The following is a 57,671-nucleotide window of genomic DNA, read 5'->3' on the forward strand; positions in this document are numbered from 1 at the left end:
CCGGATATCGAAGCGATTATCGCATCCGCCTGGGAATGACATCAGCAGCGCTAAACCATTAGGCGGCCGAGGATGCAACTCGCTATGCCTCCACCATCACGCTGTTGAGCGCTGCATCCATGTGCATGAGCGCCTCGGAAGGCAGCGATACGCCGATAGCGCGAACATTGTCCGCGATCTGCTCCGGGCGGGAGGCGCCAATGATTGCCGATGTTACCTCGGGGCGACGCAGCACCCAGGCTAGCGCCATCTGCGCCATGGTGAGCTTCAGATCTGCGGCAATCGGCTTCAGTTGCGCCACAGCTTCCAGCAAATAATCGGACCTGTAATGGCGGCCTGCAGTTTCCATAAACAGATTCATCTGTTCGCTGGTTGCACGACTATCGGGTGGCGGCGGTTGGCCCGGAGTGTACTTTCCGCTAAGCACGCCGTGTGCGAGCGGAGAAAACGCAAGGGTACCAATTCCGTGGCGTATACATGCCGGGAAGACAGTTGCCTCAGGCTTGCGCCACAGCATGGAATACTGTGGCTGGCTGGATGTGAATGCCGTGAATCCGCCCCCTACGGCAATCTCCGCGGCTCGATCAATCTGCTCGGCGGTCCACTCGCTGAAGCCGATAGCCCGCACCTTGCCCGAACGCACTGCTTTATCCAGTGCGTGTAATGTCTCTTCGAGAGGCGTGTCCGAATCGTAGCGATGGCACTGATAAAGATCAACGGTATCGACGCCCAGCCGTTTAAGCGAATTGTTTAACTGTTTCTCGATCTGCACAGCGGAAAGACCGCGATCGGGCTCATCTCCTACGGGGAAAAAGAGTTTCGTGGCGATGAGGTAACGGTCTCGTGGAAAGGCTTTGAGCGCTTCGCCCAGAACCCGTTCGGCGCTGCCTGCGCCATATTGGTTAGCGGTATCAAAGAGCGTGATCCCGTGGTCCAATGCGGCATGGATACACCGGATCGCCTGGTGGTGTTCGATTCCACCGGCCACCGTCAACCATGTGCCAAAGCTCAATTCAGAAACCGTGAGCGGCCCACTGCCTAATCTGCGTTCTTGCATATCTCACCTTTGCCGCCGGGATTCTTTAGTGCTCATCGGGCTTTCCGTATGTGGGGTCTGTGTCGTGGGCCTGGCTGCGGAACTGGGAAGCTGACGCCAGGCGCTGTGCTTCGGCTGCCGCTTTCTCCGCCTCCGTGTTGCGGCCCAGCTCGCGTAGCACACGGGCCTCTATCGCGTGCAGCGCGCCGCGTTCGTCGGGATAGCCCGCATCGAGCGCCGGAGCCAGATAACTGAGCGCCTCAGCGGCATTGCCGGTGTGTGCCAGTGCGCTGCCCAACTGCACACGAGCCGCCGCGTCAGATGGTGCATCTGCAATGAGCTGCCGCAGCCATCGGAGCGCCTGATCGTAATCGCGGCCGCTCATGGACAGCGATGCCAGCGTGCGCAGTGCTTCAACTCGATGAGGATCAATCGCCAGAGCCTTTTGCGCGGCGCGTCGGGCATTTTCGGCGTCGCCAAGCCGCATATATGCTTCGGCCAGTCTATCCAGAAGCGACGGATCTTCGGGCCGCGACTTCAACGCTTCTTCATACTGCACGCGAGCTGCGGCCGCGTCTCCTTGCATGCGTAACAACACATCACCGCGCAACTGATGGAAAGCGGCCTCATCCTTTCCGGCCTTCAACCGGGATGCGGCATGTTCGGCTTCATTGGAATAACAAACTTCGAGCCAAAACCCGGCGGCAAACTCGTCGATCTTCAATCCACGTTCCAAGGACGGAATCGCGCGGGCGCAATCGCCGGTCCTGGCAAAAGCCACGCCCTGCCAGAGCCAGGCGGTGTCGTCGTCCAATCCTGGACGCGGCAGTGCGATCAACTTTTCCCATCTGCCTTCCGCATACAGATCCTTCGCCGTAAAACCTTTTCCTTCTGCTGAGGGAGTGGAAGCGAGCGGGCAGGTTTCGACGGCACGCAGACAATTCTGAAGGGCTTCACTTGGCTGAGTGGCTCCTCTAGTGGACGCAGGTGAGAGCACGTGCCGCCACAACAGAAGAGCATTTCGGAGTTCCGTCGGGGATCGCGCCGCGAGCGTTCGCAATCGCTGTTCGGCTTTCGGCCAGTTCCGGTCCACGGCTGCTAGAAGTGCTTCAAGCTGCAACGTGTCGGTATCGGGCGAAACGTGGTCCTGCGCGGCGCCGTCCTGTTGCATATGGCGCTGTGCTGTCTTCAGGCTCTCCAACGCTTCCGCGTGCTTGCGAAGCTCCAGTTGGGCAATTCCCAGCTCGCCCCAGATTCCAGGCTGCTCTGGATCGACAGCGGCAGATTGCTCCAACAGTGACTCCCTGACTGCGCTGCCCTCAGCATGGCTCGCAGCCTCGACGCGCCCAGCCACAGCCTTGCCGCGCTTTGTCGTTCGCAGCGTCAAGCCCAGAAGCCTGTAGCGTTCCAGGCAGTAGCTGGCCCATGCTTCCAGAAAACGCTCCGATCCCCCTGATCGCGCAATCCCTGCTTGTAATGCCTCCGCTGCCACCGGGAAGTTATTGGATGAGGCGGCTGCGTCGGCAAGATACAACTCCGCGACCGCATCATGGGGCTGCAAGCGGCACGCCATTTCGAGCGGAGCAATCGCATCCTGAGCCGCACCGCTGTGAAACAGGTCCTCGCCCAGCAAAAGGTTGGCCTGATAGTTGCGGGGAGACTCTTGTACGATCTTCCGCAAAATCGGAATCGAATGCGCATAATCAGACTGATCGTGGTATTCAGTCGCCCTTTTTAATTGAGAAGCTAAATCGTCTTCGGCGCACACGGCCTGCGCGATTGCGAGGGACAGAAGCGCATACAACCACGCCGAGGCGGCCAATCGTCGCTTTATAAACCGGCTGTTGCCCACGCCTGCGAATTTACCGCTCAATTTGCCAATCATCTGGCTGCCTTCCCATGGAGAGAGCCTGCGTCGCGGATTCTATCAAGACAATCGCGCAAATGGCCCAGTATGAACGTCTGTGAATCGCTCACGATGGGCTTTGCCAGGATGGCGATGCGGCTGGAGGTTGTTGAAACTACCCGATAACGTCTCTCAAATTCTCCAGATCTTCACTCAACTTCTTCAGGTCCTTACTCAATTTCTCCAAATCCTCGCTCAGATTGGCAACCACGTGGCTCATTCGTGTGTGTTCATCCTCTAGAAAACGCGATCCTCCTCTATGCCGGTGTGCTTTTGGGGGAACGGATTCTGGAAAAGAATGCGGCTTTACTCCCTTGGCGGCAGAAGCGCCCATGTGTGCACGACTCTGAAGAGAGCCACCGCCTTTTGCTCGTCCCAATTCTGCGGCGTGCGTGTTGGAGCGATACTGCAATTTTGAAATAGCATTTAAAACTTTTGTTCTGTTTTCGTCGGAAACGCCGCCCGCGCCGTTCACAACACGCGACACCGTTGCGATTGAGACGCCTGCTAACCTGCCGACATCTTTTATCGTGCTTGACATCACGCTCTGTCCGAAACGTGGGTAGGTGTGTTCATCAACCGCGCCTCACAGTTCGAAGAAAGGCAGCCCACTCTTCGTCTCTCCACCCCGCATCGAACCAAAGCATTGCATTTTCACTCTTCGCTCCTAAAGCATTTTCGGAAAGGGGGTAGACCGAAGCCTCCATCGCTGAGTGGATTTTTCTTAAGCAAAATCCACTCAGCGGATCTTAAAAATTCACATTATTTCCGAAAATGCCTTAAGAACTCGACAAAGTCTCCTTCAACCGCTGCACCAAAAATGCCTGCAGAGCCTAAACAGCTTCCTCAGCGGTCGGCGTCAACGTAAGGGTTATGCTCTGCTCTCCCAAACGCGGGTGCTTCGCGGTAAGCCGTACTTTACCTGCTTGTTCACCAGCCCGAATCCAGACTGCTCCAGTGCCGCCCACAAGTGCGAACGGATTATCCCCAATCAGTTTTGCAGGACCTTCCAGGGCGAAGGTTATGGGATCATCCGCGTAGGTGCGCACGGCGCCAAATTCATCCGTAACACGCAGGACAATTCGCGTCACATCTGCCCCATCTGCGGCAAGCTCAAGATCATCGGGCAGCAACAGGAACTTGCTATCGACTCCTCGGCCCGATAGTGACTTTGAAATGACCGTCTTTCCGTTCAGATAGCCGTCGATGCGCAGATCGCCCCACCCATCACGGTATTTGCTCACATCGAGAAGGAACGGCGGATATTTCAGGTGCTCAAACTCGACGCGATCCGGATCAAGTTCTGCCAGGAGTAACCATGGATTCCCCTCAACGCTGTCAGCACGCGTGAAGATTTTGAGATGGTCGCAGTTCGAACAGATCACGGCCTTGGTAAATCCGACAGACTCGTCGCCGCGCGCCCAATGAAAGGCTGGCTCAAGCACGATCTCCTCGTCGGGATCGCACTGCGATTTGTAGAATCCCGCCGCAGGCTTTGGTTCCCGAAAGATGTCGGTCACACCGTGATAGCAGATGCGGTCGCCCGATCCGAAATTGGCATGCGTGTTGTAATCGAAGGCGCACCAGCCAATGCCACCGGCATATTGCGGGTCCGATGCCAATTGGTTGTGAATTCGGGCATGGCGCAGCGTGTGCTCGCGTTGGCGCTCGTTATCATCGGTTGTCTTGGTGGGAAATGTGTGGCCCACAAATTCCGTATTCAAATAACGTGGATGATTCGGCTTCTTCAAAGGAAATCCAAAATCATTCACAGTAAAGACGTCCTCAAGAAATTCAGATTCCTGAAAATTTCGAATTCCACCTGTAGGCCGGGTGCCGTCTAATGCGTGCGCCAAGGCATTGGTTCGCATATAGAAGCCATGGTCGTCTTTTGATTCGTTAATACGCACTCCCCACAAAATAATCGATGGGTGATTCCAGTCGCGCCGGATCATTCGACCGACATTGTCGATAGCTATCAGCTTCCATGCCTCGTCACCAATATGCTGCCAGCCGGGAATCTCTTCCAGCACGAGTAGTCCGATCTCATCGCAGCAATCAAGAAAGTGGCGCGATTGCGGGTAATGCGATGTGCGCACAATATTGCAATGGAGCTTATGACGGAGGATTTTGGCGTCCTGGCGCTGTGCGCGCGCAGGCATTGCCTGTCCGGCAAACGGGAAGGTCTGATGCCGATCCAATCCGCGCAGCTTGATGATATTTCCGTTGAGTGAGAAGCCGTGATCGGTGAAGACAGCTTCGCGGAAGCCAATGCGACGGGTGTCTTCATCAATCACACGGCCGGAGAGAAGCAGCCGTACATGAACCGTGTAGAGATGGGGATGTTCGAGGCTCCAGAGTTGAATACCAGCGAGATGCGTGAGCGAAACTACCTGGCGCGCCGGATCGTTTGCGGTTTCCACGCTGGCATAAACAGGCGCGCTCGTTTCGGGATCGATCTGAGCGGATGAATCTCCCGGCTTGGCTGCCTGCTGCGCAATCTGATGTGTTGCTTTGCTTACAACCTTATCGCCGTCGCGAAGCTCCACCTCCAGCGCGAGCGCTCCGTGGCCGGCGGTTTTTCCTGCTACAAATACATCGACATCCAGAGACGGGTCGCCGCTCAGCACATCCTTGGCATGGGCGAAGATGTTATCGATGTAAGTGACAGGAACAATGCGCAGCGCGACCTCGCGATAGATCCCGCCAAATGTCATGTAATCGATTTCGTAGCCGAACGGAGGTATATCCGAACGTTCCGTCGAGTCCAGTTGCACAACGAGCACATTCTCCGCTTCGTAGCGAAGATGCGGCGTGAGCTCAAAGGAAAATGGTGTGAATCCACCTTTGTACTCTCCTAAAGGAACGCCGTTAATCCAGACCGTAGACGCGGTCATGGCTCCTTCAAAGTCCACAAATACGCGCTTTCCCTGTGCACTCTTGGGCACTCGGAAGCGCCGCCTATAAGTGGAGACAAACTCGTATTCTTTGTCGTCGAAGTCATGCCAGGGCAGCTGGATGTTGGCGTGGGGGATAACAACGCGCTCGAAGTCTGAATCGTTGAATTGTGGAGACTCAGCACCATCGACTTTCGCGGGGCGATAGCGCCAACCGCGATTCATGGGCAATATGGACCTGCCCGGCGCAATCCGCTCCTCTGCAAATCCTGAAGCGCCAGGCAGGACAACACCAGCCAATATTGTCGTACCAGTCGTCTTGATAAACTTGCGCCTGTCCAAAATGTTGGTTCCTCTCTCCACTGTATTTTTTGCTGTGAGCCGGGGCTTGAGTTGCTCACCACAACAACGACCGGCATAGAGTCAACGCCATGTACGGTGCGGCCCATCCATCTCAATGGACAGGCCGCATGGGATTTAACTTCACATAGCCAGTTTTTAGAAACTCAACTTCAACCCTCCCTGCATTACGCGCGGCGCGATGGGACCGATGGATGTGATCTGCCCAAAGCTGCCGTTACTGGGAGTGGCATCCGTATTGGGTGTGCTGAAGCTGGTGTGATTGAACGTGTTGAACATTTCCCAGCGGAACTGGAGTCCATACCTTTCATGAAACTTCCAGTTCTTGATGAGGGCGGAGTCGGCAGAGTTGATGTGCGGACTGATGTACATGTTGCGTCCGGTATTGCCAAACGTGCCGGGAGCATTCGGCTGGAAGGCAGCCCTGTTCACATAGTGATTCAGCCAGTTGGACCGGCCGCCCTGGTGCACATTCGGCGATTGGCCTGTCACGAAGTCTGCGCGATCATGGTATTGCAATGCACCAGAGTTGTTGCTGCCCTCTCCGCCAGAGATGCCGAATGGCTGACCCGACTGAAGAGTGTAGATGGAGCTTATCTCCCAGGTTCCCAGTATGTGCCTGAGGATAGGGTTCCAACCTTCGAGAGACGGCGAGGTGTAAATGAAGTTGGTGGTGGAGATAAGCGGCACATTCAGGTCCGAGATGCCGCGGTTGTAGCGGAGGTCGAACGGATTGGTTACGCCCGGATAGGTGCCGCCGAGTGAAATATCGGCGTTGGACGCAAGGTCAAGTACCTTGGACCAGGTGAAGTTGGATTGAATCTGGAAGCCGTGCGACATGCGTTTGTCGAAACCAACTTGCAGCGAATGATATTGCGATGTTGCCGCGCTGATGTCGGTTAGAAGCTGACCTACTCCCACAGGGCCGTACTCCACACGCACATTGTTCACGCCTGGATTCCGGTCGACAATGATGGCCTGATGGTAGGACTCGCTTCCGATATAGGCAATATGCAGGGCAAGATTGTCCACGAACTGCTGCTCGACCGACAAGCTCCAGCTTTGCGTCATGCCTAGCCGGAAATCGTTCGAGAATGTTGCCAGAAGGTCCATGGGAGTCTGAAATTGCGTATTTGTCGGCGGTTTATAGCCGAGCGATGCAAAGGGTGGAAACGGGCTTACTCCGCTCGGGGTAGATGCCCACGGGTCCTGCAGATTTACTGCGTTGGTTGCAACTCCGTTGATGACGTTGGGCGTATTTCCATTGACGATGAATGTGGGGCTGAATGGTGCAAGGTCCGCCATGTGGTTATAGGACGCATACTGCAGTGGACCGGTGAACAGGCCAAAGCCTCCGCGAATGGCGGTGTGGGAAAGGAAGCGGGGTTGCCAACTAAACCCAATACGCGGCTCCCAATATCCATACGATGTGGGCATGAGGGCCGAATCGACGCCCTTGTCACCGGGGAAGACTACGCCCAGAGGCGCGTTCGGATAGAGCGTGCTTTGCTGTCCGGGATGAAAAGCCGCGCCGCGGCCTCCGGTCGAGGCTGGAGGCAGGTTCGGATCCCAGCGCAGACCCAAGGTCAGCGTAAGATTCGGCTTGACGTGGTATTGGTCCTGCCCATAGAGGCCAAGCTGCCAGCCCTTTACGCTGGCGATCTCTCCCGCGCCCTGCTCGTAGGTGCTGACATAGCCGAGAAGGTAATCGGCCAATCCGAATCCGGTGTACTGGCCGTTAAAGCTGATGATCGGAGTTGTGGGGTAGTCGGTGTTCTCCTGCGCAAACTGCTTGTGCACATCGACGCCGGCCGAAATGGTATGCTTCCCGACTGTTTTGGTGAACTGGTCCGAGAGGCCCCATGTATAGCGGCGCTCGGCCACCGGCTCATCCCACTGCGAGCTGAACCCGTTGCTCACTCCGATGCCTTCCAGGTAGCAGTGGCCGGGAATTTCCTGGACGTTGATGTAGCGGGACCAGCAAACCGGGTCCCCGTTTACGTCCAGCGACTCCGCGGAGTCGCTGATGCTCATCTGGCTGTAGTAGACGGAAATGTTGTTGACGGTTGTGTTGTTGATCGCCCAGTTGTGATTTAACACTTCGTTGTAATACTCGCCGGGCTGGTCATCCTGAATAGCCATCAGGTTGCCTTTGATCGAGCCGCCAATCTGCTGGTAGTACTGGATGAAGCTGCGCAGGAACAAACGCTGTTTGTCGTTGATGTTGTAGTCGAGTCGCGCCGTTCCTTCGTCGTAGTGTGTCTTGATCGATGGTCCGAGGTAGTTCACTTGCCCGGTCGCCGGGTCCTGCCCGAGAGGAAGGGCTGTGGTCGCAATGGTATAAGCTGCTTTGCTGAAGAGCGACGGATCAACCTGATTAGGTTTTCCGTCTACGGTGGCAAAGGGCGCGCCCAGCGCAGTGGGAACAGCGCTGAAGTCTCCATTCAACATAGCCTGCGTGGGGGTATAGGTGTTATTGGCCGACGCCGCAGAGGACGCGCGCGTTGCCTGGTAGTTCGCGAAGAAGAAAAGCTTGTTTTTGAGAATAGGCCCGCCGACATAGCCGCCGAACTGATTTCTCTTCAATGGGTCTACTGCGTGAGAAAAGAAGTTGGCCGCGTTCAGATCGTTGTTGCGGAGAAACTCGAAAACTCCGCCATGCAGGGCGTTGCTGCCTGACCTGGTCTGAATGCTGACCACGGCGTTCGGAGAAAAGCCATACTGCGCATCGAAATTTGTGCTGATGACCCGGAACTCCTGGGTTGCGTCCGCATTGGGGAATGGCGCAGCCAATAGCTGATAGGGGTCCATGTTCGAGGCGCCGTCCAGCAGATAGTAGGTGCTGCCTTGCCGGCCGCCTCCGGATGAAGCGCCGGTCTCGTTTGGAAAGGAGTTGGACGTTTGCAGCCATCCGCCGCTGGTATTCAGCACATTCGTGGTGCCTGTCGTCAGCAGCACCAGGCTGGATGGATCGCGTCCGTTCAGTGGCAATTCTTCAACAGACGCCTGATTGACTACGGAGCTCAAGTCAGCCGTCGTGACATTGATCAGCTCGGCATTCGCCGTTACTGTTACGGTCTCCATCGCATCTCCCACTTGGAGGGTGATGTTCAGAGTCCCAACCTGGCCTACTGTCAGCGTCAGGCCGGTCTGCACACTCTTGCGGAATCCTGCTTTCACGACCGTTACCTTGTATTGTCCCGGAAGCAATTGCGATACGGAATACAGCCCCGAATCGTTTGATTCGACTGTTTCCTTGTAATTGGTGCCCACATTCTGGACTTGCACCTGTGCTCCAGGAATCGCTGCTCCTGACGAATCACTCACAACACCATTCAATGTTGCGGTAGTCACCTGAGCTAGTGCAGCGGTCGAAAACAAGATGCACATTAAACCCAGGAATAAAAGCTGTTTTGCATTTGGCCTCATAATCTCCCCTCTTTTTCAACTGGTGTTGCGACTGATCGTTCTCGTCTGCGGCAAAAGTACTCAAGCCATACTCGGGCATTCAATCCATCTGAGAGAATCAACTCCTTGCCCGAATCAGCCGTATTACCTGTTTGCTATCGGTTCAGCTTTCATCAACCACCCTGCAAGCGCCGCCGTTGTTTGGGTATCCATCGAAGTTTTCCGCCGGCACCGGCAATCTCCATACATCAGGCTCCGTAAATCAGGACCCGCAACTGGTGGAACGAACCCACCCCATGCGACACTCTGGATTAAATGTAATCGCTTACATTTAGAACCCAGAGATTTGTAATCCTGTACATCAGCGACTGTCAAGCAGAAAAGATTTTTTGTCTGGTTATGCCGAAAATACCATCTTGTAAATTACATTAATTTGTTTATTTTTATATACTTACGTAGAAAACATCTGCATTTTTCAATCGGACAATATGGCCATTCAACAGTTTTTAATAAGGCTTGCGCAAGTTAATGTACACGATTACATTCTTGGCAGGAGCTGATTGTATGAGTCTGCGCAGTCTTGCTGTTGCCCTTCTTGTTTTGACTGTTCTTCCACGGATTTTTGCCGCAGAGGCTCCAAAGCTTGTGGAACAAAATGGCCGCTACGCTTTCCTAGTGGACGGCCATCCGTTTCTGATTCTCGCGGGCCAGGTTCACAATTCAAGCGCCTGGCCGAGCGAGCTGCCGCAGGTCTGGCAATCGATTGCCGCACTGCATGCCAACACCGTGGCGGCTCCCGTCTACTGGGAGCAGTTCGAGAGCCAGCCGGGCCATTTCGACTTCAGCAATATCGATCAGATCGTTGCCGGCGCACGCGCGCACAAACTACATGTAATCTTTCTATGGTTCGGCACCTGGAAGAATGGCAACATGCATTACGCGCCCACGTGGGTAAAGAGCGACACCAGGCGCTTCCCGCGAACCATCCGGCAGGATGGCGAACCAATCGATGTCCTGTCGCCGCTCTCGCGCAACACGCTCGATGCCGACAAGGCAGCGTTCACCGTGCTGATGCGCCACCTCAAGGAAATCGACGGCGAACAACACACCGTTCTGATGGTGCAGGTAGAAAATGAGTCAGGAAACATCGGCAGCGTACGCGACTTTTCTGAAGAAGCAAACCGCGCATTCGCAGGCCCTGTTCCCGCCGACCTTCTCTCCGCGGCGCACAAGCAGCCCGGAACCTGGAGCCAGGTCTTCGGCTCGGATGCAGATGAAGTCTTCCAGCTCTATTACCAGGCAAAATACATCAATGAAATTGCAGCAGCGGGCAAGAAGGAATTTGCCATTCCCCTCTACATCAACGTCTGGGTGAGCTATCCAGTTGCAGAGCTGCCACAGCGGCAGGTGCCTGTTCCGGGAATTCAATATCCAAGCGGAGGAGCCGTTCAGAAATTCGTCGGGTTGTGGCGGGCACTTGCGCCTTCCATTGACATGATTGGGCCGGATATCTACAGTGACGATTCCAACTTCGTTCAGAGTCTGATTCGTGCCTATCACCGGCCTGACAATCCGTTGTGGATTCCAGAAATCAGCCGTAGCGACGGTTTTGCAAAGCTCTTCTTTTATGCGCTCGGAGAGGACGCGATTGGTTTTTCGCCGTTCGGCGTGGACCAGACGGGATGGAACATCCTTGGCGATGAGCCATGGAAGGCGCATGCGAATAACTTCGCGCTCATTGAGCCCATGAGTCGCGAAATAGCGCAGTTGGAGTATGACGGCAAGCTGAAGACCAGCGTGGAGGAGTTCGGACACGCCCAACAGCAACTGGATTTTGGAGACTGGCAAGCCGATGTTGCCTTCGGGTTCCCTCAGCCCGATGGACGAAGGGCTCCCGGCACCAAGGACGCTCACGGAGCGGCCTTGATCGCGCAGCTTGGTCCAGACGAGTTTCTGATCACCGGCATCGATGTGAGCATAAGCTTTCATTTGCCGGGGAAGCTGCCCTGGATCCACAGCGAGATTGTCTCGGCAGAACAGGGCACCTATGAAAACGGCGTGTGGAAGCCGCTCCGGCTTTGGAACGGCGATGAAACGGATCGCGGTTTATGCTTCCACCAGGCTCCAGAGGTCGTGCGCGTCCGTCTGGAGAGATTTTGACACCTCTGACATTTCAGAAATATCCGGGAATGGGAGCTTTTGAAATCAGCCGCCGCAACGGCTTCGGTGCCTGCGATAACACAAGATGAGGAACAGATCAGGAAGTGAACTCCCCCTTGATCACCGCTCTCAACAGGTTTCTTGACCGCATCCGGTTGAAGTTGCCGATACTATTAAGAGGATTCTTCTTTCAGAGGTAGCTGTGTCGATCCGAAGCGTGCACGAAATTGCTAAGTTAGCTGGCGTCTCCAGTGCAACCGTTTCGCGCGTCCTCAATGGATCAAACCTGGTCACGGAAGAAACAGCCCGGCGTATTCAAAAGATCATCGACGATCTGCATTTTGTTCCAAATAACAGTGCAATTCACCTCAAAAACGGCACCAGCAATATCTACGGAATCATCATTCCCGACCTGACAAACCCATTCTTCACTGAACTGGTCAAAATCTTTGAGGAGGTGCTGGTCGAGAATGGCCGGGAGCTTCTGGTTTCTAATACCGACTTTCATCCAACCAGAATGCAGCACTCGATTCACCGCATGTTGCTGCGGCGTGTGGACGGAGTAGCAATGCTGGCTTCGGAATTTGAAGCTGCGCCATTGGAATCGTTGGTCCGAAACAGGATTCCGGTGGTTACGGCGGACCGCAACCACACAGCAAACGGCATGAGCGACGTCGCGGTGGATTTTGCCGGAGGAATGGCGCAGATTGTTGCACACCTGAAGCAACTGGGCCATCGTCAGATCGGGTTCATCGGAGGATCTCCGGGACTCGTCACTTCCAGGATCCGCAAGGAGTCCTTTCTTCATGCGCTGGTGAATCAGGGGCTGTCTTCAGCGGAGGGCTGGATTGTGGACGGAAACTACCGGATCGGCGGTGGTTCCGAGGCGATGAATGCGATTCTTTCACAAACACAAATTCCGACAGCGGTTGTCACTGCAAACGATCTCACTGCCATCGGCGCGCTGCGTGCCGCGCGTGAGCATAGACTGCGAATTCCGGACGATATTTCGATTGCCGGCTTCGATGACATTGAAATGAGCGGCGTCGTTTACCCGCCATTGACAACTCTGCGCATTTCCCGAAAACAGTTCGCCGATATGCTACTGGAAGCGTTGAGTACAGCGGACAGGGACCTGACAAAACCGGGACGTCAGTTCACAGTACCAACCGAGCTCGTGGTTCGTGAATCGACCGGACCTGCACCAGTTCATGCCGCAGGTCACTCTGCATAGAAGCCATCGCAAAATCGAAGGAACACGTTAATTAAATACAGGGCTTATGTAAATCAGCTTATAGGGTTCGAGTCCCTGACCACCCACCAGGACTTGCCGTCCAGGCAACTGCGCGCTTTGCGCGCCTTCCGCTTTTGTGGGGCTCCCGGTGGTCGCCATTGAGTTCCAATGGCCCGGAGCAGGAGCTCCAATCTTCCCGAAAATTCTAAAGTCGTCCTCTAAAGATCCCTATTCCTTTGAGATCTCATACTCCCTCATAGAAACAAGTGATTTGCTTGTAAATAATTGTATTGATTACAGATTTCCTCTTGTTTCCATTGCCCGCATATTTGCGTCCTGTTCCCTAAAAGATGTCGTACAACGGAAGCTCCGTTGTACGACATCTTAGGGGTACCAAGTCTTTCGGCAATCCAGGAGCGTTCAGTTCGGGCAGGCTACGCTATCTGGAAGCGCAGCCTGGTCGCACTATCAGGTTCGCTCTGTTCGCCTCGCATGAAAATGCACCGTGGCTATTTAGTCGCCGTTTGCACGATTGACACTGGCCCCAGAAGCCCGGATGGGAGCAGCGGAGAATCGGCGTGGTATGGGGTGATGTCTGCGAAGGTGTATTTTGTTGCGCCCGGTTGTTGGTCGCCAATCAGGCGATTCACCCATGCGTTGGTGACCTTGACGGTGATTGTGTTGACGCCCGGCTTTAGGGCATCTGTTGCATCCACACGATACGGTGCATGCCACACGACTCCCAGTGATTTGCCGTTGACCTGCACATCGGCCAGGTTTTTCACATCGCCAAGATCGATCCACATCCTAGAATCCTTGCTAAACCAATCCTGCGAGGCCTGAATGGTATTGGTATAGGTTCCCGTGCCGGAGAAGTACTTTACACCTGCATCGGAGTTGTCAGACCAGGATGAGAGCTCGTCCAGAGTAATTGAAGACGGCGCTCCCCGGTCCGGCTGGAAGCTTAACGTCCAACGCCCGTTGACGGTAGCCAACTGCGACTCCGTCTTCCCGGGAATTGTGTGTGCTGTTTCCCTGGTGGCTTTACGGAAGACTACAAATGTTGTTCCCCAGGGCTCCAGGTGTATGGGAATGGTGGTGCGGCCATCGGCGATCTTATAGGACACGCTCTCTGACTTGCCTGTTTCGGCGCGCCACAGTTCGGGAGCCTTGCCGGTGACACGGAAGCTGGCATCGACGCTGACTTCATGACCGCCGCGATTGTCTACAAAGTAGAGGTCGCCATCTGACAGCTTGCGGTGCACGAAAAGCAAGCGGCTGTTGTTCTGAGGGTTTGAGTAGTCAAAGTCGGGTTTGAGATTGAGCGCGGCAAAGACGTCCTTCAGGTCTTGCCCGGCATACACAGTGCCCTTGCCGACCTTGTGCACACCCGAGCCATCGCCGAATAACTGCTCGCTCAGCTTCGCAAATTCCGCCTGGTCATCGGCAAGGCTTGGATCGTCCACTGGCTTGGCACCGGCGACCACTGCGCCATCGGTCACGAGTTTGTGAATGGCGCGCAGAACGGGCAGAGACATGTGCCGGCTAAAAGGATCGAGGGCGAGCACGCGATAGTTCGTTCCGCTGGGCGTTTCGATGCGGCCATTGATTGCCTTCAGCTCATGAATCAGCCCGTCGGCGTTGATGTAATCGAAAGCATAGCCTGCGGGAATGTCGGGAGACTTATCCCGGAAGATGGCGGTAAGGTTGGAATCCTCTCCGTAGAAGTAGACTAGGTCCGCGCCGAAATGGCCCTGTTGCAGCATGTAACTGCTACGCGACAGGTAGTCCACCCAGGGACGAGCCTGCTCTGCCCATGTCTCATTGCGATTGAACCACTGACCGCAGGGGCCAAGCGTCATTCCAGGGGCCTTATCCACCAACGGCTGATGAGCGGAATCGTGAATGACGAAACGATTGATGCCGTTGAGCAATTCCTGGTCGGCAGTGGGCTTGAGAGTTGCCGGTGACCAGGCCCAGGCGTATTTGGAATCGCAGGTAGTGAGAGACTCCGCGGCGGCGAGGTTTTGCCCGTAAATATGCGCTACAGACGCTGATTCCCGATCATCCGCGTTGAGGCCATAGCTTTCCTTGTCTTTGCTGGCGTCCAGTGTCTGGGTCCACATTGCGCTCATGGGGATTTCGTTGAACTTCTTCACCTCCATCCCATCTGCGATAAGGGCACGGCCACCTTCGTGTGACTCGCCGTAATGCTCCATGCCCCGTTCGTGCAATGTAGCCTCCAACTGGCCGTAGTGTTCGGAGGCGACGAGGTCTGCAATCGTCTTGCGGAAGTCCCACAGGAATTTGTCGCTGGCTTCCGCGCTTTCGACAACGCGGCCAGCAAGAACGGGCATCCATGGCAATGGGTCGTATCCGCGCAGGCGCTTAAACTGGGTGAGCATGTTATCGGTCCAGTTTTGCGGACCGGCTTCCCAGCTATCGCTGATTACGTAATGGAGTCCGCGTTTGCCTATCAGTTCCGGGCCGACGGCGTTCTTGTAGCTGTCGAGGTAAGTATCCATGTACTTCTTAACGAAGCGCCTGTCTAACTTATCGACTTCAAGACCGGTAGCTTCGGCAGGGGCGGGATGGTTGGTAATTCCAAGTAACGAGTAGCCGAAACGAATCACTTCCCAATCGCCTGCGGGCGGAACCCAATCCAGCGTTCCGTCGGGACGCATTTTGGATGTCAGATCAATGACGTCTCCTTTGGCGATTACGTCCTCCGGAGGAATGGGCTGCGTGGCGAGAGCATAGTTGTTCCACTCCGTGGTGAAAGCAGCCTTGTCTTCAAAGCGGTTGACTCGTGCGCCCGGATGCAGGACCAATTCCCCAATCAGATAATCCGTAGGAGTATGTTTCTCCAATTCACGAGAGTTGGAATCGGCGTTCCTGGCCGCATCCGCAGACAGCATCCTGCGCGTGAATACGATACGAAAATATCGAGCTGTAACTGCGGGGAACGAAATTGTGTTTTGCGGCGCGTAGTCGGCCACAAGCTTTGTCACTACCCGGAAATTCTGGCCGTCGTCGCTTGCCTGCAAGGTCTTTTCCGGCGAAGTGATTCCCGCCAGTTCCGCGGCATGCCCCTCTGGGTCACGGAAGGAGAAGGTTAAGGAGCGAATTGTCTCGGGGTGGGGAAACTCGTATTGAATCCAGGAGCTCTGTCCTGCAGCCGGAATCGGCAGCTTGGTTCTATTTTCCAGATCTCCGTCGGACAGCATTGCAAAATCGGGCGAACCGGCGCTGGCCGTAATCTTTGCGTGCAGCGAGTCAGAGGGCACATCGCCAGCGGGTCTACGATAAGCCACCACGACCGAATCGGCATAGAAGTGAGGAACTGGCACGGCTCCCGCAGGCGCCGGCATATTGTCATGGACGCCCATGGTTTGGAAGGTTCCGCTACTCGTGGGTGGATGCGCTAGCGTGCCTGAGAATGGTTTGCCGCCTTCGACTGCTGTTTCGCTCCAGACATATTTCTTCATTCCCTCTGCGGCTGGTACCCATGGACCACCTGACTCGCTCCATCCAGGAGAACCGGCGATTGCTTCTTCCAGCCCTAACTGCTCCGCCAACGTGGTCGCGTATTTAAAAGCTTCCTTCCACTCAGGCGTCATGTAGACGAGGCGCTTTGGTACTACCTGCGGCGTTTCCAGAGCCGCGTCAAAGTTCTGAAAACCTGCTACGCCTGCACGGCGCATCCATTCTAGGTCTAGCTTGATGCCCTCTTTGCTAATGTTGCCGTTCATCCAGTGCCACCATACGCGCGGGCGTGCGCTATCGGGCGGGTTCAGGAATCCGTCCCTTAGTGAATCCACCGGCTTTTGCGCCGAAACAGAACAAATGGCAGACAGGAATGCCAACGCTATCAATCGTGCTCGGGGGGCATGCTTAACCATCGATTTTCCTTTTTCACTTGCGACTTTGTATGTCTGAACTCAACCAAGGAGATAGAAAGCTGCACGCTGAGTCCATCGGACTCAGCGTGCAGCTTTGCTTGTGCATTTAGAAGGTTATCCGCCCAACCATTTCCATAATTCGTGGATCGCGCGGAGAGTTGACCCACCCAACCTGGGGATCGAACGGACCGATGCCCGTGTTGACCCCAGCAAAACTCGGGTGGTTAGCTATGTTGAATGCCTCTGCACGGAACTGGAATTTCAGGCGCTCCCTGATGGGAAACGTCTTGTAGATAGCCGTGTTGAACGCAACCTCTTTGGGACCGCGAATAGAGCCATTCGACGCAGTGCCGAAGAATCCATAGGCTGGAATCTCAAATGCGTCCGGATTGAAGATACCTTGCCTGTTTCCCTTGTCCTGATGCAAATGTCCAACTTGATTCGGGCGTCCAGCCAATCCGGTGTTTGGAGCAGAGAGGCCCGGACTGAATGGGAGTCCACTTTGTGCGAGTGCAATCCCTGAGATAGACCACCCACCTAAAGCTTGTTGAACAAATTTGTTATGACCGCGAGTCAGCTCCGGCAATGTGTAAATGGCTTCACCCGAGAAAATGTGCGTGCGATCAAAATTGAGAGGACCGTATTCCTTCGTTATGTCGTAGCTATTCTGCGTACCGCTGAACTGGGTCCGGTAGTCCCCTCCCCGGTTGCTGGCGTCGCCGAGCGCTTTTTCGTAGGTGTAGTTAATCGTGGTTTGCACGTGGCTGCGCGTTAACTTGAACTGAGACTGAAGAGAATGGTAGTTCGAGTTCCCCTCATACGCATATGCGCTGAGCCCGCTGTAGCCCTGATACGGACGGACGAAATCTTCCGATATCGTTCCTGTATTCAAGCATGGGTCAAAGTCATATGTCACAGATGCCGACTGGCCGGACAAGCATGTGGTTGAGTATGGATTTGAAGTTGGCAGCGGCTGGTTCTCATCAACTCCTACCCGAAGGTGGCGTCCCAAGGAGCCGGCGTATCCGACTTGAAAGATTCCATCTCGAACAACTTCCCGTTCTCCAATCAAGCTGAAGCTCTGAACCTCAGTCCCCTTGACGGGATTGACGATGTTAATGCCTTGTGGACGGGCGACATTCGCCGACTGCGTGCCTGCCGTGGGGTTTTCCAGCGTGCCTGAGACAAAATTTGCATTTGCTACGCCGGGAGGATTTGATCCAAAGGCATCTGCGATTCGGAATGGAACGCGAGTATAGCCCATTCCATATCCACCGTGGACCGATGTTCGGCCATCGCGTGTAAGCACATAGGCAAAGCCAATTCTGGGGGAGGGATGTACTGCGCTTGAGTTGAAGAAGCCGCGAGGAGTTCCCGGGTCGGTATTGAATACCAATCCATTCTGCAGGTTGGCTACACCGCCGCCTGCAGTGATTGGCACGCCTGACAAGTTTGTCTGGAAACTGCCATCCGGTAAAACAACTGGAGCCGCGTCAGCGACAAAGCGTGAGAGTTCCAGATTGGAGGTTTTGCGATCAGCCCCGGTAAGCCAGTCTGGGGAGAAATAGAAGAATCGAATTCCGGCGTTGATCGTTAACCGAGGTGTCGCCTTCCAGTCATCCTGGAAATAAAACTCCGTGGATCTGTAATGGGCGGAATAGAGAGGCTTTGCGCTGTCCTGGCTGAATCCATGGTGCAAGCCGAGCAAGAAGTCTGCCGCGCCGCTTCCTGTATAGTGCCCATCGAAGGTGAAGGAACCCCATGGCGTGTTGCCTGTGCTCTGGTTCTTGATGCCAAAGAGGTAGAACCCGCCTGCCTGAAGCGTGTGCTTGCCTTTTACTATGCTGAAGTCATCGTTGATGATTCCTTCGCCGTCACTTGCCGTGATAGGCAGACCGCCGCCGCCGAATCCCTCATAATCAGCAACGCTGATGTTTGGAACCTGGTCCGTGACATTTGCATTTGGATAGTAGTAGCCGATGGACAGGCCCGTAGGAATAGGCGATTTGCTTACGTTGAGCCGGGGCTTATCGTAGGTTTCTGCAATCGAAGCTGAATTCACAATGGTCGGCGTTAATTGCGAAGTGAGCCGTACCAGGCCGTTGAATGCCGATGTGTAGATGTTGGTTGATATGGTGGGGACGTTGCCTCCGCCCCATGTTGCCGCCGACTGGCCGCTATTATCCTCTTCGTACATCAATCTTGCAGTCAGTGTCTCAGTAGAGCTGAAGTTGTGATCGCCTCGATAGTCATGGTCGATTTGCGCCCATGTATCCGGAACGTTATTCACGTAATTGAATTGGGGATTCGATGCGTTCGGAAGAGGCTGGTATTGCTTAAGAAGCGCAATCGCTCCGGGGTCAATGCACGATTGATCCAAACTGGTTGGCGAAGCAATACAGTTCGTCTTCCCTTCAGCAGCCAGTAACTGCGCACCATCAGGGCTGATCGTCAGCGCAGCAGGCAATCCTCGGCTACCGGTGAGATTGCCGTTCCTCATGTCAGGGGTAAATACATTCGTTGTACGCGTGCTGCCAATTGTTTTCGACCACCACTCAACAGAAGCAAAGAAGAATGTCTGCTTCTTGCGGTCCCGGTTGTACAGTTTGGGGATCTGAAGCGGGCCTCCAAAAGTGAAGCCATAGATATTCTGCCGAAGCTCGCTTTTCTGTCCCTCGCTGTAATAGTTGCTCGCATCAAGCGCATCGTTCCGGAAGTAATCCCAGGCGGCGCCATGATAGGTGGAAGTGCCGCTTTTTGTGTCTACCAGCACAAGACTCGACGAAGAAGTTCCATAGCGAGCGCTGAAGTTCGACTTCAGCACTGTGAACTCAGAAATGGCATCCATGGACGGTGTGATGTTCAGACTGTCGTAGCTGCCGGTATTCATGTTGTAGATACCGTCAACGGCATACGTTGTGTTGTCTGTGCCGGTGCCGCCAATCGACAGCGTAAGATTCGTTCCCCCGCCTGTGTATTGGTTGTTCCCGCTTGTGTTGTTCACGCCGGGGCTCAGTGTCGCAAGCGATTGAAAGTTGCGACCATTGACCAACAGTGTCTGAATTTCCTTTGCACCGATGGTCGATGAGTTTTCAGAGGTCTCTGTCTTGATGGATAGTTGGCTCTCTTCCACTGTGACGGAGGTATTCACGTTGCCAACATTCAGTTGCGACGACACTTCACGCCGTTGCCCAGGATCGAGATGAATATGCTGGATATCTGCACTCTCAAATCCTTCTTTCGTGACGACGACACGATAGTTGGCGCTCGGCAACGCTTCGAAGGAATAGTACCCTGTGCCATTTGTCGTGAGCTCCTTGCTTGAGCCCGTGTCTTCATTCGTTACAACTACTTTTGCACCGACCAGAATCGCACTGCTCTTATCGGTGACGGTTCCAAAGATTGCGCCTGAAGCCGCACTCTGACCGTTCGCTCTGTACGCGCTCACTCCCGATAACACGCACAGGACCGAAAGCAAAACTAAATTTCTCACAAATCGCACTTGCGCCTCCCTTTTCAAATCTTCCTGCAAATATTTCAAATGACAACTTAGTTCCCTTTTGAATGACAACGATGGACATTACTTGTGAGAAAGCAGCTGTGTCAAGGATTTTTTTTGCGAGATCAGGGCTTCTCGAATGCCGAATGTGAGCGGCAGAGTCATCCTCAGACTGAAGGCGCAGCATATTGAACTTCGTTCAATTGAAGTGAATCGCTTTATTGAAATTTTGTGGGATTGGATTCCCGAATGCGCACCCGGCCATCCCGCCCGGCAGGCGCGATCGATAATTGCGTTGGCAGGCGAAGACGCTTGAGGATTGACGGCGGATTACTCAGGAACCGGGGGTCTCGCCGCTGAATCTTTGGAGGAGATTAAGCCGTTCGGCGTCACGGATCTGTCGTACTCTTGCGAGTTCCTTATCCGCCTCATTTTTCCTGCCAAGCTTTCGCAACGTTCTTTCAAGCCAGTAGTGAACCGTTGCATCCGCGTCCATTCCGGGAAGGCTCAATTGCAGCTCAGGTAGCGCTTCAGAATAGTTTTCCTGCTGAGCCAGGAGACGGCCAAGCGCATAGTGGCCTTCATCAAATGAGGGCTTCTCGCGGACCGCGCTCACATACCAGTTGTGGGCAACGTCGAATTGGCCTGATCGCTCTGCAATCTCGCCCAGGTACCGCATTGACCAGAATGAGTGAGCATCAATGGCCAGTTCCTGTTGGAACGCTATCTTCGCGGCGGGTAAATCCTGAACCTTCAGGAGAAGCAGGCCCAGTTGTCCATGCAACCCCGGCGCACCTGGATTGCTTTCAATCGCTTTTGCGATCTCATCTCGCGCTTCTGAAGCTTGATTGCCGCGATCAAGAGCTTCTCCTAGTAGCTCATGAATCAGCGGAGAGTCGGGATAATTGGTGCTTAAAAGGTTATAGGCTCTTTGTGCGCTGGCTCGATCATGTGTCTTTCGAGACGCAATCACAAGCATGTAGAACGCCTCAGCGCTCGCAAACCCGTCACTTGTGGCGCGATCGATTTCTTCACGTGCGGTTTGCCATTGCTCGTCAGCAAAAGAGCACGCCCCAAGCAGGAATTCTGCGCGGGCCTTGTAGCCAGATGTTGAGCCAGCCTTCTGTAACCGCGATTTTGCCAACTCGCATTTGCCGCAGCGCACAAATGCAAGTCCTCCGTTGAATTCATAGTCGGCGTTTTGCGGATCGAGCTCCGCTGCATGTGCAAAGGCATCGGAGGCCTGATTGTATTTGCCCTGCGAGAAGAATGCAGCACCAAGATTGTTCCAGAGTGGAGCGGATCCGGGGGAACCTCGCAGCGCCTTTTGATAGGCGGCTATCACCCCATCATTTTCCGTCGAGGCTTCGCCTACGCTCTTTGCATGTTCAGGCGCCTGGCTGCTGAGCGCTTCAGCTCCGATGCCGCCGACGTACAGAAGACAAATCAAATAGAAAATGCAACGTGCCATGTGACATCCGTACAATTTTGCCGAGGCAAGTCCTAATCCGACTTCTCCTCTTCAAAATCAGAAACTTTCTCTCCCCGGTTAGGGAAGTGAATGTTACGAATGAAGCTAACACAAGCTATCGAGTCATGCAGAGGGCTTGCAGCCGCAAGATCCGCGAATAATAAACTCCGTAGGCAGAACAATCTTTCGCGGCGGAGCCTGGATATTCTTTTCAATGCGCTGAAAAAGAATGGTGGCTGCCTGACGGCCAAGCTCGCGTATTGGCTGACGGACCACAGTTAAACCGGGAGGAATCATTTCAGCAAGCTCGAAATCGTCGAACGAGATAAACGCGATGTCCTTTACGATGCGTTTCTTGAGTGCGTTCAATCCGCGCAATACAGCCATTGTGCAAACCCAGTTGAGTCCGAAAATAGCATCGACGCGATCTGGTCCTATCAGGAAACGCGAGAGAAGATCGGGTGTGAGGTCATCCTCGTGTTTTACCAGCAATTCAATTGGCTCAAGGTCTGCAGCCCTTACGGCCTTGCGATAACCCGCTACGCGCTCGCTGCAAGTGAACAGCGAAGGTCTTGCGCCAACCGCAAGAATGCGATGGTAGCCATGTTCGAGCAGATGTTCCGTTGCCTCACGGGCTCCTTTCCGATTGGTCACCGTAATCGTGTCTACTTCTTCGCCTCGAACAGGCTCATCGCACACTACGATGGGAACATCTTTCCGCAGCAGTGTTTTGAGGTTATTGCTGTTGCTGCTAGCGGCAATCAAAATAACTCCGTCGATCTGGCGCCTTGCCATTACCTCAAGTTCCGATTGCTCCAGAGCGGCATCGCCTCCGGAACTGGCCAGAATGACAACGTGGCCGTGAGCTCGCGCTACGTCTTGCACAGCCTGAACGGCTGAAGCTGTGAATGGGTCAGCCAGATTCGGCGCAATCATTGCAATGGTCGCAGAACGCCGTGATTTTAATCCCCTGGCCAGTTCGTTCGGCTGATAGCCGAGCTGCTTCATGACGTCGTGTATATGGGCCGCTGTAGTCGCACGAAGTTGAGGAGAGGCATTTAACGCACGTGAAGCAGTCTTGAGCGAAACTCCCGCCGCCCGCGCCACATCCATCAGCGTTACAGAACCGTTTTTTTTAGACAATGTCTGTCGTATCCTCTTCCACCTGCGAAAGTTTCAGCGGTTCAACAAATACCAGGAGGATAATCAGCATATAACAAATTCGATTCTCTTAGGCCAACTCTCAAACCATCTAAGAAATCATATTGGACGTAACCGCTTCCAATTTTGCACGCTTCGTCTCGGGATAGAAAAACAGCACCGTGAAAAACTGCACAACCATCAAGAAAGCAAGCACTAAAAATACTCGCTCATGCAGCAGAGCCACAACCGTAGGGAAGACGCCCACGACCAAAGCATTCGCGACCCAGTGCGCTGTACTTCCCAGGCTCTGCCCGCGCGCGCGAACGGGGAGGGGGAATATCTCGCTCAGGTATACCCAGACAACTACTCCCTGCGAGAAGCCAAAGAATGCGTTGTAGCAAGCGAGGAGAACTACGACCATTGATGGCGGCCAATGCATTGACCGGACCACAGGAAACAGTCCCAAACAGGCACCCATACCAATTGCACCGGCCAGCAAAAGCGGTTTGCGGCCCACTTTGTCTATGATCCCCACGGAGAGCATCGTAACCACAAGGCTCAGAGCGGACACTACAATCGCATCTGCACGCCCATTGCGCTGTGCCGATCCCATATCAGCGAAAATATCTAGGATGTAATAGAGAAGAGCGTTCACTCCGGTTAGCTGATTGAACACCGCGACGGTAATACCGAGAAGGATGGAACGGCCATGTTGGCGCGTGAACAATTTCACGCTGTGTGCGACGTTGAGATCGTCCAGGGATGCGACCAAGCCCGCTTTGTCCGCCGCAGGATCAGCAGACCCCAATTGGATAAACACAGATGTGACGTCATCCCACCGCCCTTCAATGGCAAGCCATCGGGGACTGGGAGATGACAGCAGGAGGAAAATCTCACATAGCAGCGCCGGGATCGCGCCAACGCCCAATGAATATCGCCACACTCTGCCTGCAGTCGTATGCAACGCGAACAAATATCCAAGAGCAAATGCGGCCACGACACCGAGACTGAGGCTGAGCTGGAAGGCTCCTACAAGCCTGCCGCGCAACTGCGCCGGCGATACCTCGGCAAGGTACATAGGAGCAATCACAGAGATGAGACCGATAGCAATGCCGCATAGAACTCTGCCGGTTGCAAAGAGCGTGAGCCCTTGTGCGAAGACAACACCTACTACGCCCAAAAAATATACCGCACACGAAATGGACAATGCAGGACGGCGGCCTATGGCATCAGCCAGAAACCCCGCAACAATCGAACCGGCGATAGCGCCAATCAGTGCAGACGAAACGGCGAAACCAAGCGCCGCAGATGACAGCGAGAACTCAGCTTTCAGACTCGGCGCCGCGCTGGACATTGCGCCTATGTCATTCCCAAATAAAAGTCCGCTAAGGGAGCAAGCGATCACCGTGTACAACAAGCGCCTATTCATGATGGCTAGACCACGATGCTCGCAAATCGAAGGAAATGAACTCGTTCATGAGGAGGATTTTTTCACACGACAAAACCATTTGAATAACATTCCTGAGTTGTGAAGCTGGCTATGGCCTTTTTCTCCATTCGCTTGGCGTTTTGCCGGTATGTCGCTTGAAGGCACGCATGAAGTAGAACTCGCTTGAATACTCAAGCCTGTATGCTATCTCCCGCACAGTCAATGGCGTTTCGAGCAACCATCTTTTTGCCTGTACGATTCGCTCTTCCTGCGCGTAGCGTGCAGGTGTAAATCCGAAAATATCCAAAAACTTTCTTCGGAAGGTGCTTTCCGGCATTTCTGCGCTAGCGGCAAGAGTCTTCAGATCAAAATGCGCCGGATGCCGTCGAATGCTTTCTGCTACGTGTCGCAACTGTGTCTCAGGTGACGCCTGCCCTACGCCTTTATTTGAAAATGACATCGCTTCGAATAGAAGGAGCTGAGCAAGAGCGCCCAAAGTCTGAGCGGAGTAGGTGGGCTGGCGAGCAACAGCGATCAACTCTTCAAATCTCTTAATAACGGCAAGGTGTACAGCCTTCGCCACTACAGGCCATCGCCCTGAAAAGAGGTCCTGCTTTTGCCAGTTGCGCGGAACCGCTCCATCGAATGTGACCCAGTATTCCTCCCAGCCAGTCGATGGATCGGGGCGATACCGATGCAGCACTCCAGGGGGAACAAGCAGCATATCGCCACGTCTCAAGGGTTGAGAGGCGGCCTTTCGGTGTTCAAAAACTCCTTCTCCATTGGCAATCAGGAGGAGGGCGAACTCTTCGAGAACTCTTCCGCGTTTCCATTCAAAGTGATATCCCTCGGGGTGGTCTCCCACGGGATACTCTTCGTTGGCTGCAACGACAAGGTGCCCAGCACTGCTCACAAAGAATCCCCATCTACGATCAGCGCTGCTTACTGAAAAATAACGTCGGAAATGTTTGCTCATAGTGTAATGAGCAGAAAGTATATAGGATCTCGCGGTTTTGCTATTGCCGTTCTTATTGCCGCGCACCTACTCTCGGTCTGGCAGCTATTCGGTAAGGAACAGAGATGGTCATGGAATTCACTGCTGACGCCAAGGCTTATCCACCAATTGAGCGTGACTACAGTTTGATTGGTGCCAACGCATCACTGGCGGTTCAACGGGGCTTGGCCGAGGCCGACTGGTATCAGTCCCCTGTCCCGCGGGAGGAGATGCGCAAGCTTCTGACGCGTGCAGACGGACCTGCGGTTCGCGACACCATCCTGTGGTTCGCGCTTATCCTTTTTAGCGGATACCTCTCTTGTCGGTTATGGGGAACATGGTGGTTCCTCTTGCCATATTTCATATACAGCGTGCTATACGCTACGACGTCAGACTCGCGCTGGCATGAATCCGGTCACGGAACCGCATTCCGCACCGATTGGATGAATGATGCCTTGTATGAACTTTCATCTTTCATGGTGATGCGCGAAGCTGTGGTCTGGAGATGGAGTCACACACGTCACCATAGCGATACCATCATCGTCGGCCGCGATCCGGAGATTGCTGCACCAAGGCCAACCAACGTTAAAAAATTCATCCTTTCGTTCTTCGGGCTCCAGACCTATCCGAAATATTTTCGCGATGTTTTTCGGCATGCATTTGGGCGCATGACAGCCGAAGAGAAGACATTTGTTCCAGCGACGGAGTTCTCGAAGATATACATCCGAGCGCGTATCTACCTTGCACTCTACGTTGCCGTCATCATGTGCGCCATTGTCAGTCAATCCTGGCTGCCGCTCATGTTAGTGGGCTTCGTAAACCTGTTTGGCACCTGGCTTATGGTGGTTTATGGCTTCACGCAGCATGCCGGACTTGCAGAGAATGTTCTCGACCATCGGCTTAACTGTCGCACGGTCTACATGAATCCCGTAAACAGATATCTCTACTGGAACATGAACTATCACGTGGAACATCACATGTTTCCACTTGTTCCCTATCACGCATTGCCGAGACTTCATGAATTGGTCAAGGCGGACTGCGCTCCGCCTTATCGCGGTTTAGCGCACGCATGGTCTGAAATCATCCCAGCAATATCGAGGCAGATTAAGGACCCTGGATATCATGTGAAGCGAGTGCTCCCGCAAACCGATTCCTTGAAGAAGCCTTCCCGTTTTGCAGGAAAACAAGAGGCAGACCCTGAAGGATGGCTGATCGCATCCAATTCGCAGTCATTAGGAAAAGCGGATGCCTTGCGGGTGGACTACGGGCAGCGTACCTTCGCCATCTACAGGGATGAGGCTGGGGCGTTATATGCCACCGATGGAATCTGCACTCATGGAAATACTCATTTGTCCGAAGGTTTGGTCAAAGGAGGGATCATCGAGTGCCCAAAGCACAATGGGCGTTTCCATCTTGCAGATGGATCGCCTGCTCGGCCTCCGATCTGCCGCGCCCTGGCTACTTATCCGGTGGAAGAGCGTAATGGCGTAATCAGCATCAATGTGGCCAAGCCTGGTGGTGCCGGTGCCCGCCAACCACACGCACATGCGTTTCGGGTTCTTAGCAATGACAACGTCGCGACATTCATTAAAGAGCTTGTTGTGGAGTCAGCGCAGCCCGATGCCCGCATGGAATTTGAGCCTGGGGACTATCTTCAGTTAGACATTCCTGCCTACCAGGAAGTCCGATTCCGTGATTTTGAAATTCAAGAGCCATACGCCGCGGTATGGCGGCAACAGCATGTCTTTGACCACGTGGCGCGAAATCCAGAGTCAGGCAGGCGCAATAATTATTCCCTGGCAAGCAATCAGGCGTCGGAAAGGATATTGCGTTTCAATGTGCGCATTGCGACACCACCGCCGGGACAGCAGTGTGATCCCGGAGTGGGTTCGAGTTACCTCTTCAGCCTGAAGCCGGGGGACATCCTCACAGGGATCGGGCCATTTGGAGACTTCCACATCAAGCCGACACAGCGAGAGATGGTCTACATTGGCGGCGGTGCTGGAATGGCTCCGCTGCGAGCACATCTTACCCATCTACTGGAAACAGAGCGAACTCAGCGCAAAATAAGCTTCTGGTATGGAGCACGTTCGAGACAGGAATTGTTCTACGAGGATTTTTTTCATGCACTCGCTGAGAAGAACAAGAACTTCCAGTTTCATGCCGCTCTCTCATCGCCGCTCCCTGGGGACAATTGGGATGGATATGAAGGCTTCATCCATGAAGTCGTTCTCCGTAACTACCTCATGACGCATGCGCATCCCAAGGCGATCGAATATTATCTGTGCGGCCCGCCGATGATGATCCACGCCACACGGCGCATGCTGACGGATCTTGATATATCCAGCAACCATATCTTTTTTGATGAATTTTAGGAAGCCGCAGAGTCAAGTATCCAGTTACTCATTCCCTTACAAATTGCAGGCATTCCGGGGCTTAATAGTACGCTCAATTGGAGAGACATTCGTGAGGAACAGATTGCTCAACAGAACGGCTCACCGCACACAGAGACAGACATCTCAAAACATAGCGGCAAGAAAGCATTCTTCTGCCACACACCGCAACAGGAACGCGTCCTGCCATCTGTCTCCCTCTTCTCTGCCTCCAAACGCGCGAGCATATTCATATGTGGTCCCCAGCAACTCAGGAACAAACCATATATCCCCTGCTGCGTGCTTTTTCAGCCGCTCGAAGGACCGGGACCACAAGTCTCGGAAAGGCTGCAAATGGGGATCGCTTGCATCACCATTGAGAGCGACCTGCATGCAGCAACGATCTCCTACCCTGCCGTGGAGAAATGAAATCCGATCCATCACAGGCGCAAGCCGTTCGAGCTGCTTTTCCCAATCGAGAGCGGCCATCTCCAACCCGGTAAACCAGTGCGAAAAATCCGCATTGATCCGCAGGGTTGGATGCCTCTCGAGCAGCTGCAGGGTACGCCAAATATCTTGCGTCATGGAAGCGCGGTGGGTTTCGATCAATATTGGGAGGGCAAAGCGCGAAGATGCCTCTTCGATTGTTGCAATGAGCGCGTCAGCTTCATCATCACTTTCAAACCCTTCACCCGCGATGCAGGTTGCCAGCAGAGCTCCCTCTTCTGACCAGTGCTTCGCAAAAGGTGCGGCACTCTCCCGATCTCGAATCACTCCGTTGCCGAGCAGCACGAGCCCATGGCTTCTACATGGTTCGCCATCGCCTCCTTGCACAGCTTCAAATCCAGCAGCTGCGACAGCCGCGTAGTAGCTATCCTCGGAGGCCTTCCAGCCTGAAGAGGAACTCGGAAGATCAATGAAACCATCTCTCGCAATACCATGTCGCAAACGCATCTCTTCCCTACTTCCAAGTGGATCATGCACCTTCAGATCTCGTTGAGTGTAAAAGAAGTGTGATCGATCCCATCACGATCATGCCATTCGCATAAGCTGAAGGAATGACCAAAAATGTTGTGGAACCATATTAAGGAGATATCCCATGCTTCGTCGAGAATTCATCCGTCTCGCTACATTCACGTCCGGTTCCATTGCATTCGCGGGGCATGCCGAGTCTCAGCCAGCACTATACGCGGATGAATTGGGAGGAACAAAAAGCTCTCTATTGGGGACGGAAGATAGCGAGCTGTTCCAGATATTTGCCAATCCCGCGAATGCCTATCATCCGATGGTTCGGTGGTGGTGGAATGGCGACCGTGTCACCGTAGCTGAATTACTTCGCGAGCTGGACGTAATGAAGGGTGCTTCCATTGGCGGCGTGGAAATCAATCCAATCCGTTTCCCTGATGATGCGCCGCCTCTCGACACAAAGGCGCTCACCTGGATGAGTGACGAATGGATTGAAGCCTTCGAGGCCGTACTTACGGGCACGAAAGAGCGCGGCATGGTTTGTGACATGATCGTCGGATCAGGCTGGCCGTATGGTGCGGAATCCCTGACGCGCGAAGACCAGACCCAGATGATGGCACTCGGAACCAGAGACGTGCAGGGCCCCGGAAAGGTACACCTCGCAACCGCAGAGTTGCTTGCTGAAGTGCATCCTCAATTGGTTTCCCCATACAAAGATTCGTTAAAGGAACTTGTTTCCGTCTTTCTTGTTCCTTACGAGCTATCGGATGCTGGCCAGGCAACCTCCATTCCAATCGGCGAGAAGAGTGATGCGATTGAGATAGATGTTCCAGCAGGACGCCATGTTGTCTATTTCCTCGTCAAGCTCACGGGGTATATGGCAGTCATCAACGGCGCTCCGGGAGCAAGTGGTCCGGTTCTGAATCACTATGACGCCGCGGCTGTGTCACGCTATCTGAATCGAATCTCAGATCGGCTTATAGAAAAAGTCGGCCCTCTCCAGGGACGCCTGCGCGCATTCTTTACGGACAGCATTGAGCTGGAAGGAGCAAACTGGTGCCATGATATGCCGCAGCAGTTTAAGGAACGTCGCGGCTACGACCTTGCACCCTATCTTCCCTTCGTTCTATTCAAGGTAGGCGCAATGGGAAGCGCCGTAGCAACAGCTTATGGCGCGCACTTCTCAGACGACTTTAAGGACAAGACAGAGCGAGTCCGATACGATTTTGAAATAACGAAGCGAGAGCTTTTCACCGAACGCTTCGTGGCAACGTTCGTTGCCTGGTGCCGCAAAATCGGCGTGAAGTCCCGCATGCAGGCATACGGGATGGAGTGCGACCCGATAGCTACGGGCATGCTTCTCGACATTCCGGAGTGTGAAACCTGGATTCACACGGAAGCAATTGAGTCGTTTGGAACCGGCTCATATACGAAGGGCCGTAGCTACTCCATGAGCAACAAGTTCGTTTCGTCTGCTGCGCACCTGGCCGGGAAGCAACTCATCAGTTGCGAAGAGATGACCAACACCGATGATCCCTTCCATGCGACACTCGAACGCATCAAGGTAGCCGGCGATCAAAGCATCCTGTCTGGAGTCACGCAATCTGTTCTTCACGGCTTCAATTACAGCCCTCTTGCAGTGCCGTTTCCGGGCTGGGTGCGCTATGGAACATACTTCAGCGAACGGAACACATGGTGGCCATACTTCCATCTGTGGACGATGTATAAGGCCAGATTATCTGCTTTATTTCAGCAGGCGGAGATGCAGGCAGACATTGCCATTCTTCCGCCCGAGGCGGACCTGGCAGCTCACCATGGATTTCAGCGAGACCCTTTTCCGCAAATCGCCTATCCCGACTACATGTTCAAGCTCTGGGAAGCGGTGCATCAAAACGGAAGTGGCTGTGACTACCTATCCGAACAGATTATCTCGAAGGCCACAGTCAGCAACGGCCGAATCCGTTTCAACACTCGCTCTTACAAAGCCATCCTTCTGGCAAAGGTCGATTCCATCTCGGTAACAACTGCCGAAAAGCTGCGCGACTTTGTTCGTGGCGGAGGAGTTGCGATCTTCCTGGATACAATTCCCCATCTCTCGGACGGTCTTGCAAATGCAGATTCCGACAGCAAGCGCGTACATGACATCATTGCAGAAATGCGAAACCAGTTCCCCGCGCGTACGCCACAGGTTTCGGTCGATCAAGCTAACATGGCTGGCTGGTATCAGCAACTGCAGCAAAAATTCGCGCTTACTCCCGATGTGCGTATCAGCGAACCGCGAGACTTCGTGAGCCAGATCCACTATCGCCACGGCGAGCACGACATCTATTTCTTCTCACACTATGGACCGGAAGCTCGCCACAGCTTCACGGCTACATTCCCTGAGCGCGCAAAGACCGCCTGGCTCTGGAATCCCGAGACTGGAACACGGACCCGCCTCGAAAGTAGTCTTCTGGACGGCTCCCTGACCATTTCCCTGGGTCCTTCCGAGTCACAACTCCTCGTGTTTGAACCCATCGCGAAGAAGATAGTGGCTTCCGTTCCACCAGCATCTCATCCACACAAAGAAAAAGCTTCGGCCACAACGCAGGCGCTTGACGGACCGTGGGAGATTCGCCTTCAGCACGTTGACGGAACAGACAAAACCATCACGCTTCCACACCTGATCGACTTCGAGAGTCGGGACGACCTTAAGTCCTTCGCCGGAATCATTACCTATTCCACCACCTTTGACGTAAGTACAGATTCTCCAACTGAAATTCAACTCGGACGTGTTCGTTCTATATCCGAAGTAAGCCTAAACGGTAGTGATCTTGGCACTCGCTGGTACGGTGAGCACACCTACCCAGTCATGCAAGCCGTCCGGCCCGGCGGAAATAAGCTCGTGGTCCGGATCATTACCACTCTTGGCGATTACATGAAGAGTCTGAAGGAAAATCAAACCGCGCAAGACTGGACAGCTCGTACTCCCAGTTATCCTTTAGGACTTGTCGAGAGTCCGAAGCTTAGCTTTTGACAACGAAGGCGTCGCTGCGAATGGCAGCGGCGCCTTCGTTCGCAGAAACTTCCCTTCCTTTCATCTGTTCGTAATGGCTTTGCTGTAGCGTACGCAATCGTCCCCCTAATTTGCTTCTGGGCCCCCGTTCAGGAGAAAGTATGAGATCTCGGTTCTGCGGACTTGCTCTCGCGGCAGTGCTACCTTTCACAACACTCGGATATGGCGAAAACCCGAACGGGCATTCTTCGCATTCCGGCAATCGCACGGCTACTCCCATTCAGCACATCGTTATTATTTACGGCGAAAATATCTCTTTTGATCACTACTTCGGAACCTATCCCAATGCGGCGAACCTTGCCGGTGAGCGGCCTTTCTGGGCGGCACCGGGAACGCCTAAGGTGAATGGCTTCACCCGCGCCCTGTTGCTGCATAACCCGAACCTGAATCCTGAAAATGGCGATGGGGCGACGAATCCGTTCCGCCTCAGCCGCAAGCAGGCATCGACCAACGACCAGGACAATGACTACACGCCAGAGCAGCAGGCGTTTGACGGCGGCAAACTGGATCTTTTTCCTGAATTTACCGGCGCCGGCGGCAATGCTTTGGGCAATACTGTCTCCAACGCCCCGACGCCGTTTAATACCAATGGCCTTGCGCTGGCGTATTTTGACGGCAATACCGTAACAGCACTTTGGAATTACGCTCAGCATTACGCGATGAGCGATAACTATTTTGAAACCACCTTTGGCGATTCCACGCTTGGGGCTATCAACCTTATCTCCGGCCAGACAAACGGCATTGTTGACCTCGTCAATCAGGATGATGAAGAGATTGATGGCGGGCATGGCTCGCTCACGCTGATTGGGGAACCTGATCCGCTTGGCGATGTTTGCTCCGATCCGACGGAGGCGCAGGCTCGCCTGGGCGGCAAGAATATTGGCGACCTTCTCAATGATGCCGGCGTTTCCTGGGGCTGGTTTTCAGGCGGCTTTGATCTCTCGGTTGTGAACTCCAATGGAAGCACGGACTGTAATCGGAGCAGCTCATCCAAAGTTACCGGCGTGATGGACGACAACGACTACAGCCCGCATCGCGAGCCTTTCCAGTACTACACTTCCACAGCCAACCTCTCGCATGAGAAGCGAACGTCGATTGCCATGATTGGCAAGCAGGGTGATGCTGCCAATCATCAATATGACCTGCATGATTTTTATGATGCTGTGCGAGCTGGAAACTTCCCTGCTGTCAGCTTTTTGAAAGCGCCGACGATTCTTACCGGACACTCGGGGGAATCCGATCCGCTGGATGAGCAGACGTTCATCGTTCGCGTACTGAACTTCCTTGAGCAGTCACCGGAGTGGGAGAACACGGCGGTCATCCTCACATATGATGACTCCGATGGCTGGTACGACCACCAGGCAAGCCCTATTGTTAACTCTTCCAAGGGTGCTGCGGACTTCCTGAACGGCAACGGGGTCTGCGGAAACGGCAAGAAGATTCTTCCGGGCATCGACAAGAGCAATCCTCATGCGATGGGACGCTGCGGCTATGGTCCGCGCTTGCCGCTGCTGGTTGTTTCTCCGTGGGCAAAGCGCAACTACGTTGACCACAACCTGACCGACCAGACATCCGTCATTCACTTCATTGAGGACAACTGGCTGCATGGGGAGCGCATTGGAGGCGGCTCCTTCGATGCTCTTTCCGGCAGCATTGAGGGCATGTTTGACTTCCGCTGCTCACGTCCGCAGAATGACGAACGCCTCCTGCTTGATCCTGAGTCCGGTGAAATTCGCTATACCGGCTGGCAGAGAAACCGCTTTGACAACTCCTGGCCTTTTGCTGACCAGAGAGGATATGTCAATCCGCGGAAGAGACACTAAACCGATGGACACATCGCATAAGCGGGAGGTTCGCATCTCCCGCTTATGTCTTTCTTAAATCACCTGCCTTTCCTTTCTGGTTCTCTCCATGTCTATGAATCGAAGAGCATTTTTTGGCCGCGCCCTGGCGGGATTTGGCCTATGGCATACAAGCCTTTCCGCGCAAGAGATGCCGCATGCGAAGAACTCGCACAAGGGAAGTTTCCGGATTCCTCTCGTTCTCTCGCCTTCCAATCTGACTGCCTTTGTTGACCGGCTGCCTATTCCAGAGATTGCGAAGCCTGTTGGGTTCGCTGCTAGTCCTGACAATGCAGAGGCCCACCTGCCGCTCTATCGGGTTGCAATGGAAGAGCATGAAGTCAAGGTGCATCGCGATGTAAAGCCGACCAGGATGTGGTGCTATGGCGGAGCGTTTCCCGGGCCGACCTTTGAGACGCGCAGCGGCGAAGGGCTCCTGGTGGACTGGAAGAACAGTCTGCCGACAAAACACTTTCTGCCTATAGACAAAAGCCTTCATGGTGCGGAGGCTGATAAGCCGGAGGTACGTACGGTGGTACATCTTCACGGAGCTATGGCGCCGCCGGAGAGCGACGGGTATCCCGAAGACTGGTTTGTCTCCGGAAAGACAGCTCGCTACTACTATCCGAATCGGCAAGATGCGGCGATGCTCTGGTATCACGATCACACCATGGGCATTGAACGGTTGAATGTCTATGCGGGCATGCTGGGCGCGTTTTTTGTTCGCGATGCAGTGGAGGATGCACTGAATCTGCCGCGTGGTGAGTATGAGATTCCGCTCGTTCTGGTTGACCGCATGATTGACCACGAAGGGCAGCTTTATTACCCCGCATCTGAGAATGAAAGCGGCCCATGGATACCGGAGTTCTTCGGCAATCTATTTTTGGTGAATGGAAAGTTTCTCCCGTACTGCGAGGTTGCTCCGCGTGCCTATCGGTTCCGCATACTCAACGCTTCCAATGCGCGCTTTTTTCGGCTCTCATTGCCAGATGGTCCGAGTATCTATCAAATTGGAACGGACCAGGGGTTGTTGCCTAATCCGGTTGCGGTGAAACGGCTTTCTATTGCGCCCGGAGAACGGGCTGACATCTTGATTGACTTCTCGTCCCATGCAAGCAGCGAAATTGTGCTGAGGAATGATGTGCTTCCCCTGATGCAGTTCAGGGTTTCATCGTCCGCGAAAGCAAGCGCCTATACGATGCCTGCTGTTTTGCGTCCGATGCCGCAGCTTGAAGAAGCAGAGGCTGTCAATACTCGCGTGCTTACGCTGAATGAATACATGGACCCATACGGTCATCCTGTGATGATGCTGCTCAATGGCCAGCGCTGGCACATGCCTGTGACGGAAAAGCCTGTTTTGAATACGACGGAAATCTGGAGCTTTGTGAATCTCACAACAGAGGTTCATCCGATTCATTTACATCAGGCACGGGTTCGGATTCTCGACCGCCAGGGATTCGATGCGCCGGAATATATGCACTCCGGCAACATTCGCTATAACGGCCCCAGGCTGCAGCCTGAAGCGAACGAAGCAGGATGGAAGGACACAATTCGTGCGAATGGTCACTCTGTAACGCGCATCATCGTGAAATTTGAAGGCTACGCGGGACGATACCTATGGCACTGCCATATTCTTGAGCACTCCGCGAAAGAGATGATGCGTCCATTTGAGATTCTTGCGCCTTCTTAGCGGCATTTTGGACAACATACTTTGTTGTATGAAAAACGCGGCAGGCCTATGCACGGCCTACCGCGTTTGCGACTTCAAGAGGGAGAAAGCTAAAAACTCAATCTGCCTGAGACGCGAAGAACGCGGTTGTCCGCAATTCCTCCAGCGGTGGATGTGATGTGTCCAAAGCTGCTTGAGGACACGCTGTTAGCGGGATTGGCGAATGCAGGTGTATTCGTCACGTTAAAGGCTTCTCCCTTGATCTCAAACTTGAAACGTTCTGTGAAATCAAATGCGCGGGAAAGCCCCATATCGAGATCCGCACCTCCGGGCCCCCGCAACTCGTTGCGGCTTGCCGTGCCAAAGCGCGCTTCCGTAACAGGGGAAAAGGCGGATGTATCGAACCAGGTTGCATTCTTACCTATTCCGCCGGAGACGGCGACTTTGCTTTTGATCTGGTCAGCGACCTGCGTGTTGTTGGGAGCGTTCAGCGAGGTTGTGGACGCGGTGGGAGTAAAAGGCAGCCCTGTGTAGGCCGCAATCAGCGCATTGATCTTCCATCCACCCAAAATCTGATTTGCGATTCCCGGCTGATTAAGCCATGCGTGATTTTTGCCAAAGGGAAGCTCAGCCGTGAGACCGGCATCGAAGACATGACGGCGATCGAAGTCGCTGACTGCGCGATCCCGGTATTGGTACGCAACTGCATTGAAGAGCGGAGTGCTGTCGTCATCGGTGTTTTCATCGATGGACTTGCTCCATGTATAGGCAATTGTCATCAGCACGCCGTGGCTGAAAGGATGCTTCAGGCTTGCCTGCAGGGCATCGTAATGCGTCGTTCCCCAAGGTGTAATGACCTGTGTTTCCGCATTGCGGCCGAAGGCTACATAGAGCGGCTGTCCGGCCGCGCCTAGTCCCGGCGTTTGTCCGGCGTTTGCTTCGAGATAGGCAATCTGACGGATTCCCTGCGTGCCGACATAGCTGAGAGCAAAGTTGAAACCAGCCGGCAGCAACTGCTCCACTGTGGCATTCCATGACTCGATGTAGCCTCGATTGAATGTGCCTGGCGCCAGTGTCTTGGTGTATGCGGTCAGGGGCAATACAGCCGTGCCGCCGCTGATGACTGGGGCCACGGTATCGTAACCGGGAATGCCGGTTACGAAATTGCCCGCACTCTGGTATGAGTTGTTGGCGTTGACTGTTTGCGCAATGGTTATGGGATAGGGATCGCGCATGGCACGGCTAAAAGGATAGGGATCAAAGCTGATGCCGTAGCCACCGCGGAAGACTGTTTTGTCCGTCCAGCGATAGGCCACGCCGAAGCGGGGCGCGAACTCAAGCTTACCTGATGTTGTGCCACTATCCTCACCAAGAATGACCTTGTCTGTCGCCATGTCATAACGCCCGATGCCGAGGCCGTTGTCGCGCGTCATGATGGGATAAAACTCCCAGCGCAGGCCATAGGTCAGTGTCAGCTTGCGCGTGACCTGCCATTGATCCTGACCATAGAGGCCCCACTGCCATTCGTGGCCGATCATCGGATTCTCAAATTGATAACTTCTGCCGAGCGAGTCCGGCAAACCAAGCAGGAACTGGGCAAAAGCGTTGGCATAGTTTGAAGATGCACCGCCTTTAAGGGCCGTAACACCGCCGGTAAAGCTGAAGCCTCCTACCGGGCCGAAGGCGCGCTGTGGCTGATATTGATTCAGCCGGTTGTTGAGTGCCTGCACGCCAAAGCGAACAGTGTGCCTGTCATGGTTCCACGTCATGTTGCCAACATAGGTAAAGGTGAAGTCGTGCTTGATCTCCGGATTCCAGTCATCCGCGTGACCAAAGGTTTCCAGGCCGGTTACGGCAAAGGATGGCAGGCCTTTCAAGTATGGATCTTTGCCGTACGATCCATCATTGGCATCGCTTCCTACGCCAGGAATGCCAAGCTGGTCTCCTAGATCAGAGCCGTAGTCGTTTTCGAGAATAGAGGCATCGTTGCGGCCAAGACCGAAGTTAACGTCGAGGAGCAGAGTGGGCGAGAAGATATGCGTGTATCCCAGGCCGCCAATTTTGACATGCGACTGGCTGTATCCAGAGCCACCGCCGGAGATGAGTCCCGTGCCACCACCTGTTCCAAGCGAACTTGGCGCTTTTACGTCGGCGATAAGATAGCTGAATTTTCCAAAGAACGAAGATTTGGGGTTGATCTGCCAGGAGACCTTTTCATCAAACGCGAAGCGGTCCAGGCTGTCGATACCGGAGGAGGAATAGTTGTTGGAAGTACCGGAGAGATTGGCATGGGGAATGAGCGCAAGCACCTTCAACGCTGCGGGGCTGATTCCCGATTCAAGGGCATTTCTACCATCCACGTTTTCACTGGCAAAGCTCGCGCGTCCGCTGCCGTCGGAGTTGCCTGTGGTGGGATCGTAAATGGTTGCGAGCCCCGTAAAGTCTCCGGCGCGCATGGCGTCTGTAGGCAGCGTGGTGATGTAGGTGTAAAGCTGGCGCTGGGACATGCCTTCAAATCCGGAGAAGAAGAAGAGGCGGTTGCGAAGAATGGGTCCGCCGATATTCGCGCCAAACTGGTTCTGAATATTCTCTGGCGGCGCATCCCCGGCATAAGAGTAGTAGGTCTTGTTGTAGAAGTAGTTCCGAGCAGCCATCGCGGAGTTTGTATGCTGCTCCCAGAAAGTGCCGTGGAAATTGTTTGTCCCTGACTTGGTCAGCACGGAGATTGCCGCGCCGCCCGCCAGCCCCTGCTCCGCGGTAAAGCTGTTCGTAACGATGTCCACCGACTGGATGTCTTCCGTGGGCGGATTGTAGAGCGTGTGATGAGGCAGATAAATCTGCTGGATGGCGGCACCATCCACGGAAGTGATATTGCTGGTGCGCGAAGCGCCGTTGATATTGGTAGTCAGTGAGCGCGAGGGCGTATCCATCACGGCATTCTGATAGCGGGACGGCGTCGCTCCTGGCGTCAGGTTGATAAGGCTTTGATAATTGCTGTAGCCGCCGATGGGCAGGTTGCTCAGCTCTTTTGTTGAAAGCTCACCATGAATAACGCCGCTATCCGTCTGCAACTGCGCGGATGAAGCGTTGACTTCAACGGATTGATTGACGGCGTTGAGGGAAAGAGCCTCATCGGCGCGAACAATCAGGTTGGCTCCAACGGTGATGCCGGTAACCTTGAGGGCTGCGAAGCCATTTGCACTGATCTCAAGCGAGTATGTTCCCGGAGCAAGATCATGCAAGGCATAGTTGCCAGAGTTATCCGTGACCTGTTGTATGCGGTTTCCAGTGGCCGCATTGATGGCTGCAACCGATGCGCCTGACAATGCTTTTCCATCCGGATCAGTTACGGCGCCAACCAGCGTTCCATAAAGCACCTGCGCAAAGGTTCGCGTGCTGGCTGGAACGATAAGCAAAAACAGCAGATATACGGACGTTCGTAGAACGTGATTCCACTTCATTTTTGGTCTCCCTGAAATGGTTATCGGGTTGTAGGGAATGCACATCCGGATGAACGGACAACGCGGAGCCGGATTGCGCTTCTGCACAGAACTGTGGCTTTTACCTGCAGCTATAAGGGCCGAAGGTTGCGAGAACCCGGTCCTGCTCGTCCGCGTTGTCGAGAATGACGATGCGGTAAGACTGTCCTCCGGGCGCGACGCGAACAACGATATGGCCGTTTGTGCTCTTGAAGTCGGCCACGCGCCGGTTGGCAACCCTGTTTTCTTCCTTCATGGCTGTCGAAAAAATATCGCGCGGCGCCGGATAGAGCGTGGTGCTCAGCATGTTGCCAAGACTGTTGACGGTGGGATGCGCCGAATCCCAGGCCAGTATGAGGAAGACCTGCGGGTGCAATGCACGAACCATCGCCGGCCCATCCGCATCCGCGTAACCGTGATGGTTGACTACAGCAACCTCGACAGGCCCTGCGGCCTGCGCCACTGCAGCTTCAATGTTGCGCCATGGCTCGTTGCCGTACTCGTCACTGCCACTCAGGTCGCCGCCGGTGTAGTAGTCGAACTGGCCATAGCTGATTCGCATGGCCAGCGAACACATGTTTTCCGAGGGATAGTCTTCCGGCTTGAGAGCGGCAATATCCGGAAACTGATGTCGCGTTGTGCTTCCAACGCCGGTCCACACTTCGCCATTGGCTGCAAGGTTGCGAACAGAAAAGTCCGGGTATGAATCAGGCTTACGCAACAGGCTGATCTGTTTATTCGACCCTACCTGGATGCGCTGCGCCGAGGCTCCACGCTTCACTTGCTCGCGGATAAAACGGATGTAATTCTGCTGATGCGGATCGTTGAGGGGCTGCGGATAGTCGTAGCTGGAGTAGTTGCGATCAATGAAGCGGCGGATCGGAACAATCTCCGCCACATCGGAGACGCCGGTAAGGCGGTAGTCACCATGATTGGAACGAGGCAGCTCCGGCGTGTACTCTCCCATGTGGTCAGAATGGAAGTGTGTAAGAACGAAGTAATCAATCTCCTCGCGGCCAGCTTCTTTCAGGTGGCGCTGCGCGTAACGCCCCAGCCACTCGCCGGGTCGGCGGGTGCCATCCGGTTTCGGAGCAATGGTGTATTCCAGCGACGAATAAATAGCGCCGGCATCCACCATCATGGACGTACCATCGGGATATAGAAACAGGGTCGAGTTGCCGCGTCCGGTTGAAATATGGTGAATGTCGAGCATGCCCGGCTGCCATGGTTCGTAGGTCGAGGAAGCTAGGGCAGAAGCAAAGCTAAGAGTGGGCTCGATGGCCAATGCGGCTGCCGCAAGGCCGCTGCTACGGAGAAAAAGGCGACGGGTAAGCTGAGGCACAATCATGTCCAGCGGATGTCTCCTGGTCAATATAAGAAGCCGTTCTCACGAACTGCCTGCCGGCTTCTCTTTTCAATTTCCCGAGGAGAGTCTGATCTGGCAATGCACTGCGCCTCGCCGGGAGGTAAATTCCGCGTAACCAGCTAAGGCTTTTTCTATCTTTTAGTTAAGCTCACATCGCGGAGCCCTTTTACATACTTTTCATGCTTTCGTCTTACACTCGGTTGCAGGCGTTCCTGTCAGCAACCCAACAAAATCGGCGCAAGCCGTTTCTATATACGGTTTCTGTATCTTCCTATTGCATATGAGCGAGACTGCTACATCCTGTTCCAGTGTCCGGTTTGGAGTCTTTGAAGCGGATTTCAAAAGCCGCGAACTCAGGCGCTCGGGCCTCCTCGTCCGACTGCAGGACCAGCCCTTTCGCGTCCTGATGCTGTTGCTGGAGTCGCCCGGCGAACTGGTCAGCCGGGAAGAACTGCAACGCAAGGTCTGGGGAGCGGATGCGGAGATTGATCCCGACCACAGCTTGAAGACGGCAATCAATAAGGTTCGCGAGGCGCTCAAAGACTCCGCCGATAACCCTCGCTTTATTGAGACTTTGCCAAGGCGGGGATATCGCTTTATTGCGCCAGTGACCGTACTTGCAGAGAAAGCAGAGGTCACCGAAGAGGCTGCTCTGGCTTCTCCACAATTGCCTCCGCCGATTGTTCCCGAAGTACCTGTGCTGCAACCCGCTGTGACGCGTGAACCAGAACACAAGGCTAAGCCTCAGACACGTTCGCACCAGAGGCGGTTCCTAACATATTTCCTCGTTTGCCTGGGTGTACTGGGAGCGGTCGCCAGCCTTAGCTATCTCTTCAGGCCGCCGGAGCCAACGGCGGATATTCTCTGGTCCACATTGTTTCAGCCGCAGGATACGACGTACGTTGTCCCAGGCGATGCTGGAATGAAGCTGTACACCAATGTGGCCCATCGCATTGTTTCCGTATCGGAATACGCTACGCGCTCTTACCTTGCTACACCGCCCGGAAATGTTACTCCGGATGGAAATCCAGCCAGCGGCACAATGGCGCAACGCAGATATACGACGATGTCGGATGTGAAGCTGATTACGGCCTTGCTCCGCTTGCCTCATCGATACTCGGACCGCATGCAGATATGTTTTGCGCGGGAGTTCAGCCTGAACTACCTCAAAACTGGCAATGCCATCCTGATTGGCGCTCCTGAAGCCAACCCCTGGGTGCAGGTGTTTGATAGCAAGGTTGATTTCACCGTCGTGTTTGGCCAGAACTACACCATTCTGAACCGGAAACCGGCAGCGAACGAGCCGCGAACCTATTCGGCAGTTGAGAGCAGCGGCACTCGGCAGTCTTACGCAATCCTGTCTCTCACCTCCAATCCGGGAGAGACAGGGCATGTTCTTTTAATCGAAGGCTCCACGATGGACGAGATAGAAGGGGCGATTGATTTTCTTTTGAACCCGGAGCAGATGTCCCCGGTGCTGGCCGCAGCAAAAGGAAAGGATGGGCAATTGCGTTCCTTCGATCTACTGTTGCAAACGACCTCCTATAACGTTGGAAGCTCAGAAGCTAAAATCTCCTCGCTACATATTCATCCTTGAGTGCTTCGCAACTCCTTATTTTGGAAGTTGCCACTAATTCCGATGGTCACTTTCTGCCGATGAAGATTACCAGCAGAAAGGGACCATCATACTTTTATGCGTATCCTTTTGCTATCGCGTGTTAAGGAGCAGATTGAAGCTGTGCTGCACGCCGTTGCTGGTGGCAGTAACGGTGAGTGTGTAGGAATGGCTTCCACTGCTACTGCCGCAGCCGCTGATGACTCCGAGACCGAGGCATAGGATGAGCAACGCAAGAAGCCGTGCCGCTTTAAGATGACGGCGCGCACGCCACAGGCCAAGCAGCGGCAGAAAGAGCACAGCAAGGGTCAAGCCTCGACTGTTACGAAACAAAGCAGAGGCTGAAGAAGATACGACTGTTAGCTGCACAGGGCCGCCTGCTGAACCTGCCGCGAAACTAGCCGGGCTGAAAGTGGCTGTGCTTCCGGTCGGGAGTCCCGTAGCTGTGAATGAGACGGGGGCCGGGAAGGTTGCGGAATTGGGCGTCACGGTAAAGCTGAATGTTCCGGAGCCATTCGTGAGCGTCCCTGTGCCGCTCGACGGAGGTGTGACGGTGAAGTCCTGCACACTGGAAGTGAGCAAAACGTTAGCAGTGCTGGAGCCGCCGAGGAAGTCGTCGTCGCCGCTATAGCTAGCGGATATGGAATAGCTTGCAGCGGCATTCAGCGTGAAGGTGAAGTACAGCGTTTGCGTCTCGTTCAGCCCCACTGGGAGAGAAGGAAAGTCCACTCCACGCGGCATCATCTCTTTCACGCCGCTGTTGTTAAAATCCGCGACATAAACATTGCTGTTTGCATCCACCGCTACACCACCAAGCGCGCCAAAGCCGCCGCCAAGCGTGACTACGCAACTGGCGTCGTTAGCGCGCTGATGCAACTGGTTGGAATCACCTCAACCGCACTGGGCCCGGTGTTCGTAACGTAGACGTTGCCGCCCTGATCCAATCCCCCCCCGATGGCTGGTTGAAACCGCCGCCAAGCGTAATCACACAACTGGAATCATTCATGCCGTTGATACAACTGAGCGGGATTTCCTTTACCTGACTGTTCGCGTAATCCGCAACATAGCCATTGCCTGCGGCGTCTATCGCCAGACTTGAAGGATTAGCAAAGCCTCCGCCCAGCGTCTGGATTGCGTAGCCAAAGACTGCCGTCTATGCCTACACGCTGCCTGTCGCGAGTGCAACGGAGCAAGCGAGAATTACGCAATACCGGAGACGTGCAAAGAGCATTGGAACAACGCGTACGCAAGGAGAAAGACCACTGGATTTCGACATTCGCAACAACCTTCCCGCAGGAGATGGAGCATCGCAACACTCCGCGCTGACTTCTGCGGAAAACAAGGATGCTCGGAAACAGGTTTGTCTCCATCTTGAAAGAAGGAAGCAATGGATTGGCTCTCGCATGAAAATATGTCAGGGCTTTGATTCTTAAACAGGAATCGCGCTTCCGTAAGAGCCAATTTGGGAGCACGCGATAGGTGCTGTTATGCCCACAAGAGGCCCGCTATCCGGTGCTCCCCTCTTCAGCAAGCACATGGGCGAATTGGAACCTCCGCAGTTTCACGGATATTCAGGCGGCGCGTCTGCATGGTACAAATCTGGACACACCTGCGTTCGTTTTCTGGATTCAAGCAGCTTTGGCAAAGGCGGCACGGTTGAAGTGTCTTCCAGGGAAATGGTGAAGATTGCTTTTGGAGGATTGCAACAATGCGAGCATGTTGGATGCGCGTGGCGGTAGTTGTGACAAGCATAGCGCTTGGTCTGGGCGTGGCCCGGGCAGAAGAAGTTGCCGGCAAGTGGGTTGCCGAAGTTACCGGGCCGATGATTATGGAGCCTGCGTATGCGCACGTTCTGCTGCAAGGAAGCGGCGATGCTGTAACCGGCACATGGGGTCCGAATATCTTGAAGGGCTCCGTGAAAGGAACAGAGCTTTCGCTGACGGTGACGGACGCGCAGGGAAACTCCGCTGGCTCCCTGACAGGCACCATCAAGGGCAAGGATGAGATTGACGGAGAAGGAAAGCTGAACGGGCTTGGGCGTCGCTATCCTGGGCGTGTTTCTCCTCCGCAAGATGTGAGCTTCAAGCTGATACGCGCTTTGCCGCTTCCAGCCAAACCTCGCGAGATTACTTACGACCATCCGAGCTTTCAGAACTACTACTATGCTGGTAACAAGCCGGGCCTGCACATCTTTCCCGGCGATATTGTTCACACATGGTCTGCCGACTCCGGCGGCGTGGATATGAACGGCAAGCGTGTAGCCCTTGGCGGCAATGCGAACATTGGTCCCATCTATGTGGAAGGCGCACTGCCGGGCGACACGCTTGTCGTTCACCTCATCAAGATTGAGCCGAACCGCAAGACCGCGCGCCAGGGAAGCCGCATTCAGCAGTTTGGCGTGCTGCCGGCTTACAACCTGGCCGCGCATTACGACCCGCGCTTCAACGGCGAGTACACGCTGGACAATGCGAGCGGTACGGCGCATCTAAGCGAGCCGACTCCGGCGCTCAAGAATTTCAAACTGCAGATGAAGCCCATGCTGGGATGCATCTCTGTTGCGCCTCCCGGCTTTGAGGCATTCACCGGGCCTCACCTCGGCGTCTATGGCGGCAACCTGGATTACAACGGAACAGTATCCGGAACGACGATGCTGTTTTCCGTCTTCCATCCCGGCGCGTTGTTTGGCTTTGGCGATGGCCACGCTGCGATGGCCGACGGAGAGGTGACGCAGACCGGCCTTGAGGTTTCCATGGACGTTACGTTTTCCGTGGATGTGATTGAAGGCTATCAATCAGGCGGCGTGCGGGAAGAAGATGATGACTACCTCATCTCGTTTGGCGTTGCAGGCTCGCTTCAGGAAGCGCTGAAGACCTCGACGGCACAACTCGCCACGTGGCTCAAGCACGACTACAACTTGAGCGACAGCGAGGTTGCACTGCTGCTGGGCGCTGTGATGAAGATTGAAGTCACGGAACTGGTAGATCCGGAATTCAATGTCGTAACCAAGGTTCCCAAGAGCTACATGGCAATGATTCAGAAGCAGCCGCCTGCTACGGCATCGGAATTAAAGTAGCTTTGCTCGCAGCGCGGACTGGTCTAATAGCCGTCCGCGCTGCCTCTGTGTGCATATATCAGCCATCATTCCTGTAGTCCTTACGCAATCCTCATCTATATTTATGCCGCCTACATCCCACCCGGAAAATAATTAAGTAGAACTACGTAGAGGCAAACAAGCGCTCGCAGTAATTTTGCGAATTTTAATCGTGCGGAAATTAACGCATAGTGAAAACACCCCATTTCAACGAGGTGCTCACTATGAGAAGGAAACTCTTCCTCTCCGTTCGTTGCAGAGCTATCTTTGCCTTCATCTGTTTTCCGTTGATGACTTCTGCACTGTATGGCCAAACATCTACTTCTGGCGCGATCCGCGGCACTGTCACGGACTCGCAAGGCAATGTGCTTGTAGGGGCAACTGTCACAGTGACATCCCCTGCTACCGCACAAACAAAAACCGTACTCACCGATAAAGCCGGCCAATACACCGTTGGCCTGTTGCCGCCGGAAGTATACAAAGTAACGATTACGGCCTCCGGGTTCAAGACATTCGAAGAGCCGCCCATCACCGTGGTAGTCACGGAAACAGAGCGCGCCGATGCGAAGCTCGTCGTTGGCAGCGCGGGAGAGACAGTTGAGGTATCAGCCGCTCCGCCTGCCCTGCAGGTGGAAAACGCGACCATGGGCACCGTTGTGGATGGCGGCGTAATTCGCGAGCTTCCGCTCACCAGCAGAAACTACACGCAGGTGCTCACCATGTCCACGGGCATCACGGGCGACCTGAACAACGCTGCAACACTCGGCAAAGGCACGCCTGACGTTTATGTAAACGGCGCCAGCAGCATCTCGAACAACTTCCACATGGACGGCGCGGACATCAACAACTTTGGTTCCGGCCGAGCGGGCGATTTTGTTCAGCAGGCCGGCATCCCGGTGCCAAGCCCTGACGCGCTGCAGGAATTCAAGATTCAGACAACTAACTACGATGCCGGCTTTGGCCGCGATGCAGGCGCAAACGTTGATGTGGTAACAAAGACGGGCACCAACCAGATTCACGGCGCGGTCTGGGAATTCTTCCGCAACGACGCGCTGAATGCAAACGACACATTCGTGAAGCTTGTAGGCAGACCACGTCCCGCGATGAAGCAGAACCAGTTCGGCGGAGTGCTTGGCGGCCCTATCATCAAGGACAGGTTCTTCATCTTTGGAACCTATCAGGGAACGCGGCAAGTCAACGGCATGAGCGCCGGTTCGCTGCAGACAGTGCCGCTCTTCCCGCTCACCAATGACCGCAGCGCCTCTGCCATCGGGGCCATCGCCTGCCCCAATGGAGCAGGCTCCTCATCCACCGCGGCGCACTACTGGCATCCATATAACGGCGGGCAGTACAGCACGACGCCCGGTCAGGAAGAAGTTGCCTGCGACGGCTCCAACATCAACCCCGTGGCCATTAATCTGCTCAATCAGAAGCTTGCCGACGGCACCTACCTGATTCCCACGCCGCAGCGCTATGCAGTCGATTCGCATGGCAACCCCATCGGCCAATCCACCTTCAGCATTCCGGCCACCTATAACGAAGACCAGTACATGGTGAATGCGGACTACATCCTGTCGCACAAGCACACCTTGTCAGAGCGCTTCTTCTATGCCAACTATCCCGAAAACCAGCCGCTGGGTACAGCGGGCAATCCTCCGGGAAATGGTGTTGCGACCAAGTTCAACAACGACGTGGCGATTCTGAAACTGACCTCTGCCATGAGCTCCAACTTTCTGAATGAAGGCTTGGTAGCTTTTATTCGCAGCGGCGGCCACCTGCAAACGCAGTCGATTCTTACCTACGACCAAATCGGAATGACCGCGCCCAGCGACCCGTCCTATCCGCTTATCCCAATCATGTCCGTAACGGGCTACTTCAGCCTCGGCGGCGGCGGTAATGATGAGTCCATGTCCGTCGTCAACACCTTTGAAATTGCGGACCAGATTTCATGGGTGCTTGGCAAGCAGAGCATTCGCGCCGGTTTTCTTGGCGAAAAGAATCAGTTTGATTTCGACGACCCTGAACAGAAGCGCGGCAGCCTTGGCTTTTCAACACTGCAGGACTTCCTGCTCGGCATGAGCTCGGCACAGAATCACTCGGGATACAGCAACCTGAACTCCGTCGGCAGCCAACAGGGCAACTACTACAAGGGCTATCGCGGCACGGATATGGCCATGTTCCTGCAGGATGACATCAAGCTTCTGCCAAACCTGACGCTGAATGCAGGCCTGCGCTGGGAGCTGGATAGCGGCGTGAGCTTTGCACATGGCGAAGAGAGCAGCTACTGGCCCTCGCTCGTCACTCGCTTTGCACCCGTCCCAACAGGCGGAAGCTACCAGGGCTTTATCGTGCCTAACAACTTCCGGCTTTCCACTCCGGATGGAGTAACAAAGATTGGCAGCCGCAGCTTGCAGAGCAATGATTTGCCCTTGCATAACTTTGGCCCGCGCCTCGGATTTGCATGGCAGCCATTTGGAGCCAGCACTTCCACAGTGGTTCGCGGCGGTTACGGCATCTTCTACACGCTGCCAAATGCTAACTCCGTTCTGCAGACGCTAGGCGGCCAACCGTTTGTCAGCAAGGCCAGCTTGAGCAATGCCAATGACCAAACCTCAACCTTCGCAACGCCATTCACAGTTACGCTGACTCCGGGAGCATGGACACCGCTTCTGCCGACGGGCGCGCCGCAATCGGTAACTGCTGTTGCCGAGCATAGCGATGTGCCGATGGTGCAGCAGTACAACCTTGAAGTTGAGCATCAACTCCCCGCCAAGCTTGTAGCCGAACTTGGATACGTAGGCACACGCGGCACTCGCCTTGCGGAAAGCCGTGGCATCAACCGCGCATGGCTGGCAAGCCCGCAAAACCCAATCAACGGTGTAACTACCAACTCAACCACTTCCGCTAACTTGCAAGCCCGTGTTCCTTACCAAGGGTTCTCGCCCACTGGGGTGTCTTTGATTGAGACCTACGGCTTCTCCATGTACCACAGCATGCAGGCCACACTGCGGCGCCAGGTCAGCCATGGTCTTTACATTCAGGGCGCATACACCTGGAGCAAAGCCATGACGACCGTGACGGGCGGCGACGGCACCAACGGCGTCTTCTCCGGCGGCAGCGGCAACAGCAATGATCCGCTTGACCGTTATGCGCGCTGGGGACTCGCAGGTTATGACCGGCCTCATCGCTTTGTGATTGCTTACGTCTACAACCTTCCGAGCCTGAAGTCAGGGCACATGCTGGCACGCGGAGTTACTAATGGCTGGAAACTGAACGGCTCGTCCACATTCCAGTCCGGCAAACCGATGACCTTTACTGACTCCACCAACGGCACCGCTTATGGCGTCTCCAGCTACGCTCGCGCGCAGTTCATCCAAGGTAAGGGAAACAACGACATCATCTCCAAGAATGCAGGCTCCATGCTGCACCGCGTTCAAACCAACACGTACCTCAACCCTGCATCTTCCGTCTTCCAGACCGCTGCTGCTGTTCCATACAGTGTGCTGAATAACGGCGCAGCCGCTACCGATTTTGGCGACAGCTCAATTGGCGCGGCGCGCGGCCCCGGCAATGACAACTGGGACTTTGCCATTGTGAAATCAACCCACGTTCCCGGGCTTGGCGAGAGCGCCAATGTCGATTTCCGCACGGAGTTCTTCAACATGTGGAATCATCCCGAATACTCGAATCCCTCAACCTCAGCCAGTTCTGTCAGCTATGGTCAAATCACCAGCTCGGCAGGCTCACCACGACTGATTCAGTTCGCGCTCAAGCTGTCCTTCTAAGCGCAACTGAAGTTTGCAATACATGCGGCGGCTTAATCGGATATAGATTTCGCCGCCGCATCCCTCGCAAAGTTGTACAAGCTGGATTTTGTCAGGAGAGTGGAATGAAGAAGCGGATGTTTGTAGCAGCGCTAAGCGCAATAGCCACGCTACATGGGCTCGCGCAGCAGCCCTACGTTGTGAAAGCGACATCGAAGACCGTGAGCTGGGGATACTATGGCAGCATGCACCCAGCCTTAACGGTACATAGCGGGGATACGGTTGTGATGCAAACACTCTCAACCTGCGGGCCGACGGACAGGCTCGTTGCGCGAGGCGTCAAGCCTGAAGATATTCCCGCATACAACGAAGAAATCTACAAGAATTATCCAGCAGATGAAAAAGGCCCCGGAGGCCACATCCTTACCGGCCCGGTTGCCATTGCGGAAGCAGAGCCGGGAGATGTGCTGGAAGTGCAAATCCTCAAGGTGGACATCGACACTCCATTTGCCTGCAATGGCTTTGGGTTGCATCGCGGATTTCTTCCTATGGAATTTCCTTACAGCCGCAACAAAATCATCCCTCTGGATCTCAACAAGATGGTCGCGCACTTCGCACCCGGTATCGACATTCCGCTGCATCCTTTCTTTGGAAGCATGGGCGTAGCCGGCGCGCAGGGCAAGGTTGGCAGCACGGAGCCGTTCGCGCACGCCGGCAACATGGACAACAAGGAGCTTGTTGCAGGCACTACGCTCTATATTCCGGTAGCCGCTAAAGGCGCAATGTTTGAAGCTGGAGATGGTCACGCAGGCCAGGGCAACGGCGAAGTGGATATCACGGCACTCGAAACATTTCTCACAGGCACATTCAAGTTCATTGTGCACAAAAACAAAAACATGCTCTGGCCCCGCGCCGAAACGCCTACGCACTACATCACCATGGGCTTCAGCCCGGACTTGAAAGAAGCTACGGAGCACGCGGTTCGCGAGATGATTGACTTCTTAGTAGAAGAGAAGCACATGACACGCGATGACGCCTACATGCTTACCAGCGTGGCAGTAGATGTAGACATAACGGAACTCGTGGATGGCAATGTAGGAGTCCATGCCATGTGCCCGAAGAACATCTTCGCGAGTTCAGGAACGAAATAGCGATATTTTCCTTCTGCCTTCACGGCACAGGCAGAAGGAAGAAATTGCTCGTACAAGAGGTATCCGACCGAGGTAGACATGAGAGAGCAGGAGTTTTATAAGACTCAGGCCATGCACTTCTCATCTCGAATGAGTGCAGCCACATCCGAGACCTACCTGCGCGCGCTGATTGAAAATTGTCCGATTGCGATCGTCGCGCTCGACTCTCAACACCGCTTTACGCTATGCAACCCGGCATTTGAGCGGCTCTTCCAGTACCAACCGAAAGAGCTGGCAGCAGCCGATCTTGATTTTCTAATCGCCAGCCCCGAGCAACTGGAAGAAGCGGCGCAACTAAGCCAAACTGTGCTGGTGGGAAACAACGTTCACATGGTCACGCAGCGTCGCCGGCGTGACGGCATGCTCATTGATGTGGAGATCTACGGCATCCCTTTGATTGTCGAGGGAAAGCTCGAAGGTGTTTACGGACTCTATCAGGACATTACCGAGCGCAATAATGCGAAGACAGAATTTCAGCATATGGTGACTCAGCTTGAGAATCTGCAGCAGCAGGAACGACGCCGGATTGCTCGTGACCTGCATGATTCCACCTCGCAGGAACTGGCGGTTTTGAATTGGAATCTTGCAAGGCTGCGCGATTTGATAGGTGACTCAAATGATGATCTCAAGAACCTGATTGAAGAGACGAAAGAAATAGCGTATCGATGCTCTGCCTGCATTCGCAGCACATCCTACCTGCTGCATCCTCCACTGCTGGGAGAGGCAGGTTTGCGACTGGCGCTGCCTTGGCTGGCCGAAGGATTTGAAGAGCGCAGCGGAATACGAGTAGACCTCAAAATGAGTGAAAACCTCGGCAGATACCAGGACGAAATAGAAATTGCCATCTATCGCATCGTACAGGAGGCGCTTGCAAATGTACTGCGCCACTCCGGAAGCGCTACAGCAAAGATCACGCTGCAGCTCAGGCAAGGCTGGCTCAAGCTTGCAATCAGCGACCGGGGAAAAGGCCTTGCGCCTGAAGCTCTCTCACGCGCGCGCAGCAGCAACAGCGGTGTTGGAATTGGCGGCATGAGAGAGCGCGTCGAGCAGCTTGGCGGTCTCTTAACAATTGATTGCAACAACAAAGGCACAACAGTGAAGGCAACCATTCCCTCGGAGATAACTTTGCATGGCTAAAGCGTTACGGATACTGATTGCAGACGACCATGAGTTGATTCGCAGAGGAGTACGCGCACTGCTATCAAGCCGCGATGATTGGGAAATTGTCTTTGAAGCTCAAAACGGCGTTGAGGCAGTAAACAAAACGGAAGAGCTACGCCCTGATGTTGTGATCCTCGACTTCTCTATGCCTGAGTTGAACGGACCCGGAGCGGCACTGCAGATATTGAAAAAGTTTCCGGACACATGCATAGTCATGCTGACCATGCATGATTCCGAGCAGATAATCCGCGACATGTTAAGAGTCGGCGTGCGTGGCATCGTGCTGAAGAGTGATGCGGACCGCGACCTGCTCGCCGCAGTAGAGGCTGTTGCAGACAAGCGTCATTTTTTTACTGCGCGAGTAACAGAGATGGTGCTGGGAGGCTACCTGACGAGCCGCACGTCTTCATTGAAAGCAATGAGCGCGCCAGTCCAGCTCACCGTGCGTGAGCGCGAAGTGATGAAGCTGTTGGCGAACGGCAAGACCAGCAAAGAAGTAGCGGTGGAACTTAATATCAGCATCCGAACCGTTGAATCACATCGAATCAACATCAATCGCAAGCTGGGATTTCATTCCATTGCCGACCTTGTACGTTATGCCATTCGCCATGGGTTTGTAGCGCATGCGTGAGGCACCTCTGCAAGTTTCCTGAATTCAATTCGCACGACAAAGCAATTCTCACTTTTACAGCCGCACAGCAAAGAGTAAGAGCGTTACAACACAGGAGACAAACATGCCAAAAATACTTTCACAATCTCTGATTGTGTGTATCTTTACTTCGCTCGCATGGTCGCAACAGGCCCCCTCTACTGCACCTTCAACGCCCTCCGATCCTGTTGCAACCATGGTTGGCCGGCTGAATATTGAGCAATACAAGGCGATCATCAAGGGGCTTACAAAATTCGGCGACCGCCGGCAGGGGACCGACAGAAACCGTGCCGCAGTTGACTGGATAGAAGCGCAACTCAAAAGTTACGGATGCACGAACACAGAGCGCATTCACTATACCTACGAACCGCCAACATCAGGCGGCAACCGCAACGGCGCTCGCCGTCCTCCGGCAGACCGCTCTGTCGGCCCCGGAGGCTCGCGCCGCAGAGGCAATATCTTCCCGGATACGGTCAACAACGATCCGATGAAGCAGCCAGATATGAAACTGCGCGAGTTGAATTCACAACCATCCACCCCTGGTCCGCGTGAAGAGGTCTACTGCACCAAGATAGGATCAAAGCATCCTGAACAGATGTACATACTCGGCGCGCATATGGATGGCATCGGCTGGGGCGAAGCGGCGAATGATGACGGCTCGGGCACCGCACTGGTGATGGAACTGGCACGCATCTTCAGCAGCTTGGATGTCACTACGGACGTCTCCATCCGCTTTGCGCTTTGGAACAACGAGGAGACAGGGCTGAATGGAGCACGTGCCTATGTTGATCAACGCAAGGACCTGCAAGGAATCGAGACACCTCCCGGCTCAGGCAAATATCCAGAACCCAAGTGGATTGGTATGGTTCAGCATGACATGATGCTTTTTGACCACGGTATGCCCTTGAAAGATGGAACCATGCCGAAGAACCAACGCCCCGAGGCCGACGTGAACATCGAGTACCAGGTGACATCGAAATTCGCAGACCAGGCAATGGCCATGGCGCACAAATTTCAACTCGCTGACGATAAGTACGCCACAGACTATCCGGCAAACGTCGGTCCACATATGACTAACACCGACTCCAGCCCATTCATGGACTTGACTCCATCCCTCAGCCTGCGTGAAGTGGAGCGCGGAGCACAGATGGGCAGCGGATGGGACCCACAGCATCATCAGCCAACTGACGTCTATTCGTTTTATAGTGACGACGATTTTCGTCTTGGACTGAATGCTGCCCAAATCACTCTCGGAGCAATCGCCCAGCTAAGTGGAGCAACTTTAACTGGCACGAAGTAGCGTCTTAACACACAGAAACAAACTGGCCTCTTCAGTCATGACTGAAGAGGCCAGTTTGTTTTGTGCATTGAGCGAAGATTTACTGCCCCGGCTTGGAAACTTGAGCGGTGGAAGAGGCAACACTCTCGCTTGGCTTATCCGCGAGCAACTGCTCAATCCGCGCGGTAAACTCTTTCTCAAGGTCCGCGTGAAATTCGCCGCTAGCAGGGGAAGCAAAGCCAGAGTGAACAGCCTTTACCTTTCCGTCACGGCCAATGAAGATCGTGGCAGGCCAAGTGTTCAGATTCACAAGTTGCGGTACTTTCTCCCACATATCTGATGGAGCGCCTGCAATGAGGTAGGTGTATTGCACGCCGTATTTCTTCACGAAAGCGCGCTCTCGCTCCAGACTTCCCTGCTGCTCCGGCTCCTCGAAGTCAAGAGCGACGATGGCTAGGCCTTTGTCGCGATACTTCTTATCGAGTTGCACAAGATACTGCGCCTCATCGTGGCAGTTCGGGCACCAGGTTCCGGTAACGATAGCGAGAACGACCTTGCCCTTAAAGCGGGGATCGTCCTGCGAAATCAGCTTGCCATCGACATCAGGAAAGTTAAAGAGAAACTTTTCATTCGGATCGCGAGCCGTTGTATGGGTTTCGTAATCATCTGGTGCGGGTAACCCCTTCGCCTTCGCAACATCTTCACGATACGCGATCAACGCCTTGGCATAACGGCCACTCGTCGGGCCCGATGCTTCGTTATATGGATTGCTGTTGGCGCTTGTGCTTGCCGCCTGTGCGGAAGCGCCATTTGAATTTTCCTGTGCGACTGCTTGCGAACGCTGGCCGTCCTGGATGATCTGGAGTGTGCCGTCATCATTCAGCGAAACCTCAATGACGCCAGGACGTCCGCCATCAAAATGACTCAGCACCCATTTGCCGTCCTTATAGGTTCCGCTGTAAGCGCCGGTATCTCCATCAACACGCAAGATAGACGCGGCAACTTCCTGCCCGCGCTGCTTGACGATAAAGCGAAATGCCTTCTCGCCTTTTGCAGAGGGGTTGCTCAGAGGAATAATCCATGAACCGGCAATTGAGGGCGCATGGGCTGCCGACGCGGAGGTCTCAACATGGCGCGCCGCCTCAAAATCAAACGTGCTGCTACCGATGCGCGACCTTGTAGCCACATTGCCAACCAGCTTGCCATCCTGCAGAGTTGCAGTAATGGTAGTGAGGTAGTGCTCGACATTCAGAACAAGCTTTCCGTCCTCAAACGTCGCGCTGGTAGTCCCGTCATACGGATCGAAGCCGTCGTAAAACGTTCCTTTCAGCGTCGGACCTGAACCAGAGATGTCGAGCCGGAATGGAATAGAGTTGCCGTGGCTGATAAGATTTGCGTCCCAGCGGCCGTCGATTGAAGCTGCGGAGTTGCCAGTCTGTGCCGTTGTAATGGATAGGCCGAAGCCTGCAACAAACGCTGCAGCAGTTGCATGTCTCCAGATTGTTCTCATGAGGTGCTCCCTTCAAATTGGCGGATTAGTTCCCTTGTTGAACTGCTGTTGAACTGAGTTGTCCCGGCTGGTCCTGTCGAGGCCTATCATGGCGGAGGTGCGTTGTTGCAAGGTGAAGATGATCGGACGTAGCATACGTTGACCACTCTTCAGGCAAACCTGGTTTGGTTGCCAAAAGGATTTCGAGAATCGCTCGCTTCTCTCCCAGAGTGAGCTTTGCAAAGTCAGCGCTGTTATCTTGTCCCGTCAGAATTGTGAACAGACGGTGATAGATGTAGCTTTTCGCTGGCTCAGGAATTGCGTCGAAAGACTCGGAGTAGATGAGATAGCTACATGGATAGCGGAAGATTCGTGTCTTCAAGTCAAAGTCGCGAAGGGAGCGGCCTTGACGATCTCGCAGACCGCGGCGGGCAAACTCTTTCGCAAAGAGAGAATCTACGCCAATGCTCTCAGTACCGGTGCCGGAAAGAGATGCTTCATTGACAAAGAGCAGATAACGCAAAAGCTGCTCTGCGGGACGCTCAAACTGCCTGCGTACGTTCTCCGGTAGTGAAGCATTTTCAGGAAGCCCGTTCTTCTTATTCGCTTCTGCCTGGTTGTAAAGCGTTATTCGCGTCTTGTAGTTCGTCAGTGTGATTAGGTTGTGCATCTGCGTCTGATGAGCGAGAACAAGATGCGCAACGACATCACTATCCGGCGAAAGATAGGCTGTAGAGTTAAAGGTCTTTGCAGGCAAAGAGACAAGCTTGACCGGCTTGTCTTGTTCCTCGCCTGTGGTTTGAGCCGGATCTGCAGGTTGATTCACAACAGTATTGGCCAAGCTCGACTGACCACCAGCATTACCGGTGACATACCAGCCGCCCCAGCGATCTTTGAGCGGGCTATCCTGATCGGTGATGAATGCTTGCGTATTAAGAGCCTGCGTTCCGGTGGATGTTGAATAGATGGAACGCAGCAGGACTCCCGGAACACCACGCGTTCCCGCGGCAATGTGGCATTGCGTGCAATCAAGCTCCGCGCGCTGAAAAACTGGATGGTTGGCCTTGTGCTCATCGAGCAGATAGAAGATGGCTCCCTGCGTAGGATCAAACGAAACAATCTCAATCGCTTTGCCATCATGCACTTTGCCGACATACACATCGTCGTTGTAATAAAGCGCACGCGGATGCTCGGGAGAGATTTTCGGATACTGGAAACTTGTCTTCGAGTAGACGAGCGTCTGTGAATCAACAGGAACCTTCAATTCCTTCAACACGGATTTGAGGTAACCAAATTGCGAATCGAACTTCAGCGTAACTTCGCCACGCTCAATGCGCTTTTCAAGTAGCGCAACCGGATCACTCAAGTTCTCTGAACGATAGAAGATCGGCGCATCGCTGTATGGAATATAGCCTTGATTCCGCACCGCAATCTGGCCGTGCGCACGCACAACAAACCAACTCACCGAGAGCCCGTCAAGGATCACTACAGCCAATAAGACCAGCAGGGCAAGCCATGCCTTCGGCGCGGATTTTCCGGGCATGAATCGTGAAGATTGCAACGTTGACACTCCCTTTGCAGCACGGTATCCAGGCATTTCGCATGTACCGGGGAAATACGAAAGCCCGCTCCTGATTGGCAGGCAGCGGGCTTGAGCCGAGTGCAAAGATGCGCACTTCAATAAAAAACCCGCTCCAGCAAGCTGGCGAGCGGGTTATCTCTTTCGATCTGGATCGTATGACTGTTACATACGATTCTCACAAAAAGCGCAATTCCCCGTCCGCCAATTCATTTCACCGGACAGGCAACAACGTTTTTTGGAGATAAGATTCATAGCAAGGAATATATGACCGTCCAGCTTGGATGTCAAACCAAATCTTCGCTGGCCCGGTTGCCCTCGTCTTTCAAAAGCCCCTGGCAATGATGCCAGCATCAAATGCGCGCACGTGTTTCCTACTTTATGGCACAGACACCACGCTTGACAGAAATAATGTATTTACTTATGGTTCCATCATGCTCAATCGGCACAAGCAGTTCTGTCGTAGCTCCGCAACACCTTGTTGCGTCGAGTGTCGTGTGTCGATACCAGGGCTGAACCTCTAAATTCCCCCGGATCGTTTTCTATCAGGTCTGTTGCCCCCCCGGCATCTCGCGCAGAGTGCGTTTTCTCATGAACGCATCCTGCGCAATATCGCATCAGACGCAATCAAGGCATAGCAACCCTACAAGACCATGCGTCCGCATTTGCACCATCGCAATATGATGCGTGCCCGCAAATGATGACAGGCTGCATGGACAAAACAAACAGCAGGCTGAATTATTTCCGTTTTCAAACGGATGAGGAGGTTGACGCAGTGAAGCTTTCTTTCCAGGCCCTTTCACGATTTTTACTAACTCTGCTAGCGCTTGCCATTCCACTCACATTGTCCGCACAGACCTTTCGTGGCGGCATTTCAGGCACAGTTACCGATACCACCGGCGCTGTAGTTGCTAATGCCAAAGTGACCCTGATCGGTACGGACACTGGTTTCACTCGCGAATCCGAATCGACCAGCGCCGGTGAATTCGCCTTCCAGGATCTGCAACTCGGCCACTACAGCATCACAGTTGTTGCTTCCGGTTTTTCGCAGAATAAAGTTGATGGCATCGCAGTTCGTCCCGGCCAGATCTACTCACTGGTAGTCAAACTCGCTGTCGCCACCTCTTCCCAATCTGTTGAAGTCAGCGCGGATGCAATCACCCTCGACACGCAATCCTCCACCAACAACGCCGTTGTAAACGAACAGGCTGTTGCAAACATTCCCTTGAACGGACGCGACTTTACGCAGCTCCTTAAAATCACACCAGGTTATAACGGTGCCGGATCAATCAACGGCACGCGCACCAACCAGAACAACTGGCAGATTGACGGCGCGGACAACAACGACATCTGGCAGAACAACACGGCGGCCAATCAGGGCGGTGTTGCGGGCATTGCCGGCGTCACTATACCCGTGGACGCGATTGACCAGTTCACCGTGCAATCAGAAGGCAATGCGGAAGCCGGCCGCAACCCCGGTGGCCTCATTTCGCTTGGCATCAAGACAGGCACAAACAGATTTCACGGCGCGGCCTACTACTTCAACCGCAATGAGTTCTTCTCAGCCAGAAATCCATTCACCGCGGAAGCAGCGCGCAAGCCTCTGCTGCGCAATCAGCAGTACGGTGGAGATGTGGGCGGGCCAATCATCAAGGATCGCCTTTTCT

31 protein-coding genes (1 of these 31 running past the window's edge) are annotated in these 57,671 nt (G+C 54.3%); 14 read left to right on the forward strand and 17 right to left on the reverse strand.

The genetic code is table 11. The annotated features are described in order from the left end of the window. Positions 1–82 precede the first annotated feature (82 nt). The 5 genes from AC5S3R_RS14085 to AC5S3R_RS14105 form a co-directional block, all read right to left on the reverse strand. Positions 83–1,057, reverse strand: a complete 975-nt coding sequence (locus AC5S3R_RS14085) for an aldo/keto reductase family protein (protein WP_494267715.1) — start codon at positions 1,055–1,057, stop codon at positions 83–85. A gap of 25 nt (positions 1,058–1,082) precedes the next feature. Further along, positions 1,083–2,921 (reverse strand): tetratricopeptide repeat protein, encoded by a 1,839-nt coding sequence (locus AC5S3R_RS14090; protein WP_494267716.1) that lies wholly within the window; start codon positions 2,919–2,921, stop codon positions 1,083–1,085. A 136-nt stretch (positions 2,922–3,057) separates the two neighbouring features. Further along, positions 3,058–3,483, reverse strand: coding sequence for a LacI family DNA-binding transcriptional regulator (locus tag AC5S3R_RS14095; RefSeq protein WP_494267717.1), 426 nt, complete (start codon positions 3,481–3,483; stop codon positions 3,058–3,060). Positions 3,484–3,775: 292 nt separating this feature from the next. Next, positions 3,776–6,181, reverse strand: a complete 2,406-nt coding sequence (locus AC5S3R_RS14100; RefSeq protein WP_494267718.1) for a glycoside hydrolase family 2 protein — start codon at positions 6,179–6,181, stop codon at positions 3,776–3,778. Between the two features lie 156 nt (positions 6,182–6,337). Then, entirely contained in the window at positions 6,338–9,553 is a 3,216-nt protein-coding gene (locus AC5S3R_RS14105) for a TonB-dependent receptor (RefSeq protein WP_494267719.1), read from the reverse strand. Between the two features lie 618 nt (positions 9,554–10,171). Between AC5S3R_RS14105 and AC5S3R_RS14110 the strand changes: the two genes are divergently transcribed. After that, complete coding sequence (locus AC5S3R_RS14110; RefSeq protein ID WP_494267721.1) at positions 10,172–11,767, forward strand: GH35 family beta-galactosidase; 1,596 nt, start codon at positions 10,172–10,174, stop codon at positions 11,765–11,767. Between the two features lie 202 nt (positions 11,768–11,969). Next, a complete protein-coding gene (locus AC5S3R_RS14115; RefSeq protein WP_494267722.1) occupies positions 11,970–13,001 on the forward strand; it encodes a LacI family DNA-binding transcriptional regulator in 1,032 nt (343 codons plus the stop codon). 509 nt (positions 13,002–13,510) lie between these two features. Here AC5S3R_RS14115 and AC5S3R_RS14120 read toward each other — a convergent pair. The 6 genes from AC5S3R_RS14120 to AC5S3R_RS14145 form a co-directional block, all read right to left on the reverse strand. Next, the gene (locus AC5S3R_RS14120) at positions 13,511–16,903 is read right to left on the reverse strand and encodes a glycosyl hydrolase (protein ID WP_494267723.1); all 3,393 of its coding nucleotides are present in this window, start codon (positions 16,901–16,903) and stop codon (positions 13,511–13,513) included. A gap of 106 nt (positions 16,904–17,009) precedes the next feature. Continuing rightward, complete coding sequence (locus AC5S3R_RS14125; protein WP_494267724.1) at positions 17,010–20,351, reverse strand: TonB-dependent receptor; 3,342 nt, start codon at positions 20,349–20,351, stop codon at positions 17,010–17,012. A 385-nt stretch (positions 20,352–20,736) separates the two neighbouring features. Continuing rightward, positions 20,737–21,873, reverse strand: a complete 1,137-nt coding sequence (locus AC5S3R_RS14130) for a tetratricopeptide repeat protein (protein ID WP_494267725.1) — start codon at positions 21,871–21,873, stop codon at positions 20,737–20,739. Between the two features lie 123 nt (positions 21,874–21,996). Next, positions 21,997–23,016, reverse strand: coding sequence for a LacI family DNA-binding transcriptional regulator (locus AC5S3R_RS14135; protein WP_494267726.1), 1,020 nt, complete (start codon positions 23,014–23,016; stop codon positions 21,997–21,999). 109 nt (positions 23,017–23,125) lie between these two features. Then, positions 23,126–24,445, reverse strand: a complete 1,320-nt coding sequence (locus AC5S3R_RS14140; RefSeq protein ID WP_494267727.1) for a sugar porter family MFS transporter — start codon at positions 24,443–24,445, stop codon at positions 23,126–23,128. A 109-nt stretch (positions 24,446–24,554) separates the two neighbouring features. Next, positions 24,555–25,487, reverse strand: a complete 933-nt coding sequence (locus AC5S3R_RS14145) for a helix-turn-helix domain-containing protein (RefSeq protein ID WP_494267728.1) — start codon at positions 25,485–25,487, stop codon at positions 24,555–24,557. Positions 25,488–25,531: 44 nt separating this feature from the next. On the opposite strand from AC5S3R_RS14145, the gene nqrF reads away from it, so the two are divergent. Further along, positions 25,532–27,814 (forward strand): NADH:ubiquinone reductase (Na(+)-transporting) subunit F, encoded by a 2,283-nt coding sequence (gene nqrF, locus AC5S3R_RS14150; protein WP_494267729.1) that lies wholly within the window; start codon positions 25,532–25,534, stop codon positions 27,812–27,814. 144 nt (positions 27,815–27,958) lie between these two features. Here the strand turns inward: nqrF and AC5S3R_RS14155 are convergent, their stop codons facing one another. Beyond that, entirely contained in the window at positions 27,959–28,765 is an 807-nt protein-coding gene (locus tag AC5S3R_RS14155; RefSeq protein ID WP_494267730.1) for a hypothetical protein, read from the reverse strand. 145 nt (positions 28,766–28,910) lie between these two features. Between AC5S3R_RS14155 and AC5S3R_RS14160 the strand changes: the two genes are divergently transcribed. The 3 genes from AC5S3R_RS14160 to AC5S3R_RS14170 all read left to right on the forward strand — a co-directional run bounded on the left by AC5S3R_RS14160 (position 28,911) and on the right by AC5S3R_RS14170 (position 35,363). Further along, positions 28,911–31,793, forward strand: a complete 2,883-nt coding sequence (locus AC5S3R_RS14160) for a glycosyl hydrolase (RefSeq protein WP_494267731.1) — start codon at positions 28,911–28,913, stop codon at positions 31,791–31,793. A gap of 140 nt (positions 31,794–31,933) precedes the next feature. Further along, positions 31,934–33,655 carry a phospholipase C gene (locus AC5S3R_RS14165; protein WP_494267732.1) on the forward strand — a complete coding sequence of 574 codons (1,722 nt, stop codon included), beginning with the start codon at positions 31,934–31,936 and terminating at the stop codon, positions 33,653–33,655. A 94-nt stretch (positions 33,656–33,749) separates the two neighbouring features. After that, on the forward strand, positions 33,750–35,363 hold the full coding sequence (locus AC5S3R_RS14170; protein ID WP_494267733.1) for a multicopper oxidase family protein: 1,614 nt from the start codon (positions 33,750–33,752) through the stop codon (positions 35,361–35,363). An 89-nt stretch (positions 35,364–35,452) separates the two neighbouring features. On the opposite strand, the gene AC5S3R_RS14175 is transcribed toward AC5S3R_RS14170, so the two are convergent. Both AC5S3R_RS14175 and AC5S3R_RS14180 read right to left on the reverse strand, forming a co-directional pair. Continuing rightward, positions 35,453–38,803 (reverse strand): TonB-dependent receptor, encoded by a 3,351-nt coding sequence (locus AC5S3R_RS14175; protein WP_494267734.1) that lies wholly within the window; start codon positions 38,801–38,803, stop codon positions 35,453–35,455. A gap of 100 nt (positions 38,804–38,903) precedes the next feature. Then, the gene (locus tag AC5S3R_RS14180; protein ID WP_494267735.1) at positions 38,904–40,169 is read right to left on the reverse strand and encodes a ComEC/Rec2 family competence protein; all 1,266 of its coding nucleotides are present in this window, start codon (positions 40,167–40,169) and stop codon (positions 38,904–38,906) included. A 298-nt stretch (positions 40,170–40,467) separates the two neighbouring features. Here AC5S3R_RS14180 and AC5S3R_RS14185 point away from each other — a divergent pair, with 298 nt between their 5' ends. Then, positions 40,468–41,784, forward strand: a complete 1,317-nt coding sequence (locus tag AC5S3R_RS14185; protein ID WP_494267736.1) for a winged helix-turn-helix domain-containing protein — start codon at positions 40,468–40,470, stop codon at positions 41,782–41,784. Between the two features lie 111 nt (positions 41,785–41,895). On the opposite strand, the gene AC5S3R_RS14190 is transcribed toward AC5S3R_RS14185, so the two are convergent. After that, complete coding sequence (locus tag AC5S3R_RS14190; RefSeq protein ID WP_494267737.1) at positions 41,896–42,678, reverse strand: hypothetical protein; 783 nt, start codon at positions 42,676–42,678, stop codon at positions 41,896–41,898. 832 nt (positions 42,679–43,510) lie between these two features. On the opposite strand from AC5S3R_RS14190, the gene AC5S3R_RS14195 reads away from it, so the two are divergent. The 6 genes from AC5S3R_RS14195 (at position 43,511) to AC5S3R_RS14220 (ending at position 52,957) form a co-directional block, all read left to right on the forward strand. After that, positions 43,511–44,875 (forward strand): acetamidase/formamidase family protein, encoded by a 1,365-nt coding sequence (locus AC5S3R_RS14195; protein WP_494267738.1) that lies wholly within the window; start codon positions 43,511–43,513, stop codon positions 44,873–44,875. A 242-nt stretch (positions 44,876–45,117) separates the two neighbouring features. Next, positions 45,118–48,678, forward strand: coding sequence for a TonB-dependent receptor (locus tag AC5S3R_RS14200; protein ID WP_494267739.1), 3,561 nt, complete (start codon positions 45,118–45,120; stop codon positions 48,676–48,678). Between the two features lie 104 nt (positions 48,679–48,782). Beyond that, positions 48,783–49,808: an acetamidase/formamidase family protein gene (locus tag AC5S3R_RS14205; RefSeq protein ID WP_494267740.1), complete on the forward strand. Its 1,026-nt coding sequence runs from the start codon at positions 48,783–48,785 to the stop codon at positions 49,806–49,808. 78 nt (positions 49,809–49,886) lie between these two features. Next, positions 49,887–50,984, forward strand: a complete 1,098-nt coding sequence (locus AC5S3R_RS14210; RefSeq protein WP_494267741.1) for a PAS domain-containing sensor histidine kinase — start codon at positions 49,887–49,889, stop codon at positions 50,982–50,984. Continuing rightward, the gene (locus tag AC5S3R_RS14215) at positions 50,977–51,639 is read left to right on the forward strand and encodes a response regulator (RefSeq protein WP_494267743.1); all 663 of its coding nucleotides are present in this window, start codon (positions 50,977–50,979) and stop codon (positions 51,637–51,639) included. Before AC5S3R_RS14210 ends, AC5S3R_RS14215 begins: the two co-directional genes overlap by 8 nt. 103 nt (positions 51,640–51,742) lie before the next feature. Beyond that, a complete protein-coding gene (locus AC5S3R_RS14220) occupies positions 51,743–52,957 on the forward strand; it encodes a M28 family peptidase (RefSeq protein WP_494267744.1) in 1,215 nt (404 codons plus the stop codon). 79 nt (positions 52,958–53,036) lie between these two features. On the opposite strand, the gene AC5S3R_RS14225 is transcribed toward AC5S3R_RS14220, so the two are convergent. Next, positions 53,037–54,446 carry a TlpA family protein disulfide reductase gene (locus AC5S3R_RS14225; protein ID WP_494267745.1) on the reverse strand — a complete coding sequence of 470 codons (1,410 nt, stop codon included), beginning with the start codon at positions 54,444–54,446 and terminating at the stop codon, positions 53,037–53,039. A gap of 25 nt (positions 54,447–54,471) precedes the next feature. Beyond that, entirely contained in the window at positions 54,472–55,968 is a 1,497-nt protein-coding gene (locus AC5S3R_RS14230) for a hypothetical protein (RefSeq protein ID WP_494267746.1), read from the reverse strand. An 811-nt stretch (positions 55,969–56,779) separates the two neighbouring features. Here AC5S3R_RS14230 and AC5S3R_RS14235 point away from each other — a divergent pair. Next, positions 56,780–57,671, forward strand: partial view of a TonB-dependent receptor gene (locus AC5S3R_RS14235; RefSeq protein WP_494267747.1) — the 5' end (the start) only. The gene runs 2,435 nt beyond the window's last position; only the first 892 of its 3,327 coding nucleotides appear in the window; it begins with the start codon at positions 56,780–56,782; the stop codon falls past the right edge of the window.

This window comes from Occallatibacter sp. FHG110214_02 (assembly GCF_059115385.1).

Bases quoted from the DNA above. Each gene is read 5' to 3' on its own strand.
- AC5S3R_RS14180 (WP_494267735.1), bottom strand. From the start codon at position 40,169: ATGATTGTGCCTCAGCTTACCCGTCGCCTTTTTCTCCGTAGCAGCGGC.
- AC5S3R_RS14140 (WP_494267727.1), bottom strand. From the start codon at position 24,445: ATGAATAGGCGCTTGTTGTACACGGTGATCGCTTGCTCCCTTAGCGGA.
- AC5S3R_RS14225 (WP_494267745.1), bottom strand. From the start codon at position 54,446: ATGAGAACAATCTGGAGACATGCAACTGCTGCAGCGTTTGTTGCAGGC.
- AC5S3R_RS14085 (WP_494267715.1), bottom strand. From the start codon at position 1,057: ATGCAAGAACGCAGATTAGGCAGTGGGCCGCTCACGGTTTCTGAATTG.
- AC5S3R_RS14205 (WP_494267740.1), top strand. From the start codon at position 48,783: ATGAAGAAGCGGATGTTTGTAGCAGCGCTAAGCGCAATAGCCACGCTA.
- AC5S3R_RS14230 (WP_494267746.1), bottom strand. From the start codon at position 55,968: ATGCCCGGAAAATCCGCGCCGAAGGCATGGCTTGCCCTGCTGGTCTTA.
- AC5S3R_RS14155 (WP_494267730.1), bottom strand. From the start codon at position 28,765: ATGCGTTTGCGACATGGTATTGCGAGAGATGGTTTCATTGATCTTCCG.
- nqrF (WP_494267729.1), top strand. From the start codon at position 25,532: ATGGAATTCACTGCTGACGCCAAGGCTTATCCACCAATTGAGCGTGAC.
- AC5S3R_RS14120 (WP_494267723.1), bottom strand. From the start codon at position 16,903: ATGGTTAAGCATGCCCCCCGAGCACGATTGATAGCGTTGGCATTCCTG.
- AC5S3R_RS14110 (WP_494267721.1), top strand. From the start codon at position 10,172: ATGAGTCTGCGCAGTCTTGCTGTTGCCCTTCTTGTTTTGACTGTTCTT.
- AC5S3R_RS14130 (WP_494267725.1), bottom strand. From the start codon at position 21,873: ATGGCACGTTGCATTTTCTATTTGATTTGTCTTCTGTACGTCGGCGGC.
- AC5S3R_RS14215 (WP_494267743.1), top strand. From the start codon at position 50,977: ATGGCTAAAGCGTTACGGATACTGATTGCAGACGACCATGAGTTGATT.
- AC5S3R_RS14220 (WP_494267744.1), top strand. From the start codon at position 51,743: ATGCCAAAAATACTTTCACAATCTCTGATTGTGTGTATCTTTACTTCG.
- AC5S3R_RS14200 (WP_494267739.1), top strand. From the start codon at position 45,118: ATGAGAAGGAAACTCTTCCTCTCCGTTCGTTGCAGAGCTATCTTTGCC.
- AC5S3R_RS14095 (WP_494267717.1), bottom strand. From the start codon at position 3,483: ATGTCAAGCACGATAAAAGATGTCGGCAGGTTAGCAGGCGTCTCAATC.
- AC5S3R_RS14160 (WP_494267731.1), top strand. From the start codon at position 28,911: ATGCTTCGTCGAGAATTCATCCGTCTCGCTACATTCACGTCCGGTTCC.
- AC5S3R_RS14090 (WP_494267716.1), bottom strand. From the start codon at position 2,921: ATGATTGGCAAATTGAGCGGTAAATTCGCAGGCGTGGGCAACAGCCGG.
- AC5S3R_RS14210 (WP_494267741.1), top strand. From the start codon at position 49,887: ATGAGAGAGCAGGAGTTTTATAAGACTCAGGCCATGCACTTCTCATCT.
- AC5S3R_RS14185 (WP_494267736.1), top strand. From the start codon at position 40,468: ATGAGCGAGACTGCTACATCCTGTTCCAGTGTCCGGTTTGGAGTCTTT.
- AC5S3R_RS14165 (WP_494267732.1), top strand. From the start codon at position 31,934: ATGAGATCTCGGTTCTGCGGACTTGCTCTCGCGGCAGTGCTACCTTTC.
- AC5S3R_RS14195 (WP_494267738.1), top strand. From the start codon at position 43,511: ATGCGAGCATGTTGGATGCGCGTGGCGGTAGTTGTGACAAGCATAGCG.
- AC5S3R_RS14175 (WP_494267734.1), bottom strand. From the start codon at position 38,803: ATGAAGTGGAATCACGTTCTACGAACGTCCGTATATCTGCTGTTTTTG.
- AC5S3R_RS14170 (WP_494267733.1), top strand. From the start codon at position 33,750: ATGAATCGAAGAGCATTTTTTGGCCGCGCCCTGGCGGGATTTGGCCTA.